This is a genomic window from Shewanella sp. Pdp11 (genome assembly GCF_002838165.1).
GTDB classification, from domain to species: domain Bacteria; phylum Pseudomonadota; class Gammaproteobacteria; order Enterobacterales; family Shewanellaceae; genus Shewanella; species Shewanella hafniensis.
Genome location: NZ_CP015194.1, coordinates 4086640 through 4144310, shown reverse-complemented (window position 1 = coordinate 4144310; position 57671 = coordinate 4086640). Strand labels below are relative to the sequence as shown.

Below are 57671 nucleotides of genomic sequence, written 5' to 3'. Positions count from 1 at the left end.
CTTATTCGCCTTGGCATTTGTCGCATTGGATGCGGGTCTTGCTGGGCGCTTAGCGGGGGCTTTGGCAATCAAAGTTAATCTTTTACTGGCAAATAGCATAGCGGCGCCAAGTAGAATGGCGAGCACATCAAATCCGACTAAAGGCCATTGATGGGATTGAATATTATCGATGAGATTGCTCGGCGATGTGAAGGCATTAAGCACGGGCAGTGCACAGCACAAACTGCCTGTGAGTATTAATGCTGCTTGCCACTGGCGACGTGAACGGCCAAAGAAAGCCCAGACTCCCATTGCCGCTAACGCGATAAAGAAGCAGTGAACTTCCCATTCGGAGCGGCCTGCAAAACTTGTTGATAGCAGACGATTTGCGTAAAAGAAGCTCACAGCGCCTAAGGGTAATCCTAAGATAAACATGAAGTTTAACCCTTCGACCAAACGTAATCCCAAGCTTGGTTTCTCGCCTTTATCTATGGCTTTCTGTTGTTTTTGACGTAGACGAATGGCCCACATCAACGTGCCTGTTGCGACCATAGCGCAACCCAATAAGCCGCAGAAAAAGAACAATATGCGTAATAGCGGTGCGGCAAAACGCGCCGTGTGTAGCGACATCATAGTGTCGTAGGTGGCTGATGCTCCCGAGGCCTCATGTGGGCTAGCATATTTAAGCTCACCATTTACCCCGTTGAATATCAAAATATTGGCTTCATCGGTCACATCTTTACCTGTGTTTTGGTAAAAAGTCACTTGGCTATTTTGATCGTTAGGATATGACACTATGACTTGCTTAATTGGCGCATCGCCCCAAGCGGTTTGCACCTGCGGCAGTAATTGACTCAGTTGCACCTGTGGCGCGCTAATCCCCGCGGCCTTCTCGGTTTGTCTAGCGGGATTCAGCTCTTTTAAGAAGGCTTGGTTGTCACCCGAATAGGCGGTATCCACCGTCCACGGAATATAGATTAACATCAGGGTGATAAGCCCTGTATAAGTGATCATCAGGTGGTAGGGCAGGGCGATGACAGAGCTCACATTGTGCGCATCCAACCAAGAGCGGGCGCCCTTGTCGCGTCTAAAACTAAACAAATCCTTGAAGATCCGCTTGTGGATCACTATGCCGCTGATAAGGGCAATTAGCATAAACATAGTGCAAACACCGACGATATATCGGGCCGTAATTGCGGACATATAATGCAAGTCAAAGTGCAGACGATAGAAAAAATCGCCGCCGCGACTCTCGCGCACTTCTGCGACCATGCCGCTGCCATCGGCGAGGGCAACGTGTTCTTCTGTCTTGCCGCGACGTTGACCTTTTTCTGGCGGTAGTTGCCAACTCACACTTTGAAAGGGTTTACGCTCAGTCGGAAAACCTATCATCCAGCGCTGCGCCGATTCGGGCGAATGCGCAGCGATATAATCTTGGCCTTTATCAAGTTGGTTTACGAGTGTATCGGCTTGATAGTCTTGATAAACCCCTTGATGTAATTCGGGTTCGTTCCAGAGGCTGATCTCATGGCGGAAATAGCTCAAGCTACCCGCAAAAAAGATCAACAATAACACCCAACACACGAGCAAACCTGCCCAGGTATGTAGCCAAGATAAGGTTCTAAAAAATGTCTCTTTCATCTTACTGTCCGCACACCTGAATCAACCCAAAACATAACAAACTCACTAGGCCTAAATCTCGCCATGCATGCCAAGTTTTACGTACGCAAAAGGCGTAAATAATGGCGATGGCATAAAACAGAAAAGCCAACATATTGGCCGTTATTGTGCTTTCGAAGCGGGGCATAGGTAGCACGACGGTGAGCAGACAAGCCAAGGTAGCCGCCGCAATATAACCCGCCAGCAGTGCAGCGCTCGCGCGGGCAAAGACTTTGACGGCAAATTGTGACTGTTCTTGTTTAAACCATCGCGCAATTTGCACAACCCCCCGTGAAATCAGTGAGAAAGAGCGCGTTTGCACTGCAGATGATTGCGTTGACGTTTCAAACGCGGGTGTATTAGACATAAGTGCCACTTCTCATTTCGAGCCAATATGGGTCCGTTATAGCTATCCGTTACGGTTAATTCTGCAAAGTGTGCTTGAGCTTTCTAGCTTAACCACAGAAAACTCGGCTTAATGGCGAATGCATTCCTATAACAGTGAATAGCTAACCGCGAGAAGTATAACTTAGTTAATTCAAATGATAAACGATATCATTTAGATTCGAATGTAAAAATGTGATCTTAGACGAGTAGAGGGGCGGTGTGTTACTAAATTGTGTTTCCGTATATTTTAGGCTTTGAATATAAATCTTTTAAATCAAAGGTTAAAAGTTTCAGGTTAATATATTGTGAGTGATAAGTTATGAATACGTATGCATCCCATTGAGGCGAAAAACGCTACACCGTTAGTATGACACTTTGATTGCCCTGTGTTTCTTGGATTGATGTGGTGAATAGAACATCGGGTTAAAACAAGTCGTTATGACATAGGGGAATGCCAAATGCGTCATTGTAAACTCAGCGTCTTGACTATGGCTCTCGCGGCGGCAGGCTTTAGTGTGGTGTATACACCGCAGTTAGCCTTTGCAGCAGAGATCACGCCAACTCAACAGGAGGCCAAACAAGCTCAAGACGACAATATAAAAAACGAGACTGATTCCAATACTAAGAGTGTCGAAACCAACAAAAAAGCCAGCGATGAAGCGGCAAATATCGAACGGATTGAGGTTAAAGGTTACAGCAAAAGTCTGATTGACTCTCTCGATGCTAAGCGTTACGGCGACACAGTTTCTGAGCAATTATCGGCCGATGATCTTGGCGCCTTACCCGATGTATCAATGGCGGATGCACTGACCCGCTTACCCGGTATTTCAGCGGTACGTACCGGCGGACAAGCGGCAGAAATTAACATTCGCGGTATGTCGGGCGGTTTTGTTTTTTCAACCTTAAATGGTCGTGAACAGGTATCGACGAGTGGCACTCGCAGTATCGAGTTCGATCAATACCCGTCTGAACTGATTTCATCCGCCGCTGTGTACAAATCCCCTAAAGCCTCACTCATTGAAGGCGGTGTTGCAGGAACAGTGGAACTGCAAACAGTCAGCCCGCTGCAATCCGATAAAGACCATAGCTTTCTGGTCAATGCCCGTGGTATGTACAACGACAGAGCCAGTGAAGTGTACGGTGCTGACGAGTATGGCCACAGGTTGAGTATTTCTTATCAGGGTAAGTTTTTTGACGATACCTTAGGTGTAGCGTTAGGTTATGCCCGTCTAAAACAACCCAGTGTCGCGACCCAATTTATCGGTTTGGCTTATAACGACAGCAAAGAAGTCGATGGACAGGCTAATGATACCAAGGGGCCAATTGATGCCCCTGCGAATGAGTACATCAGCGAGGGTTTTGAGCTACAACACCTCGGTGGCGTTGAAATTCGTAACGGTTATATGGGCGCGATTGAGTGGGCGCCTAGGGATAATTTTAAGCTTAAGGCCGATGCATTTTTATCACGTTTCGATAGCGAATCGTTTGCCCGAGGATTCAGGGTTAAGTTTGGTGGCTCAGGCGCTGCAATTGCCAATCCTGTACTCGATGGCAATTCTGTTATTGGCGGAACCTTTAATCGCACCTCAAAGAGCTATACCCGAGTTGAGACTGTCAACGACGATAACCAAGATTTTGATGAAGTGAATAGCTTTGGTTTAAATGCTGACTGGCAAGTGACAGACAGACTGAATGTCGCTGCCGATATTTCCTACTCCTCAGCCAAAAGCAACTTCAGGAATGGCCTGCTATGGGCGAACGTTGCCGTTGATGCTAATGCCGACACCCCAGTTTTCGATGATAATGTCTCGATTAGTTATCAACTTAACGGGCTTAATCTGCCCGATGTGGGCTTTAATCAAGCCGATGCTTTCACCGATCTGGATCGGGTAATGGTGAGTAAGTACGGTATCTATCCCTATGAGAATGAGGATGCAGTAAAGGCTTATCGCCTTGATTTTAAATACGACCTTGAGAATGATTACATTAGCTCAGTGGAGTTTGGTGTACGTTACTCGGACCGCAATTACTCCAATCGCCGCTCGGTATTTGAATATGGCAATGATGGCGCTTTCTCTAGCGCAGAGCCACCACTCAAGCTGACGTCTGATATGGCCTCGGTCGTCGATTGGCAGGGTGAGTTCAGTTATTTTCCCTCTTATCTCGCCATTGATCTCGACGCTGCGCTAGCGGCTTGGTTTCCTGAGGGTATCCCACAGCCAGTCCAAACTTGGGGAAATGCCGATGGTGTTCTCGATGCTAAGGGCTATACCACTAACTATTCTTGGACTGTATTGCAAAGTGGTGAGGTGTTCGAAAAGGTGTTTGCGGCTTATGCCATGGTTAATTTCGATACCGAGATTGGCGGTATTCCAGTCACGGGGAATCTTGGTTTACGCCGTGTTGAAACAGACCAATCTGCAACTGTCTTAGAGAATGTCGGCGCAGATCCCCTGCTTGGCGCTCAGTATATTGTCGATGATTTAGGCATAGTGAATAACTACTACGCACCTAAAATCAAAGGGATAGATTATGTTGATTATCTACCGTCCCTTAACCTCAGTTTTAAGATCACTGAAGATTCTCAAATCCGTTTAGCGGCCGCTAAAGTGATGTCGCGTCCGCCCATTAACCGCTTGGCGGGAGATGCGAGCGCCACGGCTAATAGCGATGGGGTCATCAATGGTTCCAGTACTAATAATCCCTATTTAAAGCCTTTCTATGCGGATCAATATGATATTTCCTACGAGAAATACTTTGATGAAGGCGCATTTGTCGCGGCGCTATTCTACAAAAATATCGATTCTTTTATTGATACTGTGGCTATCACCAATTTCGATTTTAAGGGGAATGGCTTCAACGTGCCGGATTACATCGTCGATCCTGTTACTGGAGTGCAAACCTCAACAAGTAATGGCACTTATACTACTGCAATGAACAATGCCCAGGGCGGATACATTCGCGGTTTAGAGCTGGCTTACACCCAAGTGTTTGCCTCCTTGCCCGATTTGTTTTCTGGTTTAGGTTTTAATGCCAGTTATTCGTATACCGAGAGTGAGGTGCAGTCCATTACCAGCCTAGGCGGTGATAGTACGACTCAATCTTTACCAGGTTTATCGAATAATGTGCTCAGTGCCACCTTGTTTTATGGCTATGAGGGCTTTGAAACCCGTATCAGCGCTCGTTACCGTGATGCTTTTGTCTCTGAACAGGTGGCGATTAACGATCAAGTGGTGAACTTCGATTCCGAAACCGTGATGGACTATCAAGCCTCCTATCAAGTAATGGACGGTTTAAACGTACTGTTCCAAGTGAATAACCTCACAGATGAACCGACTAAGAGTTACTTCGGTACCGAGCAGAAAACCGGCACCTTGCAATATTTTGGCCGCGAATTTTTCCTGGGGTTCACCTATGCCCTGTAATCCATTACGTCAGTTGGTGTGCTTAAACGCACAGAGCCTAAATCCATTACATGTTGCGCCATTTTGCTTCACGGCGTCTTATTCGCAAATTGGGAGAAACCACTCATGTTGAGTATCTCTAATCTTATTAAACTGTCGGCCTTAGCCCTGAGTATGAGCTTACTCTCGGCCTGTGGCGGTAGCGATTCATCTGAACCAGGTAAAGTGCTATTAACCTGCGATGTGCCTATGGTGCCTGATGCCACGGGCACAAGCTGCGTAGCACCAACGCCTATTAGTTGTAAGGCACCAAAATTCCCTGATCCTAAAAACGAGAGCTGTATAAACGGCTTAGATCCCTCATTACCCGCGCCCAGCGTATTTCCGCAGGCCAATCAGGCTGTGCTGTATTACAACCGCATTAAAGATAAAAACAATACTGCGAGTAACGCTGAATATCCTAAGTACAAATTACATACTTGGAACGATGAAAAGTGTGATGCCTATGCCGCTCCCTTTGATACCAGCGATTGGGCCAACGGCCATCCCTTCGACGGTATTGATCCTAATTATGGCGCCTATTGGATCCTCAATCTGAAGGAAGGTTATGGTGCCTGCGGCAACTTTATTGTGCATGCCGGTACGGATGATGCGGGTAAGGCCTTAGGTAAAAACAACTTAACCATGTCCCTGGTGCAGGACGATGCGACCTATGTACGCGTGAATTTCACCATCCACGGCGAGTCGGATGTGTATGAGTATCCGATCCTTGAGACTGGTTTCTCTATTTCAGGTATGAGTGCCCATTGGTTAGATCGCAATACCTTTGTGTGGAACCAAGATCCGCAGGGGGTAACAAGTGTGAAATTGCATTATTCAGCTAAGGCCGATATCGCCGCCGATGATAATAATGTGATCAGTGGCACCCAAGTGACCTTAACGCCAGCAACCTTAAGTGATGCACAAAAAGCGTTATCGCCAGTGCTGGCAGATTGGCCTGCTTATACTGCTAATTTTACTGCGGATGAAGCCAAAGCTATTGCAAAAGATCAATTAGTATTAGTCGCTTACGATGCCGATAACAAACCTGTTGGCGCAACTTATGTGCAAGCGGCCAAGGTGCTTGATGATCTTTACACCCAGGGCGACCAAGATGCTGATGAAGCTGCGCTCGGTGTGGTTTACGATGGGGCGAACATTATTGCTTCAGTGTGGGCACCAACTGCCCAAGATGTAAAATTGAAAGTCTACGATGCCAATAAAACACTGAAAAGCACTGAGAACATGGCCTTAGATAGTCTTACTGGTATCTGGTCCTATCGCGGTGATGCTAGCCTTAATCGTCTCTATTATCGTTATGCGCTCAGTGTGTACCATCCAACAACCAAAAAACTGGAGTCGTTAGAAAGCACTGACCCTTATTCTTTAAATGTGTCGAGTAACGGCCGTTTTAGCCAGTTTATTAATTTGGATGATGCGGACCTTAAACCAGACGGCTGGGATAACCAAACCGTTGCCGCTATTGCGCATCCAGAAGATGCGGTGATCTACGAGGGGCATATCCGTGATTTTAGTATTCGAGATCAGAGCACCAGTGCCGCCCACCGTGGTAAATATTTGGCCTTTACCGAGCAAGGTTCTGCGCCAGTTGAACACCTTAAAAAGCTGGTTGATAATGGCTTAACGCACTTCCATGTGTTGCCCGCCACCGATATGGCGACGGTCAATGAAAATGCCAGTGAACGTATCGAAATGACCGACACACTGGCCAATTTGTGCGGCAAAATCAATGATGTGGCCGATGCCTGTAAAACCCAAAACAAGTCAGCAACGGTAGAGAGTATTTTGGCGAATAGCTTACCCGGCTCAAGCGATGCGCAGGCATTAGTGGATGCTATGCGTGGTTTAGATGGCTTTAACTGGGGTTACGATCCGCAGCACTTTTTTGCCCCTGAAGGCAGTTATGCCACAGTGGTAGAGGGTACGGCGCGAGTGCTTGAACTGCGCGAAATGAACCAAGCCTTACATAATATGGGCCTCAGAGTCGTGTTGGATGTGGTGTACAACCACACGAGCGCTTCTGGCGTGAATGCTAACGCTGTGCTCGATAAGGTCGTTCCTGGTTATTACCACAGATACGACCCTGTATCTGGCGCGATGGAACAGTCAACCTGTTGTGAAAATACCGCCACTGAACATCGAATGATGGGCAAACTTGTCACTGATTCATTAGTTTTGCTTGCCAAAGAATATGGCTATGACGGCTTCCGTTTTGATGTGATGGGACACATGCCTAAGCAAGGTATTCTTGATGCGAGAACCGCAGTGCAGGCCGTCGATCCAGACACTTACTTCTACGGTGAAGGATGGAACTTTGGTGAAGTAGCCGATAATCGTTTATTCGAGCAGGCAACCCAAGCCAATATGGCAGGCTCCGAAGTGGGCACCTTTAATGACAGAATTCGTGAGGCGGTGCGTGGTGGCGCATTGTTTGCGACTGAGGCAAAGGATGACTACCTGCGGGATCAAGATACCCTACGCTTATCATTGGCGGGTAACTTACAAAACTATGTACTCAAAGACTTTAATGGCAATTCTGCTAAGGGCAGTAGCTTTAGCTGGAACTCACAACCGAGTGCTTATGCTCTCGATCCTGCCGACAGTATTAACTATGTGTCTAAGCACGATAACGAAACCCTGTGGGATATCCTGCAGTATAAACATGCCATTGGTTTGAGTATTGAAAATCGTGTGCGAGTTCAAAACATGGCTGCCAGTATTCCACTCTTGAGCCAAGGGGTGCCGTTCCTGCAAATGGGTGGTGATTTACTGCGCTCAAAATCGATGGACAGAAACAGTTATGACTCGGGTGACTGGTTTAACTATGTCGACTTTACCTACAACAGCAATAACTGGAATGTAGGTTTACCGCCAGCGCAGGATAACAGCAGCAAATGGACGCAGATTGCGGGTATTGCTGCTAACCCAAATGCGGCGGCGTCCATGTCGGATATCGAATTGGCTTCTGGGGTATTTAACGAGTTTTTACGTATACGTCATCAGAGTCCATTATTCCGCCTGACCGATGAGCAGACCATTATTGAGCGGGTGGGATTCCATAACGTCGGTAAACGTCAGCAACAAGGTGTCATCGTCATGAGCCTTGACGACGGTGTGGGTCTTAGCGATCTCGACCCGGCAGTCGATGCCATAGTGGTGATGATCAACGGCAGCGCAACGCAGCAGTCTCACACAGTGCCAACGGCAGCAGGCTTTAGCTTACACGAAGTACAAGCAAACTCGGTTGATGCCAAAATCCGCGGCGCAAGCTTTAGTGAAGGTGTGGATGAAGGTACATTTACGGTTCCGGCCTACAGCACGGCTGTATTTGTGAAAAAACAGAGCGGTGCTCAGGGGGCGGGGCTTTCGGCAAATGCCACTGTTGGTGCGCCTGATGTTGTGCCCTATGGCAGTACCGATGTATTTGTCCGTGGCGGCATGAATGGCTGGGGTGAAGTTGATAAATTCGCCTACGTCGGCGCTGGCGAATACCGTATTGCCATCAAACTGAATGCCGGTGACTATGATTTCAAAATTGCCTCGGCAGATTGGAATACCGTTGACTTTGGTGCCATTAGTGCTGATGTCGCGCAAGTTGATGAAGGTATGGCCGAAGCGCTAGCTTTGAAGGGCGGAAATCTGCATTTTTCCGCGGGGATAACGGCAACCTATGTGTTCTCCCTCGATGCATCGGATAAGGACCATCCTGTATTAAGCGTTTATAACGAAGAGCCATTTGTAGGCACGCCTGTGTACCTGCGTGGTGATATGAATGCTTGGGGGACGGATAACGAAGTCAAGTATATGGGCGGTGGGATGTACCGCGTTGATCTCGCCATCACGGCAGGTACTAAGGGCTTTAAACTCGCGTCAAGTGATTGGTCTACGGTAGATTATGGTACCGGTGAAGCCGATGGTGTCGTTGTGCTCAATCAAGAGAAATTGCTGGCGGTCAAAGGCGGCAATATGAGCATCACCTTCGACAGCGATGATACCTACAGCTTTATATTTGATGCTTCAAATCGTAATGAACCTAAACTCAGCGTGTATAAAACGGCGATGTTTGGTGCGAACACGGTTTATATTCGTGGTGGCATGAATGGCTGGGGCACAGTGGACACGTTAGTCTATCAAGGCGCCTCGGTTTACAGTGTCGATATTGCACTAGTCGCAGGGGATAATGAGTTCAAAATTGCCTCATCAGATTGGTCTAGTGTCGATTTTGGTGCTGTGGCGGGCGATGAAGCTGTGGCACTTGATGGGTTAAAAGTCTTGGCTTCAAAGGGCGCCAATATGCATTTTAATGCGCCAGCGGCGGCCACTTATCGCTTTACTGTGACGGGCCCCGATCCTAAATCGCCAAGCTTAACGGTCACTCAGGTTAACTAAATTATCGCAGGGAGCCACGGTTCACTCGCAGTGGATACGATGTGAATGTAACACCACCTTAAGTGTGAGCTTAAGGTGGTTTTTTATTACCCTGAGCAGGGGCTGATAATTTACCAATATAGGAGTAAGGCTAATAACTGTGAGCGAAACAAGATATGGATTTTCTGACTTGTTAGTCTTGTCACAGTTGTTTGTTTAGGTGTGTCTAGCGGTTACCGCTTGTTTAGCTTTAGGTTAATTTTTATGCTGCCAATGTGAGCTTTATCAATTTTGATGTTCTGACGTTTTGGCAGAATGCTCGTTATCTTTTTTACCTAGACCTAACCTGATAACCCTATGCATAAAAACTCTAAGAATGGTGAAACACACCTGTCAGATAATGCGATTTTACTCTCCACGACGGATTTGAAGGGAAACATCAAATATGTGAATCAGACTTTTTCGCAGATTAGCGAGTTTAGTGCTGCTGAGTTGCAAGGGAATCCCCATAACATAGTGCGTCATCAAGATATGCCCGCAGCTGCGTTTAAGATCCTTTGGGAGCGAATTAAGCAGGGTAAACCTTGGATGGGTATCGTTAAAAATCGCACTAAAAATGGCGGTTATTACTGGGTAAATGCCTATGTCGCACCTGTGTATGAAGACGGTAAAATTCACGAATATCAATCTGTTCGCCGTCAAGCGACCCCTGAGCAGATTAAAGCTGCTGAGCGTATTTACAGCGATATAAATCAGGGCAAGCAACCTAAAGCATTGCGCAAAGATAGGCTAGGTTTCAGTGGTAAGATACTGCTGGCCATGCTGATTTCGATTATGACTACGACAATGATTGCCAGTTATTCTCCCATTGGTGCTGCAATTGCGGGGATGACGATAGCGTGCCTAGCATGGTATTTCCTGATGCAGCCGCTGCAAAAACTCGTGTCGATGGCGACTAATATTATTGACGATCCTGTGGCGACGGGCGTGTATACCGGCCGCCAAGATGAGATTGGAAAATTGGATCTTGCTCTGCGCTTTTTGATCACCGAAATTGGTGGCGTTGTCGGGCGCATGGCGGATTCTGCCAGTGAAATCCAATCTCAAAGTGTCAATCTTAAACAAACCATTACCAACACTTGGGAGCACGCCGATAGCCAGAGTGAGCAAACGACGCAGGCTGCAACAGCGATGGAGCAGATGAGCGCCAGTTTTGCCGAAGTGACGGGCAATATTCACCGCACCGCCTCTGAAATGGTGTCGAGCCACGAGGCGGCTCAACGCGGTCATTCACGTTTAGAAACAGTCATAGAGGCGATTCATCAGTTGAGTGTGCAAGTGAGTCACTTTTCCGATGTGGTTCAAACGATTGAAGAAGATAGCCGTGCAATTCACCAAGTGCTTGAAGTAATACGCGCCATTGCCGATCAAACTAATCTGTTAGCTTTAAATGCGGCAATTGAAGCGGCGCGGGCTGGGGACAGTGGCCGCGGTTTTGCCGTGGTGGCCGATGAAGTCAGACAATTATCGAGTCGTACTAGCCAATCTACCTCGCAAATCGAATTAATTGTTAGCCGCTTTAGGGAAAGTACTCAAAGGGCGACTTCGACTATGATGGCGGGACAAGAGCAGGTTAAACGTTCGGTTGGCTTAGCGCAGGAAGCCAGTGTTGCTTTTGGCGAGTTGCTTTCATCTATATCAAGGATTAACTCCTTAAGTGATGATAATGCCGCCGCTATGACCCAGCAGACCTCAGTGGCCGCTGAAATCAGTCGTGCTATTCATGTGATCAGCGATTTGGCTCAGCAGAGTTTAGAGCAGACGCTCGATGCGGCGGCGCGGGGCGACCAAGTGTCGCGTCTATCGACTAAGACGCATCATCTGTCACAACAGTTTTGGCAGCAGAGTGTGCAACGTAAATATTAAGTGTATTTACTTTAGGTCGCATTGAATTTTGTGATTGATTTACTATCAACGCCTGGTTATAAATCAATCACTTAATCGCATTTTTCAGACAGTTTTATTTTCAACTTCTTGATGGCTGTCACATTTAGGAGATGCTAATACCTGAGTTGATCGAAATATTTGCCAATATCCCTTGTGTTTTATTCTGTATGCCCCAAGCTCTAGTAGTGAAGCGAAAATAAAAGTAATGACATTAAAAGGGACAACCTATGAAAATAAATATTTCTGGTCACCACGTCGATGTTACTGATTCTATTAGAGAAGATGTTAACGAGAAATTTGCTAAGATCGCCACTCATTTTCCCTCTCTGATCGCACTGGATATCATTATTGCGAAAGAGCATGGCGAGTATCAGGTTGAAATTCGAACCAATTATGAAGGCAGCCGCATTTCCGCTTCGGGTACCGATGAGGTGATGTACCCAGCTATCAAGGCCGCATCGAAAAAATTAGATGCAGCACTTAAGCACCGTAAAGGCCAATTAAAAGCAGATTTACATGAAACCCCGAGCTGCACAACGCCAGCCATTGCCCATGAAATTATTCAAGAGATGGAGCTTCGTTAGGTTTTAGTCATTACTCACTGCCTTAGGTGAGCACAAAAAGGGCCTTAACTGGCCCTTTTTGTTGGCTATGATTTTTTCCAGAATGCTAATGGGTTAAATTAACGCCAGTTGTAAGCCCTTGAGTACAGCTTGGGTGCGGTCTCGGCAATCGAGTTTAGTGAGTATGTTAGAGACATGATTCTTTACTGTGCCCTCCGCTAAAAATACCGCATTGGCGATTTCTTTGTTGGAGAAGCCGCCCGCCATAAAACTGAGAATTTCCCGCTCCCGTTCCGACAATAATTCATTTCTAGTTACCCCAACGCTAGGTGCAGCTTTAGGCTCACTCATCTGTTTGAGTACCGAAGGCTCAATCAAGTAGCCGCCTTTGGCGACAGTTTCGATAGCGTGCAGTAACTTATCGAGTGACACGTCCTTGAGCAAAAAGCCGTTAGCTCCGGCCTGTAAACTATTAAGGAATAACTCACTGTCGTCGAAGGTGGTCAACATGATGACAGGTAAGCGATTGGCACTCTGGCGTATCTGTTTGAGCATGGCGATGCCGTCAAGATTTGGCATACGGATATCACTGAGCAGCACATCGACGGGATTGCTGGCAAGCTGTTTGAGTGCATCTTGGCCGTCTTCGGCCTGCCATAACACGCGAATGTTGTCGGAAATGGCGAGCAGGCTAGCGATCCCTTGGCGAACCAATTGTTGATCTTCTACTAAGCCGACACTGATGATGTTGTTTTGCATATCCATATTGATTCCAAAGCGTTTTTAATAAAAATTAAGCGAGTGCAGGGAGTGTGAGAGTGAGTTGGCAGCCGGGCGCCGAGTCATTCGCCCTTAGCTGCACCTTGCCATTAAAGGGTTGTAGCCTTTCCTGCATGCCGCCGAGCCCTGTACCGTTTAGTTCTGTGCCGTTTTTAGCTGATACGTTTCGTGCGGTTCCCCGTGTTAGCCCCATGCCGTTGTCACTCAGTTGCAATACCAATGCGTTTTGGGAGTCTTCCATGCTCAGTTGCAGTTGATTCGCCTTGCCGTGGCGCACGGCGTTGCTGATGCCTTCCTGCAGCACTAACAGTAGTGCCTGAGTCAGTTCGGCTGATTGTAGCGGTTTCATCGCATTGCAGGTAAGAGTGACGCTGGGTAAGCGGGTCATCAACGCCTCTAGAGGGGGGACTAAATCCAATCCGACTTGCACTCTTTGCGCCCTGACGACGGCGCGAATACTTTCAAGTAGCTCTTTGGCTAAGGATTTACTTTGATTAACTTGAGGTTTGAGGTCTTCTGGCGCTTTATGACTCAGTACTTCTAATTGCAGAGAGAGTGCTGTGAGCTGGTGGCCGAGAATGTCGTGCAAATCGCGGGAGATCCGCAATCTTTCCTGCTGTTCGCTGGCTTGATTAAGTAAGGCTCGGGTGGCGATGAGCTGTTGGTTTAGCTGTTCTTGTATCAAGCGTGATTTACGCTCGGAAAGCCTTGCTTGGCTGCTGCTGTAGGCAAAGAATTGAAAGCCAAGATAAATCAAAATATTGAACACATTGCTTTGTTCATGCCAATGCCATTGCAGCAGCGCGTAATAAACAAGGTTGGCTAACAGCAGCTGTGAAATGGCTTGGCGGCGATTAAAAAACTCAGGCAATAGTGATGCCCAAATAACGAAGAGGATCGGCAGCAATGCATGGTTTGCTGTGAGCAATAAGCTCAACACAATCAACGGCATTGCTAGTGTGGCAAGGCGGCGAAACAGAATATTGTTATGCGCCACTTTATCGGTAGCGATCAGTATAAATGCCACTAAATACAGCCCATAAAGCGTGGCATTGAGCATGCCTTGCCATGCATGCAATGCGGTTTGATTTATCCCAACCCAAGCCACTAATGCCCAAGTGAGCACTCCTGCGGCAATTAACATATTTTCTTCTTTCGCTAATCGATTTTCTAGCACGAATGACGATTCCTTAATCCAATTCTGCCGACCATTCTAAGGTATCAGCGCCAGATGTCACTATGCCAAAAGTCATCTTGTTAAATTCTTGTTTCATGACTTTTGGCACCTGTTTTTAGTCCTGTGATTTTTTAAGCTAACTCCATCGCAATCACTTATCAGCGCAAAAAGCAGGAGTAAGACATGAAACACGTGAACTTAACGATGACAACAACCCAGATTCGCCGAGCAAATATGACCAAAAGGACGTTATCAGCGCTTTGGGGCGCAGGCTTAGCTTGTTTGCTCTTGTCTGCAGGAAGTATGTCGGCAGGCGCCATGTCCACAGACCGCCAGACACATACCCTGACTGTGGATATCGATAATATTCAAGTACAAACCGGAGCCTTGATGGTGGCGCTCTATGCCAATGCCGAGGATTACGCAGCAGGCCATAATCCTAGCGCATCTATGATAAAGCCCGTCACTAAGACAGAGCACAGACTGGTATTTAGCGATCTCGCCGATGGTCAATATGCGGTTAAGGTCTTCCACGATGAAAACAACAACCATAGCTTAGATACCAATATGTTAGGTGTGCCGAGTGAAGGCTATGGTTTTAGCAATAACGCCGGTAGTTTTGGCCCAGCGAGCTTTAAAGACGCCAGTTTTAGCCTGCAGGCTGATGCGCAAATCACTGTACACATTCGTTAAGGGAGGGCTGCACCATGGATAGACGTCAATTTCTAGCAGGCTCTGCCGCCCTCATGACGACCGCGGTTTGGGCAAGTTCAGTGGATAAATTACTGGCGCTAGATAACGCACAAGCGGTTGCCCGTGCACCATGGGCTATAGGTTTTAACGGGGCGGAAGGCGACTATCAGCCACTCACTATGCAAGTTTCGGGCGAATGGCCAGCGCAATTGAGCGGCAATCTATATCGTAATGGGCCAGCGAAAATGTCTCGGGCGGGTAAGGCATATCAACATTGGTTCGATGGCGATGGCATGGTGCAGCAGTTTAGTGTGGCCAATGGGCAAGTTCAGCATCAGGCTAAGTTTATCCAAACAAAGAAGTTTAAAGTGGAGGAGGCCGCTGGAACGTTTAAGTACACCACCGCAGGCACAGTGATCCCCAATGCTTTACCTATTCGCAATAACGATGACTTGAATGTGGCTAACACCAGTTTATTACCGCGCCACGGCGAGTTGCTCGCTTTGTGGGAGGCGGGTTCACCCTATCGACTCGATGCCCATACATTAACCACGTTTGGCGTGAAAAGCTTTGGCGATAAGTTTAAGGGTTTACCCTTTTCCGCCCATCCACTCGATGACGGACAAGGTGGGTTGTGGAATTTTGGCGTCTGGTATGTTGGCGGCGAGAAGCAATTACTTGTGTATCAAGTGGCAGCCGATGACAGCATTGCCAGAATGGAAGTGATTGAATTACCGCAGGCGAGTTACTTACATGCCTTTGCGCAGAGTGAGAATAAGCTAGTGTTTTATATTTCATCTTGCGTGTATGAAGAGGGCGAAACTTATATCGATGCTTTTAAATGGCGACCCGAATTGCCATCGCAATTACTGGTTATCGACAAAGCTGACTTTAAAGCGCGTCAGTTACACCCACTGCCTGCAGGATTTGTGTTTCACTTTGGCCAAGCCATTGAGAAGAATGACGAACTGTCAGTGCAGCTTTGTCTCTATCCCAATTCGACGATTTTAACGCAAGGGATGAAGGGGTTACTGACGGGCGCCCGTAAAACAAAAACACCCCATGCCGAGTTAGTGACCATAATTGTTCCGCTCACAGCACCACTAACAGCAGCTAGCAAAACGCAGCTTGCAGAGACATTGCCTTCCTCTGCGCGTATTAACCGCAGCGGTGTGATGATGGAGTTTCCCCAGTTTGCGCAGCACACTAAGAGCAATAAAGAGCTTGCTGAGAAAACGGGCGGAGCTTCGGATTTTGTCCCGCTATTTGGTGTCGGAGCAAGATCAGATTCTGCTATTAATTCTGGTGCTAATTCTACCTTTAAATATGAAGCCGAATCTGAATCAGGACTGAGTAACACTCTGTATTGTATTCATAATGCAAAAGACAGAAGCCAGCACGGTGAGGATACACTTAGCGATACGAGCTATAGCGCGTTTTATCTTGGCAAAGGCAAGATTGCCGAAGAGCCGCTCTATATCCCCGCCACTGAGCAGCATGAAGCCTATTTGTTGATGACTTGGCTCGATTACCACAATGCACTGTCTGGTTTGTCTTTGTTTCGTGCCAGTGACATCAGTGCGGGCCCCATCGCTTCGGCTCAAATGAACAGGGTATTACCGTTAGGGTTTCACGGTTGTTTCATTAACGCTTAATATGTTGACCTATAAACAAAAAACGCAGCCTAGGGCTGCGTTTTATTTCAGGCGAAAGTGGTGATTAGTCTTCAATTTCCGCATTGTGATAGACGTTTTGTACGTCATCACAATCTTCTAAAGCGGCGATAAACTTTTCAAACATAGCCACATCTTCACCTTCAACTTTAGTCATGTCCTGCGGTACGAAGGTGATGTTGTCGAATTCGAAGTTAACTTCTGGCATCGCTTCGGTCAGTGCAGTTTTGACCTTAAAGTACTCAGTGTGCGGCGCGTAAACTGTGATTAAGCCATCTTCCAGCTCTACATCGCTCACATCAACGTCAGCCATCATCAGCAGCTCTAAAATTGCATCTTCGTCATCGCCCGCAAACACGAATACGGCTTGATGATCAAACATGTGGCCAACAGTGCCTGGGCCGCCGAGTTTGGCATCGTTTTTCACGAAGGCTTGACGCACTTCGGTGAAGGTACGTTTTACGTTATCGGTTAGGCAGTCAACAATAACCATGCAGTTGCCAGGACCAAAACCTTCGTAACGGGCGGTATCATAATCTTCACCGCCGCCGCCTTTGGCTTTTTCGATTGCGCGTTCAATAACATGCGCTGGCACTTGGTCTTTCTTAGCGCGTTCAATCAAGCGACGCAGTGATAAGTTTCCATCGGGTTCAACGCCGCCTTGCTTAGCGACGACGTAAATCTCTTTACCGTAGCGTGAATAAATGCGGGTTTTTTGACCGGCTGTTTTCGCCATGGATTCTTTCTTGTTTTGATATGCTCTGCCCATCTTGATCTCGTTAGCTCAAAAAAATTGCGCCGATATTAGCAGTTTTCTTGGCATAAGTGCAGTCGTCCCTATGTGATTTATTACCGAGAAGGCGACGGGGCACGCATTTGAGGGCAAAGTTGGCTTTTTCAGATGGGGTAAACTTGAGAATGGACTAAGACTAAATCACGCGAAATTAATACTAATGTCTAATGCCATACACACGCGAGACTGTTGATGATAGTTGGCTGCTACTTTGTTTATCTAGCGAGATAAATTTTCTAGCTTATTCAGAGAAATAGACTAAAACTATAAATCTTGAGCGTTATCATGGTGAGTCCTTCCTAGTCAGTTGTAATCGATAGCGGCTGAACGAGGGCTAATGATTCGACTTTTAGCATTTCCCTTTCATTTTTATCTTGCTCAGTTACGGGAAGTATATGGAAATACAACAAAAAACCTTAATTTTCATCAGTTTCATGCTGATTACTCTGGGAAGTTTATTGCTCGAGGGACTGCATCTTCCGAGCATTGTGCAGGCGCTGATCTTGGGCGCAATCACCTCTGGCTTAGTGGTGTGGGTGTGTTTGCGCGCAACTAAGGCTAAGCTCGACACCGATGAGGCAAATACTAAGGTATTACAAGAGCAAAGCCTTCCCGCCCATGATATCAGTGTGCAAACCAGTAAGATTGCTATTGGTTCGGCTGAAGTGTCACATTTTATTGATTTACTGAACAAATCCATTGAATCAAATGGTGAGCATGCAAGCGCCATTGCCGTTGCCGCGGGGCAATTGAGCCATACTACGGCCCAACTTGGCGATAATGCCGCCGATATTTTAGGTCAGGCACAAGAGGCCGAGCGTGTTAGCGTGCAGGGGCGTAGCCAAGCCCAAAAAGGTGTAGCGGCCATTCGTTCACTGAGTACGGATATTGATACTGCCGCTGAGCAAGTGCAGGCGCTTAAGTCGCGAGCCGAAGAAATCCAAAAAATTACCGAAGTGATTAACTCCGTTGCCGAACAAACGAATTTGTTGGCGTTAAATGCGGCCATCGAAGCGGCTCGTGCGGGAGAGCAGGGTCGAGGTTTTGCGGTAGTGGCTGACGAAGTACGCAGCCTTGCGGGTAAAACCGCAGGTGCGACCCAAGATATCGGCAAGATGTTATTAGAAATCCGCAGCGAAACCGATAAAACCTCTGGACTGATGGAAAGGGTCGTAACGCAAACCGCCGATGTGGTCACCGCTATGGGTGAGTTAGACGCGCACTTCACTGAGATTTCGGCCTCAGTGACTCAATCGGCCCATGCGTTAGGTGATATGGAAGATTCGCTCAAACAATATAACAACACCACTAATGACATTAGCCGCTCGGTGACTCAAATCCGTGATTCGTTAAATTCGACGGGTAAACAGAGTCATAGCGTATCAGAGCAGGCCTTTACCTTATCTTTGACCACTGAGGGGATTTTTAAAGCGCTGTCTAAATGGGATACACAAACCTTCGATCAGCAAGTTTTGCAATTGGCGAATGCCGCCGCTAAAGCCTGTGGTGACAAGTTAGCACAAGGTTTAGCCAGCGGCAGTTTTAGTGAGGCGGATTTGTTTAATCCTAAATACCAACCTATTGCCAATACTCAGCCGCAAAAATACAGCACAGCTTTCGATCGTTATACCGATCAGCATTTTCCAACGATTCAAGAACCCATTCTGGCAAAACACAGCGAAATAATCTATGCGGGAGCCGTTGATAAAAAAGGTTATTTCCCGACTCATAACAAACGCTTTAGCCAAGCACTGACGGGTAAGGTCGAAGTTGATATGGTGCATAATCGAACCAAACGTTTGTTTAATGATCCGACAGGCATCCGCTGTGGCGCTCATACCGAGCCTGTATTACTGCAAACCTACAAACGGGATACGGGCGAAGTGATGCACGACTTGTCAGTGCCCATTTTTGTGAATGGCAAACATTGGGGCGGATTTAGGGTGGGATTTAAGGCTAAGTAAATAAGTCATCACATTTAGGTTATTTACTCTAAAAAATGCATAAAAACGCACCTTGGGATGTATTGCATATGTGATCCTTGATGGGTAATTGATTAACATAATAGAAATAGATTGGCATCTTTTTGCTGAAGTGCTTAAATAGCTCAAGATGCACAGTTAGATACAGTGTTGTGCACCATAATAAAAATATAAAAATTAAATAAGACCTTAATCATTTGATTTAAAAGTGTTTAAAATATCTTTGGGGATATTTTAATTGGTAGAGGACAGGGAGCTCTCTTGCGACGTAAAACAACGCAGCAGACGCTGCTTAATGTGAGTTAAATGTGATGCAAGCAAATCAAGCGACTGTTACTGTTCTATATTATGATGCGCCCGTAGGGCTAATTATGCACAATGCTGTGTTAGCTGATTTACCTGTGAGTGACGCTGGACGTGTGATGATACCGGCAAGTTTTCGTAAGGGAAAATCGATCATTGCCGTACTCGAAGGTGAGTGTAAGATACTCAACTCATTGGGCGAGCGGGTGTTTGCTCAGGTTAACTTAGGCTGAAATGAGATAAGTATTCAATAACTTGCCATTCAAAAGTACTCATATTTGGGACGCATAATAGCCTTGCAAAAATAGTCGTCCCGATCTTCCAAGCAATACTTCTTTTATTTTTTTTATAATGTCGGAACTATTCATAGCCCTTCACTGGCTTGCATGGCGTTAGCTTCTAAAACGTCAAACTCAATAACCGATCCTCAATAGCTCAACACTCAATGACATCTGAGCGATTACCCACTAAGCAGTGGTATTCATAGCCAGTGTCGATTTAGTCGCCCAGAGATTTGTCATTGAGGCGATTAACTGGTTTTACTGGCAGACTTCAGTCAGCAAGCGTTCGGCAAGATGCTGTAGGGTTTTGGCATCTGGATGGGTGTGGGCGAAGGTTCTTAAACCATAAATTCCCATCATAAAATATTGGGCTCTTTGCTCGTCGCTACGGTGGCCTTGTAACAATCCTTGCTGGGCTGCGCGCGTAAATTGCTGCGTTAGCGCTTGCTGCCAAGATTGCAGATACTGATTGATGATATCTCTAATCTCAACATCTTGCTCAGCCACTTCATTTAATGCCTTGGTCAATAAACAAGCTTGGGCACTGTCGCAACTCAAACATTCAGCAACAATATGATTTAAATAATTTTTTAAGTTTGTTTGCACATTTTCGCTATTAGCGAATAGGCTGTTGAACTGCACATTTCTGTCGAGTTGATATTGCTCGATGGCTGCGATTAATAAGCCGCGTTTATTGGTAAAAGCACAGTAAATCGACCCCGGATGTAATCCCGTGGCTTGAGTTAGATCTTGCATGCTCGTTTTGGTGTAACCCTTGTGCATGAAGGCGGCCATAGCGCCGCGAAGTACCTGTTCTCGGTCGAACTCTGCATTACGCATCGAATTTAATTCACTTGTATAGAAACGCTTAGGCTGAATTCTACCTAATGTTGAACGAACATTCAAAAATTAACTTGAATGATCATTCAAATAATAATATCTTGAACGCATATTCAAGAATGGGACTGACAAAATGACCACACACACCACGCCAAATTCCTTGGCAAATCTGTTCGATACCTACTCACTTAATGACACTATTACCTTAAATAATCGTATTTTAATGGCACCTTTAACCCGTTGTATGGCGGATGCCGATTTAGTGCCGACCGATGATATGGTCGCCTATTATGCACGCCGCGCCGAAGCGGGTTTGATCATCACAGAGGCGACTATTATTCGTCCCGATGCTCAAGGTTACCCAAATACCCCTGGTATTTTTACTCAAGCGCAAATTGCTGGCTGGCGTAAAGTGACCGATGCGGTACATGCCAATGGCGGTAAGATTTTTGTGCAGTTATGGCATACGGGCCGCGTCGCTCATCCACACTTTTTCGGTGGTGGCGATGTGCTTGCGGCATCAGCGCAGAAAATTGAAGGCAGCGTGCCAAGAATGCGTGAGCTAACTTATGTTACGCCAAAACCCGCCACACTTGAGGATATTCAAGGCCTAGTGCGTGATTACGCCAAAGCGGCGGAAAATGCCATTGAAGCTGGGTTCGATGGCGTCGAAATCCACGGTGCAAATGGTTATTTAATTGATACTTTCTTACACCATGACAGCAATCGCCGCACCGATGAATACGGTGGAACACCTGCCAATATGTCCCGTTTTGCGCTTGAGGTTGTCGATGCTGTTGTGGCTCGTATCGGCAAAGATAGAACCGGTTTACGGATTTCTCCAGGGGCTTATTTCAATATGGCGGCAGATAGTCGTGACCGCGAAGTGTTCGATTACTTCTTGCCTGAGCTGGAATCCCGCGATATCGCTTTTGTGCATATTGGGATTTTCGATGACAGCATGGAATTCGATTATCTTGGTGGCAGAGCTTCAAGCTATGTGCGCGCACACTATGGCAAAACCTTAGTGGGAGTTGGAAGCTACAGCGCTGAAACTGCCAGTGAAGCGATTGCGGCGAATAAGTTTGATTTGATTGCTATCGGTCGCCCATTCATTGCCAATCCTGACTATGTTGCTCGCGTGCGTGATGGCGTTGAACTCGTGCCTTACAGCGATGAAATGCTAGCAAGCTTAGTGTGATTTCACTTAATATCTTAATAAATAAAGGGTTAGCATTGGCTAACCCTTTTTGTTTGCCTATCCCACATCCTTTAGCTTAATCCGCTTTAACTAAGGATCTGAGTGCAGTGAGTTTTTGCTGGGCGATGCCGAAAATGCTCTCGGGAGAATATTGCCCTTGGCTAGGTGCGGCCGTTTGCGGCAAACTTCCTGCGGTTTTACCGAGCAGTAACTCCATGGCTTGCGTTACATGGGTAATGGCCCAAATATGGAACTCACCTTGCGCCACGGCATCGACAATGTCTTTGCGCAGCATAAGGTTGGCCATGTTCGAGGCAGGAATAATCACCCCTTGTTCCGGCGTACGGCCTTTTATTTTGCAGACATCGAAGAAGCCTTCAATTTTTTCATTCACGCCGCCAATGGGCTGAGCCTCACCAAATTGGTTCATCGAACCTGTGATGGCAATATCTTGCCTAATTGCTTGCTCGCTAATAGCCGAGATAATGGCGCAGCATTCGGCCATCGACGCGCTGTCACCGTCCACACCGCTGTATGATTGCTCAAAGGTGAGGTAAGTGGTGAGCGGGATTTGCGCCGTCTTACCTAAAACTGAGGCTAAATAAGCGGTTAAGATCAACACGCCCTTAGAATGGATCTGGCCTCCAAGTTTGACTCTGTGCTCGATATCCATCACTTCACCCTTACCAAACGCTGTGGTTGCTGTGATGCGATTGGGCATACCAAACTGATGATCTGAGGTCGAGATGACGGATAAGGCATTGATTTGCCCAACCACTTTGCCCTGAGTGCTAATCAAGGTCGTGCCGTTGGTAAAGCTCTGCATTATGTTGTCGTGCAGACGCGAGACTCTTTGCTCTTGATTTCGCAGTGCTTGCTCAACGTGCGGCACTAAAATTTGCTGACTGCCTGCCGATTTAGCGCAGTAGTTTGATTCCCGCAGTAGGTTGGCAATATTGGCTGAGTGTAGCGACAGTTTTTGCTGATCTTCGGCCTCCCGCGAGCTGTATTCTATGATGCGTGCTATAGCCGCACGGTCGCAATGTAGCATGTTGTTGTCGTGAACTATGCTCGAAATAAAGCGGGCATAGTGCGCCTCAGAAGTTGAGGTTCTGTCCATCACATCTTCAAAATCGGCGGTAACGCGGAATAACTCACTGAAGTCAGGATCATAGTGCTGTAACAGCTGATAAGTTTCGTGATCGCCAAACAGGATGATTTTCACATCTAATGGAATAGGCTCAGGTGCCAAGGAAATCGTACCCGATAGAGACACTTCCCGTTCGAGTGAGCTTAAATCCAGTTTGCGTGAACGCAGTGCGCGCTTTAGTCCGTCCCACACGTAAGGGCGCTCTAATACTTTAACGGCATCCATCAATAATACGCCGCCATTCGCCTTGTGCAGGCTGCCGGGACGGATAAGTGAGAAGTCGGTGAACACTGTGCCTCTAAATGTGGCGTTTTCCACATAGCCAAATAGGCTGTGATAACTCGGGCTTTCTTCAACGACTATGGGGAATTTTTGAGTGCCTTGGCCGACCAAAACGTTAACTTGATAGCGGCGGGGCATTTTCTTTTCTAAGGAAGCATAAGCTAGGCCTAATTGTTCTTCACTTTCTTCTAAGAAAATATCTAGGTTATCTAAGATATCCGCCTGCATACCGGTTAAGAAAGTGCGCGCTTCGGGTTGGTGCTTGAACTTATCTTTGAGTGGTTTAATAAAATGGATTAACACTTCTTTGGCGACTTGCTCGTCATGCTCTTGTTGCTTGTCGCTAAATTCTTCTTCCCATTCTGTGATTTGGCGAATAATACCGCGCAGTTTCACTTCTAGACCGTTGATATTGCTTTCAAATTGACTGCGCTCAGTATCGGTCAAGGCGTCGAATGAGGCTTCGTCATGGGGTTCTTCTCCATTGAGCGCGACCATTTGATAGTCGCCCTGCATGGTCAAACTGAGGCTGATGCCCTTTTGTTTTGCTTCTTCGGTTAATTCAGTGAGTGCGACTTCTTGCTTCTGTGCCAACTGGCTTTTTAGCTTTTCGGTGCGGGCATAATACATTTCATTATCAAAGGCTAAAGGCATAGCTTTGACAAGTTTGAGCATCAGCTTTTCGACGGCTTTTTTGAATTCAAGCCCAGTACCAGCAGCGAGTTTAAGTACTTTAGGGCAGCGAGTATCATCGAAATTAACCACGTAGCACCAGTCGTATAGCGTGTGATCGCTTGGCTCGTGACGGCTTAAATAACGCAGCATCATGGTCCGTTTGCCTAGACCGTTCTGGCCGATGGCGTAAATGTTATAGCCCTTTTCTTTAATCCCCATTGCAAACTCTACCGCTTGCTGGGCACGTTCTTGGCCGACAATATCATCAAGTGGAGTGAGCTCGGCTGTGGACTGGCAATCTGTACTTAATTGGTCGAGTTCGCAAATGCGATACAGTTGTTTACTGTCGAGTAGGGTGGCTTGGCTTGATACGACGTCAGTGGGCATAAATATCCTTGTTTTTTCAGCCTTATTATTTTCATTGTAGACAATAAGATAGCATTTTTGTCAATCAAAACTCCGTTATTGCTGATTTATGTCTTTAGGGATAGTTATCTGCAGCTAACAAAGCGCTGTGGCATTGCGAACAGGCTTAATCGGTTAAATCTAACTAATTGTTACGCAATAAACTTATCCTAATACTGACTCGAAAATTTTGTGCTAAAGTAGCAAAGGTAATGTCAGCGGCGCCTTACTGTACTATGGCACTTTGAGTGGTCTTGGAAAATCTATCTAACCTTGATGGTTTGACCTCTCCAGCCTTAAAAGGTGGCTATGATGGGGACGGTTTGATAGCTAAGATTGGCGCCAATTGAGATGTAGTGAATTGATGTTAAAAGTAAAATTTTATGATGTTTTACCGCTTGATTAACGCTTTCCCTTTGGGGCTAATTTGAGCATGCGTTTGGGGTCTTATGGTGTTTTTTGCCGTGGGTCGATTGAGCAGTAACTAGGTGTTAGTTGGCAAGATGATGATAGATGTACCTATTTCGCAGCAAGATCTTGATAACTTGTTGAAAGATTTAAACTTGGTTGCCGAGATATCGAACAGTAAAGCGATATTAATAGCATGGAATGCTGCGGGTGAACTTAGCAGTATGTTAAGTTCAGATTCTGCGGCTGACAGTGAAATCCAGGCACTACTCTGTCATTTAAGCGGCAATCACTCGGCGAAAACCCTACCTAATGCAACATTATCAGCGGCGACATCATCAATAGCTACACAGTCAAAAGCTGTTCCTTCAAATACGACATCGACACTCTCCTCCAATACGTTTGAAACTTCCGTTGATGCTCAGTTAGCCCAAGAACAGTTGATTAGCCCAAACGAGTCGATTTCGGTATTACCGCGATTAGCTCACCATCAAATTACCTCGTCATTATCTGTGTCAGAGTTAACTGAGCTAGTCAGTCAGTCGCAATTGATCATAGATACTCGGCAGCACTCAGATTGGCGAAGTTGTAGCTCAATCGGCAGTGTGATTTGTTTGTCTCTCGCTTGGCCATCTGGGGCAAACTTTGGCTTTTTATGTTTTTATCACCATGAGGCTCAAGGCGTAGATTCGAAAACGCTGCGACTTGCCAAGCTTATCAGCGATAGCATTCAATACCGGCTAGGCGAGATATTAAGCCAACATAGTGCGGCAGAAGCATTAAGCCGAGGTGCGCCATCGAATATCGATACGGTCGACTTACAAAGTTTTATCGATAGTTTTGAAGAACATATTTGGATGAAAAATGCCGCTGGTATTTACACTCTCTGTAATCGCAGCGTCGAAAAAGCGTGGGAAATGCCCCGCAGCGAGATTGTCGGTAAATCCGATGCCGAACTTTTTGGTGAGGATATTGCGGATATTTTCCTAGAGGGTGATAGGCTCGCTATCGAGTCTGGCATGCCTATTATTGTCGCTGAGTGTTTAGATGGCGGTGAAACTAAAAATCATCTTTGGTTAGAAACGCTTAAACTCCCAACCTTAAATCCCCACGGTGAATTTGTGGGCGTTATCGGTATGACTCGCAATATTTCCAAGCATAAAGCGGTTGAAGAGCAGCTAACATTGGCGACCAATGTGTTTAAAAACTCGGTCGAAGGTGTGGTTGTGACCGACAGGCACGGCAATATTACCGACGTTAACGGCGCCTTTTTTGAGATCACAGGTTATGTTAGGGATGAGCTGATCGGTCAGAATCCGCGGATTTTTAGCTCGGGTCGCCATGATAAAGCATTCTTCGACAAACTGTGGAATGCCCTGTTGGCAAACGGTAAGTGGAATGGTGAAATCTGGAATCGGCGTAAAAACGGCACTATTTTCCCGCAAAATATCACCATAAGTACGATTTATGACGAAGTCGGTGATGTGCGTTATTTTGTCGCGGTGTTTGCCGATATTTCTGCCCAGAAAGAGAATGAAGCGCAGCTTACGCACTTAGCCTATTTCGACCCGCTAACGCATTTGCCTAATCGCATGAAGTTTATGATGCAGCTCAAACAAGAAGTGCGACAAGCTAAGCGGCTGAATTTGCAGTTAGCGACTGTGATGATTGATGTCGATTTGTTTAAGCATATCAACGACAGTTTTGGCCATAGCATAGGTGATGAAATGCTGGTCGAGCTTGCCAAGCGTTTACGCAGCCAAGTGGGCGATCAAGATGTGTTATCACGTATTGGTGGCGATGAGTTTGTGGCATTAATTTCGGGGATTGATAATAGCGAAGATGCTACGGTTGCCATTCATCAATTGCGGCAAGTGTTTGAACAACCGTTTATTGTGAGCACGGGCGACCACTTGCGTTTGACCGCGAGCATGGGCGTGTCTTTGTATCCAAGTGATGGAACGGATGCAGACACTTTACTGCGTAACGCCGATGCGGCCATGTATCGCGCTAAAAATGATGGCCGCAATAATTACGCTTTTTATACTGAGTCCTTAACGCAGCAATCTTTTGAACATCTTAAGCTGCAAAGTGCTCTTTATGGTGCGATTGAGCAAAATGCTTTGTACTTGATGTATCAGCCAAAACTCGACTTAGTGACTCGAAAAACCGTGGGATTTGAAGCGCTGCTGCGTTGGCATGATCCTCAACTGGGTTTAATTTCGCCCGCGGTATTTATACCCGTGGCGGAAAAAATTGGTCTTATCCATGAGATAGGTTTATGGGTGTTAGAAACCGCCTGTCGTCAGGGCATGCGTTGGCTTAGTGAAGGCAAACACTTTGGCCGCATTGCGGTGAACGTAGCCGGACAGCAGTTACAGCGCAGCTCCTTTGTGGATGATGTAAAACGTGTCTTAGCTGAAACGGGCTTGCCCGCCAAACACTTAGAGCTTGAAGTGACCGAAAGTGTGATGATGCAAAATCCCGATCTTGCAATCCGTGACTTAAAGCGACTTGGCGATTTGGGCATAGAATTATCGGTTGATGACTTTGGCACTGGTTATTCATCGCTGAATTATTTGAAAAAACTGCCCATCCATAAACTGAAGATTGACCAATCCTTCGTGCGGGATATTCCCTTCGATACTAACAATACCGCGATTGCTAAGGCTGTGATTGCGCTTGGACATGCGTTGAAGCTCGACATTATCGCCGAAGGAGTGGAAACCAAAGAACAAGCCGATTTTCTGCAACAAAATCAGTGCGATCAAGCCCAAGGTTATCTCTTTAGCCGTCCGCAACTACCAGAAGATCTCGACGCATTTCTATCGTGATGTTGGCGTATTGCGAGTCTGATTGTAAGTCTGACTCATACTGGGGTTGATTTAGTTTCGCCCGATAGAACCACAGGGCTAGCGCTATGGCGCTAGTCGCTTGGGTTTGTGTCTGCTAAAATTCTGGCCATTATTTTTAGTGGTTAACTGCAATGTCCTTTAGTGCCTTATCCTTAAACTCCACCTTAGTGAATACCTTAGCGGAACTTGGCTATGAGTCGCCAACGCCCATCCAGCTAGAAGCGATTCCCGCCATCTTGACCAAACGGGATGTGATGGCTGGCGCCCAAACGGGTACAGGCAAAACCGCGGCGTTCGCCTTGCCCATCTTGCATCATTTGTTGGCACTCAGCCCCGCGCAAGAGCTAACAGCGGCAAGACCCGTACGCGCATTGGTTTTAGTGCCGACACGTGAACTGGCTGTGCAGGTACAGCAGAGTTTTGTTAAGTACGCTAAAGGGACTGATATCCGTATCGGCATCGCCTACGGTGGCGTGAGTATCGATGCACAGGTCGCTGTGTTTAATGCAGGGATTGATGTGTTAATTGCTACGCCTGGCCGTTTACTCGACCACCTCAGACAAGGCGCATTGAGTCTTAAGCAATTGAACGTGCTTGTGTTTGATGAAGCCGACCGTATGCTCGACATGGGTTTTATGGATGAAATTCAAGCCGTGATCAAGCAAGTGCCGAGTGACAGACAAACGCTGTTATTTTCTGCCACCTTAGATGCCGCCATCTTCAGCTTAAGTAAAACCTTACTGCGCGATCCAAAGTTGATTGAAGTTGCCAAGCGCAACACGACCGCTGCTGAAATTGAGCAAGTGGTTTATACCGTCGACGCCGACCGTAAAACCGAACTCGTCAGCCATCTGGTACGCAGTAAAAACTGGCATCAAGTGCTGATTTTTAGCCGCACTAAGCAAGGTGTCGATAAATTGGTTCAGCAACTCAATAAAGCCGATATTAGTACTCAGGCGTTTCACGGTGACTTATCCCAAGGTGCGCGCGAGAAAGTCTTGCAGGAATTTAAACAAGGCAAGATTCAAGTGCTAGTGGCCACGGATGTTGCTGCCCGAGGCCTAGATATCGTTGAACTCAAGTATGTGATTAACTTTGAGCTGCCTTTTATCGCGCAGGATTATATTCATCGTATTGGCCGCACAGGCCGAGCGGGCAGTGCAGGGCTTGCCATCACCCTTTTTAGCCAAGAGGATGCTCTATTACTGGAAGAAGTCGAAGTCGTATTGGACAAGCGTTTACCACAACAATGGTTACCCGGTTTTGAACCCGATTTTAATAAAATGGACACCGAACCAAGGCGTAACGGCAAAGCGGCCCAAAAACAACGTGCCAAAAAGCGCGCTCTGGGCGGTAAGAAGCGTTAATTTTTTATAGGAGTTTGTGTAGCGGTGTAAAGTTAATCATGTTTATCGTTTCACCGTCAGTTAGCGTTTTAATATGATTCGGCCTTTTTGAATTTTTTGGATGTTGTATGAAGCGATTGATGCTGTTTTTGGTTTTTATCTTGTCTATTCCTTCCGTGATCATCGCTGCATTTGTCTTTGAGGACATAGGAGGACATATTTTATTCTCTTGGTTCTCATTTACCCTTGGTCTCATCGGGATTGGTGGAATATTGAGATTTAGAGAGGATCAATTTTTAACATACGATATCGTTGAAGGGACTATTATTTCACTGGATGAAAATACCAGATACAGCCCAGAACATGAGCACTTCAGGTACCAACAAATTTTCATTAATCCGGTTGTAGAATATTTTTGGCAAGGAAAGCGTTATACAAGAGGAACTCTGATTAATTATGACGAACAAGCTTACACTCGGTTTGGACCTCAAATCGGTGACAAGATCAGTTTATGTGTTCCAATCAATTGCCCTGAAGAAGCGATTGAAAACAAATTCCTATCTAGATATATACATTTAATCATTGGTTTAATTTCTATTTCGATTTCAATCGCACTTGCTGTATTACTCTTCTCGTACTGATTTTTGCCGTTTTCATAGGTTTTAGTGATGGCGGAGCCAATCGTTAGCAACAATGCGTATGTTTTAGATGGTCAAGTCCAAGCAGGTGATCTGAGTTATATATCTCATTCTCAAACTACCCAAGCTAGAAAATCTCAAACCATCCGAGCTAGCAAAGCTTAATTGTGGAAATAAAATCTCAAATTGCGTTCCATGAGCAGAGCAAACAAAAAGGGCTTAACCTTGCGGTTAAGCCCTTCTGGTAAAATTGGTGGGGCGGCGTCATCTGAATTGATAGGTTATGCATTTGAAATTTAATGTTTTGTTTTAGTTCAGTCTCTATTGATGTTACATCTAGTGTTACTAAAATCAATAGCTAGCGTTTGTTAGTTTGTAGCCATTCGCATTTGTACCCACCGATATACCCACCATTTAAAAATGGCTAGGGTGAATTCCTAGATTAGCCGTTTGGGAATGAAATAAGCCAAATTACTGTTGATCCTTAACTTTTGTATCATCAACTTTATTTGCATTTAGTTTGTTGAGTTTTTCCGTTAGCTGTCGGTAATTTTTTTGTTCATCTTTACTGAAAAGGGTAGATGTTCTTTCAATGAGATCAAGTAACTCGCTGCAGTATACGTGTAAATCATTAAAATTATTAGATAATGTGTCAATCTGCTGATTTTTTTCTGCAATGCTTTTCTGGAGCATAAGATAACTATCAATTGGTGGTGTTTTTAGCGCTTGTTTGGCGGCTTTTGCTGCATCCCTTTTTTCCTTTTCGATGCTTTTTGCGATCTCTTTTTGTTCTATTAAATTTTGGAAGTTTTTGTCAATCAGGTTTTCTAGGGCTTGATTCAGTGGCAATTTCACCTTGACTGCCAATTCTCGAAGTTGAGAATGATGCTTCGTAGAAATTGGGTAGGTAATTGATACTTTACCATTTTTCTTGTTTTCCTTTCTCTGAATGACACTCCGCCAAGCATCCTTCATATTGCGGACCAATAATAACTCATTGCCATAATGCTCTTTGTACTCCCCAAGTCCAATTTCGAACGAGACTTTATCGAGTGATTTGTTTGCTCCCGAGGCTGAAGCAACTGGATAGGGAAGTATTATTTTCTTTTCTAAAAAGTAATCCTCAGCCCACCTGACCATATCCACGTTCTTGAAGTCTATCCAATCGAATGGACCTTTAGTCTGAGCCATAGATTACCTCTTATAAAACGTCAATTTAGATTATGAAGTCATAACAGTAGCTTTTTCTAATAAACATTACTTAGTTTAGTACTCAAACCTTTACTTAATTTGATAACTAAATCATGCTACTTTGTCAATGTCTTAATTGATTGCTTAATTGCGTGACTTAGTCACATACTCTGTTTAATAGGTACTTTTTACGCTACTAAAGTCAGTTTTTGTTTAAGTTAACGAGGTGAAAATGTACCTAAATGCCATCAGTATTGAATTATCTTTACCTAAAGAAAACCACCTCGTACAAGGTGGTTATTTAGGACGTCTTATTGCAAAACCTGAACTGAAATTCTTTTTTATTCGACTGATATATCAATATGGTATCGATGAAATTAGTGGCGTTAGTATTGAGGCGTTAGCTAAGGCTTTAGGTGTTTCTAAGAACACTTTCGTTGATGGAATGACGTTGTTATGCCGGATTGGCTTTTATCGAAAATCGTTGAGTAAGGCTAAAAGTTCTTCAGGGAAAGGACGCCCAGCTTGCGTGTATAGCCCAACTGATAAACTCAATGAAAAGCTGCAGCGAGAAGATTTAGAATGTTACTGGAAGGTATTGATTCAGGATTTATTGGTTGATTGTGGCGACACTCAAGAAGGCCTGCGACATCCATTAAAATTAGCTAATCGATTACTACTTATTACTTTTTTAATGCATGCCGATGAATTTGGTGAAGTGCGTACGCTTGGATATGCACAGTTGTATAAACTTACTGGTATGTCCAAGCAACAGCTGGCCTCACAGCGGAAAAACTTAATCAGCCTTGGCTACATAAATCACTACCAGCCAGGTACACCAGAGATAACCAAGAAAAGAAGACCACAAAGTAAGAGTTGCTACTTCATAAATACCAGCCTTACAAAATATCCTCCGATTGGCGCTAAACCCGCACGTCCTATTGCCTTGGTGAATCAATGGGAGTTGAATCTATACATGCTGTTACAAGCTGCGGCAGACACTGAAATGACTAAAGAGGACTTTAATGGCGATATAATTCTCGCTGAACATAAGCGTGTTGAAGCACAAAAACGATTCAGTGCCATTGTAAATCTTGAAAATGCGTGGAAGTGTTCTAGGTATTTCTATGAAAAATTTAATACAAGACATGGGTTTAAAACTCTAGACTTGCAAGTGATTTCATACGCATCTTTAATGCTAACCAAACATTGGGATCTGTTTTCAAGAAAAAATCTGCATTACAGTGAGCTTACGATTGTGTCTAGCCTTGAGCGGCAGGTGTATGATTATTTCTTACGAGAAGAGATGATGCTGGAAAGCTTTTTACTCAAAAATGTGCAGCTAAGTGCAGAGGAATTGGCAAAAATAATTTCTGACACGCTTATGAGCATCAGCTTTGGATTAGCAAAATTTGTTTATCGAGAATTGACTGAATTTGTAGAACACAAACCTACAGACATTATTTGCAACCTAACTATTTGTCCCATGACGTATGTTTCTCCAACCATGCACATGCCAATCAATGTGCTACTTGCTGAGAAATAGTAAGCAAACGAGAGATCTTAATTATTTAATTATCGAGTAATGTGATATCCCTTCGCCCTTGCTCGCCCGATCTACCGCTCAATGATTGACGGGGATTTCAGTTATTGCGATTGTCTGTTTGTTAATACTACAACCCTGTAGTCATACCTACTACTCAATAGTATCCACTCGACCAGTATCTCTACCACTACCTTACCCATGAACATACAGAGTTAGCTGCCATCATAGGCGAGCTAACTTTTGCAATTGATATCAATCACTTTTTGGCTTTTGAGTTATAAATTACACAGACCCCATACGTTATGTAACTTAACCAATATGGGAAATCAACATGTCAAAACGTCACACCTCAAACACTAACCTTACCGTCATCAGCAATGGCCAATACCAAGGCCTCAATGTTTATCCTAGGCCACTAAGCGCTGAATACTTAAGCGCCATTCTACAGACCTTACAGGCTGCTATGAATGAGCACCCTCGTACCTTCATGGTGCGGTTTGATTTACATCTACCACAGCTTAACTTTCGCGACTCACCTGTAGTTTATGATTCAACGGTGATAACCAAGTTCTTTAAATCTCTGGATGCCAAAATCCAGCATGATAGGTTAATCAAGGGCCGTGAGGGTAAGCGGGTGCATCCTTCTACTCAGCGTATTATTTGGGCAAAGGAGCGAGCATGTGCAGATACGGACCATTACCATATCGCTATCTTCCTCAATAACGATGCCTATAACCATCTCGGTAATTACAATCGGTTTGGACAAAACCTGAGTACTAAGATTGTTGAAGCCTGGGCCAGTGCTTTGCGGTTAGATGATTACAGTACTCGGCATTTAGTCCATTTCCCTGAGGATACTCCTGTTTACTATCTCAATCGTAATGCACCGAATTATCCTCAAACTTTTGCGAGTGCTTTCTTCCGCTTGAGCTATCTGGCCAAGCTAGAGACTAAGCATTATGGCGATAGAACACGTTCATTTGGCTGTAGCCGAGTGTAGGATTCGCATTAAGTCAGGTTGCTGGTGGGATTAAATATTGAGTTCTTTCACAGCTCGTTGTCGCAGGTTAAAACGTTTGATGTATTTCATTAGGCGTTTTTATTGTCATGCAGTTGATTAATAAAGTTTTAGTATAAAGTCAACCTGATGAACAGAGGTCTTCACCGCTAGCGAAGTCATTTCAGAGGGGCGTTGATATCGGTCGTTGGAGCGGATTGTAAGCTATCGCACTATTGTTGCACCTGTGTTTATGTTTGGTTTCGAAATTGTTTTATTGTGTAACTCTTTGTTTGTGTTTTTATTGCTCACCCTGCATTTTGCAAGGGTTTTATTTGTTATTAGATTTCGCTTAATTGTTAATTTATGTTGTTTTGATTCTTGTTAACGGTTATAGCTCGTTTGTTGCTATTTCAAACGGAGCTTGATGATGTATACCAACCCACTAAAAACCCTATTAGTATTTTTCCTCACTTTCACCACGTCTTTCTCTGTTTTCGCAGATACCGAAACAGTGGCATTAACAGGCGCTTTTCGTGTTAATGAAATGGGGGCGGCAACCTATTCTTTGCCGATAGATGCGGCGCCAGGAAGAGGTGGCATGAAGCCTTCTGTGGCGATTTCTTATTCATCTTCAGGCGGGGATGGATACTTGGGCTTGGGTTGGGGGATACAAGCGGCCTCAGTAATCACTCGTTGCCCTAAGACCATTGAGCAGGATGGTTTCTTACAAGGTGTTCAATTAACAGATACTGATAGTTTTTGTTTGGATGGCCAGCGATTGATCCTTGTGAGCGGTCAAAATGGTACCGATGGTGCGGAATATCATAAAGAGATTGATGATGCGTCGTTGATTACCGTACTTGGACGAGCTAACGGCGGTGGTCCAGGGGCATTCAAAGTCGAAACTAAAGCGGGTGAAACTTTTTACTACGGTGATGTATATACCCAAGCGGGTAAAAATTTTGTAACAACATCAAATTCGAATAACCAAAGTGACTCGTATCAAACTGCATTGAAAAATGGCAATGAAATTATTCATGCTTGGAGTTTAAAGGCGATTGAGGATGTGGTGGGCAACTACATTAGCTACCATTACATTAAAACTAACGATGAACAGTATTTATCCAGCATTGATTACTCAGGACATACTAACGGCGCATTGCCCTATAAAAAAATTAGTTTTGATTACGGCGCTCGTCCATATCCTAAAAAGGGCATAGTTTATGGTTCAGCGGTTTCACAGACAAAGTTGCTCAACAAAATTATCTTATCGACTGATAACCAAGTTGAAAAAACCTATTATCTCACCTATCAATTAGCGAGCTCTCTGGCTGGGTTTAACTATCTCGATAACATCCGAGCCTGCGTGGGGACCGATACCGCTGATTGCACCCGCAGCATTCGTTTTACTTGGGAACGCAACAATATCCCAAAATCGCCAACTTATAAGCCCTATACAGGACTGACGCCAGCTAACAATTTAAACATTCCTTCAGGTGAAAATCTGACCGCCAATATTTTTGATATGGACGGTGATGGCCAAGCCGATATCGTGTATGTCAGAAACGGCGCTTGGTATAAACGCTCTATTGCCTCGGGTATTGAGACGAAAATGACCAGCACAGGCGCCTCGCAACATGCTTATGCCCAAACGATTGATTTTGATGGTGATGGGCAGAGGGATTTACTTGTTGCTGCTAGTAATAGTTCACCTTGGCAGGTGCTTTCATTTAAACCATCAGAAGAGAATGTTCGAGATTGTGAGCCTGATGGTAATGGTGGTCGCTTGTGTGTTGATAGTACTCGTACTGTGCAATATACACTGACCTCCCTAGGACGTACGGCGATTGGACTTAATGGCAGCGCGATTGTCGCGGATGTAAACGGTGATTCACTAGAAGATATCGTGTTCCTCGATGCAGGCCAGATTAAGTGGTATAAAAACTTAGGCGGTGGGAGTTTTGCTGCTGCGGCGAGTTTATTGACCTTCCCGTCCGGGGCTACTGCCAGCCCAGGTATTCCGCAAATTAATCATACAACAAAAGGGTTTGAGTCAAGTGCACTGTTAGACGTCAATGGTGATGGATTAACGGACTTGTTGTTGAAAGTCAAAAAGATAGTTAGCTATTGTTCCACCGGCAAGGGGGTTATTTACGATACAAGCCCGGGAGAGTGTAAGGTGGATTTTAATGGCGTTTGGAAACAAAATATATCTGATAACTGGATACTTTATGTCTCAACGGGCAGTGGCTATAAAGAGCAGCAAATTATCACCATTGTATCGGGAATGGATACCTTACGGGCTGCTGATTTTAATGGCGATGGACTCACCGATATTGCCTATGTGAAAAACAATCAATGGTATATCCAACTGTCCGATGGCAACGGCTTTTTGCCTGCTATTGCGACGGGAATAACCACAGATAACGATAAGAAGCTAAACACCTATTTTGTGGACATTACGGGTAATGGCCGAGCAGATATCATTGCAAAATCAGATCTTCTTAAATCTACTATCTATATGTCTGAACCAAACTCTGCAAATGGGATGACTTCTTGGGAGGCTTCAGGCCAAATCGACCATGTAACTGGACCTCGTATATATTTTGCTGATATATATGGCCTTGGAAAACTTGATATTATCGTTACTTTTAATAACAATTGGCAGGCCAATTCTCCTCTTTCACCCAAATACAACAACACTATCAAAGCGATTACTGATGGCTTTGGTGTGACCACTATGATCAGCTATGCCTACTTAACTGAGCAGCTTAATGGCCAAAGTCGGGTTTATAAAACCCAAACCTCCAGTCACCTTGACCATTCAAAAAACTTCTCCATTATCGCGCCACTGCAAGTGGTTGCTGAAGTCAGTACACAGGCCAGCAGTACTGGTGGTGTCAGTGTGGCTTATGAATATGGTGGATTACTCGTTAATCGTTTAGGTCGCGGTTTCGCAGGTTTTGAATTACTCAGAACGATTGATAAGCAGTCTGACGTCATCACTGAAACTATGTATGACCAAGTATTTCCGCGTATTGGGTTACCCATTGCGACCAAGCAGAGTTATCAATCACAAGCGTTATCTGAGGCAAGAACCAATGCTGATTTTGTGCGCGATAGCTACGGGGTATATCGACAAACGAGTCTCTCTAGCACAGATATTACTCGTCAGTACGGAACGGACCATGTGGTTCGGGAACTTACGCAAGTTGATACTCAAAATAGTTATGATGATGCTGGGAATGTTGTCAGCAGTGAAGTCATCACCCATGACTTACAAACCAACACTGCGGTATCTACCGTTTCTATCAGCAACGAATACAACGGTGCAGGAGGCGGCGCCAGTAAGGGGCGGCTCAGTCATTCAGTCGTCACTAAATCACGGGCTGGTCAACGAGACAATGTCCCTGATGTCACCAATGAGAGCAGTTTTACTTACTTTGATAACGGCTTAATCAAAGACTCTATTGTTTCGCCTAATGATAATCGATACCAAGTCACTACCTCTGTCACCTATGACGTTTATGGTAATAAAACCACAGAGTCAATTACGGCTGGGACTAAGGCTGATGGTTCTGTCCCCCAAACACGTATCAATAGGAGCACTTATGATGCGAGAGGGCGTTATTTAAAAACCACCACCAACACACTGGGTGATACGGCAACCTATGGTTATAACGGCACAACGGCCGATAGTGTTACTGGGTTGATAACTAAAGTCACGCTAACGGATGCGAATGGCCGAAAGTTAACTAAAACCTCAGACCGCTGGGGTAGGCCAATTAGTGAGTTAACGCCCGACGGTGTTGCAACACAATTCAGCTATCAACTTTGCAGTAGTGCGGGATGCCCTCAGTTTTATGACGGTTATTTGCTGACCAAAAAATCAAAAGCAGGAACACCAACGGAAAGTGTCGTCAGTGATAAATATGGCCGTACCGTGGGGAGTTTACTTGTTGGCTTTGATGGTACTGTCATTGTTAGCGGAAGAAAGGAATATGATAAATACGGTCGCCCAGTTAGAGACTATGAGCCACGTTACGATTCCGTGTCCACGTATTTCACTGAGCTTAGGTATGACAACTTTGGCCGAGTCATTGCACAAGTTAACCCCAATAGAGGGGAGACATTAGTTGACTTTTTAGGTTTTGAAACCCGAACCATTGACCCTTTAGGAAATCAAACATCCGGAGTCGTGGATGCGCTTGGGCTTCAGTCTGTTGTAACTGACTCCTTAAATAACCAGCTGTATTTTGTCTATGATGCATCGGGTAACCTACTTAAGTCTTATGTGTCGGGTAATGGTACTGAGGTTGTCAGGACGCAGTTGATTTATGATGATTATGGCCGCAAAACTACTTCGATTGATTTAGATAAAGGCACGTGGAAGTACACCTATAACGCCTTTGGTGAGCTACTCTCTCAGACGAATGCTAATAGTCAGTCCACCTTCTTTTACTACGACACACTCGGGCGGCAAGTGCGTCGAACCGAGCCTGAAGGTGCCTCCTGCTGGGTATATGGTACTAAAACGGCTAAAAATGCGGGCTTATTGGTTGCTGAAAAACGTTATGACACCATTGTGAGTGATTGCAGCGCTGCAGGTGCTGCCCATCAAAAGACCACGAACTATGATGAATTGGGGAGATTAAAATCCACAACCACCACGATAGGTGCATTGAGTTATACCTCAAGTGTCAGCTACGATGCTCAAGGGCGGGTGTCTGAACAAAGCTATCCTGAAAATCTGCTGACCGTTGTTAACCATTACAATACGTCTGGTTACTTGTATAAACGTACCGACAAGGCAACGGGTAAAGCCTATCAAACCATCGAGAAAATGAATGCGAAAGGGGGAGTTGAAAAGGTTATCTATGGCAATGGTACAGAGGAGTTAACGGCTTATGATGCCGAGTCAGGTTGGGTGAGTGATATTCAGCTCAAGCGCTCAGGCGCGATATTGCACGACCTGCATTACGAATTTGATGATGTCGGAAACCTCACTTACCGTAAGCATGAGTTAGCGTCAGCATCAACGACTTTTGCCGAAACCTATAGCTATGATGACCTTTATCGCTTGTACGACAGAACAATCAATATCACCTCTGGTGGCGTCTCTTTGCCGAGCGGCTTTAAGCTCACTCAAAGTACTCGTTATGATGATTTTGGGAATATCACCTCCAAAACAGGGGTAGGAACATATCGTTATGATGCGACGAATCCTTATCGCTTATTAGATATCTGTAAGGAGGGTGGTTGTGGTGCGCTTGACACTACACCTGCCAGTAAATCCTGCCCTGCAGGTTATGCACTTAATGCGGCTGGTACAACCTGCCAAAAAAGTGAAAGCCAATCTGCATCACTAAGTTACAACTATAGCTGTCCGAGTGGTTACACTGTTTCAGGTACCACTTGCTCCAAAACAGAAACCAAAGTCGCGCAGGTTAAAACCGAGCAGCGTTGTGCCAGTGGTGACAACTTTAATACGGCTTCGGGGAAATGCTTGCGAGATTTCACGATAGTGTCAGTAAAAGCCCCTTCTGGTGCAGGGATAGCTTGTCCCTTTAGTGAGCCTATGGGCGGTGGTTTACGCCTGTGGGAATGTACCGAAAAATATTCACCAACGCCTAAACAAGTCTATAGCTGTGATGCGGGTTGGACGGTAAGTGGTACTAACTGTTCGCGGACATTATCGCAAGCGGCAACAAAGACGCCAGTCTATTCTTGTCCCGCAGGTTGGTCTGTTTCAGGGAGTGCTTGCAATCGTACACTCACCGCGTCTATCACCTACAGCTGCCCTGCGGGTTGGACGCAAAATGGCGCCCAGTGCAGTCGTGCGCGTCAAGCCAGCTACGCGATGGTCTATGATAAGAACGGCAATATCACCAATGATGGCACCAGAACGCTTACTTATAGTTCCTACGATTTGGTCACCAATATTGCTAAAGGTAACGAATCCAGTCGGTTTAAATATGACGCCGCAAGACAGCGTTATGAACGCTATGATGTCAAATTGGAAGACGGGGTTTTAGCCTACTACACCACCTATTATGTCGATGGTGCTTATGAAAAAGTAGTGCGTACCGGCGGTGGTAAAGCTGCGCTCACCGAGCAAAAACTGTATGTGGGTAATTTGGTCATTACTAAACGCAGTAACAATAGCACGGATAGTTTCTTGTATTTGCATAAAGACCATCAAGGTTCTACTACGACCATTACGGATGCGGCAGGCAACAGTGTTCAGCAGTTTGTTTATGACCCTTGGGGTAAACAAACCGCAGTATTTGATACTGGGTTATTGGCCAACTATACCACTCCAGCCACCACTAAAGGTTATACCGGTCATGAGCATATTAGTCATTTGGATTTAATCCATATGAATGGTCGTATCTATGACGCGACTATCGGGCGCTTTATGCAAGCAGACCCGTTCATTCAAGCGCCAAGCGATACGCAAAGTTATAACCGTTATAGCTACGTGAAAAATAACCCCATGAGCTATACCGACCCCAGTGGCTTTTTCTTTAAGCGTCTTTATAAAGCGTTGATGGATATTGGAGGGGTGACTTTTATTCATCGACAGATTGCCAAAGTGGAAGGGCTTGGTTCGGCAATTCAAATTGGCCTAAATTATATTCCATTTTTTGGACAGTTGGCGTCAGCACACTTTGCCTTTGATGCTTCATTTGTCGCTACGGGGAGTTTAAGTTCAGCCTTTAAATCTGGTGCAATATCTTACGTAGCTTCAAGCTTGGCAACTAGTGGAATTAACGGTGTTGAAGGCTTTGTTGTTAGAAGTGTGGCTGGTGGTATTTTCAACGTTGTTCAAGGAGGTGAGTTCGGTCATGGATTTATCGCTTCTGGAGTCGGCATTCTTGGAGCTCAAGGCGCTGGAATGTTAGGTATTTCAGGGGTTGTGGGACAAACATTAGCGTCAGCGGTTATTGGAGGAACTGCATCACAGCTGAGTGGCGGTAAATTTGCTAATGGGGCGATGACTGCGGCATTTACAGTAGCATTAGAATTTCTCATGCGTGATAACGAGATCTTTGTTACAGGGAGTTCCGATGTTGATGCTAGTAAAATAAATCCAAATGATATTGCTAAACCTGAAATTGATTATTCTAAAGGATATTATAAATATGGAGAAGCCGTTGCAGCTTTAGAGCAGGGAATACTTGATGCTAAGACGAATGGAAATGCTAATTGGGAGTATGGCGGTATCACTGTATTAGCAAAATTTGGTGTTTATTATAATTCTAATATAGTGACTAGCCATCAGGCCCATGCTATCTATTGGTCTGTATCCACGTTAGACTCCATAGCTAGTCGAGTGCAAATTTTAGCACTGCATCATTATCATCCATTAGGTAGAGGTGTTGTAAAGCGAGCATTTTCAGATGCCGATATGACGACATTTAAAAACTTTAAAGCAAAGTGGGGCGGTTTTCAGGGGATATACTTAATTGATAAGTATGGAACTAGAAAGTTTAATGGAACAACTGATTATCGTGGAGTTGCATGTAGTGAGGGGATTTCTTTATGTTAAAATTATTCATCTTATTTTTTTTAGTAATATTTTGTGTTAAAGGGTGGACAAGTGACTTTAAAGACTCAGTTGTTGTATATGATTTAAATGTTGAGCCTACTTGCTATATTAAACTGAATGAAGATTATTGGAGGTGGAGGGATGAGGTCGGGTTAAGTAAAGATTTACGTAAGGATGTGGCCAATGCACTAAGAGGGTTGGATTTATTTGATTCATTAGGGAATGGCATTTCTTACGATAAGTTAAAAAGTGGATTGTGTGCCAAAGAGTTTATTTTTTCTGAGGAGGTGAATATTGCGATGAATTTTTTTAGTAAAGATATATTGCCATATGATTTATATTTTTTCACCATAAATAGATTTTATGGTCAGAGTTTCGTATCCACTGATGATTTGATTCAGGCTTTGATCGATGGAATGGTTGAGCTTGATAAACGCTTGAAAGACTAATCAATTCGTGGAAACCGTGATTAAGCTTAAAGGTAATGGTGTTGAAAATAGCAGTGCGACAAATACTGGGACATCAGTTGAAGTTACTGCTGATTCGCGAGCTATTGAAATGAAGTTTGTTGGCTGTGATGTATTAACACTTAATCCTAGTGAACTAGAGGCATTTAAAGAATCTTTAGTTGACAAAAGCAGAATGGATTTATATATCTGGTCAACTACTTCAAATCGTGTGGTGTTTGATACATCCAATATGAACTATTGGATATCAGAGTATTCTCCAATCTTGAGCTGGTCCTCTGAGAATATTGGTGGATTCCGAGCATTTTCTGTATTTCATGACAAATGGATGGCAAATTGGCAAATTGGCAAATTGGCAAATAGAAAATAGAAAATAGTTTCATTTTAGCAGGTGCTATTGCGCCAGCAATGGCGGGACAATATTACGCATTAGGTATGGGTAACTACCACTATTATTTGACCAATTTTGAGAGGAAACACTAATGCGAAATACCTATATAGTGTTATTGGTGTTGTTGATAACAAGCCTAGTACAAGGGTGTGCCTACTATAGTTACAGTACTCGCACTGCTTACGGTGTGCAAAAAGTGGATATCGAAGAGTATTTAGGGCCAATTGATATAGGATATGATTCTCCCATCTTAAGTCCTGTCATCACTTTTGATAATGGTGTGCAAGTCAAGTTTTATATTTCTGGAGCGTATAATTATCCACCCAAAAAAACTGATTCAGAATATTTTAATAACGCAAGAATTGAGATGTTTATCACTTCATTAAAAGAAGGGATACAGCTGAATACAAAGCGTATAATTCTAGACCAATACCGTATTGGTAAAAAAATACCCATTAAGTTTATAGAAAAAAAACGTTATCCAAGTTTGGCGAGAAACCAGCATGGACTATTGGTTTGTACATATCCAGAATTGAGCCAGAAGGCTTTTTATGATTTTTATAAAAAGGAGAGTATTGAGGTACCTTACATGACTAATCTCAAGTTAGAGTTAATAAAGGGTAGCGGTTTGATATCAAATTCCAATATTCTCTGTGGTGAATTAGTCGCGATGGATACTAATTTTGCTGGTGAGCAAGGATATTTTACCATTACACTGCCCTTTATCGAGGCGGGAAATACCAAAGAATACACAGTGCATTTCTATCCAGTAGGGACTCGTTACACCATTAAGTAACTCGCTCCTAGTTATCGGTGTTCGGATCAACGTTCCAAAAAGGAATTATTATGAATAGGATCTGGGGATGGGGATTAACTCTAATGTTATTCAGTTGTACGAGTATTGAAAATGGTTATTTCAATTTAAATACCCGTATCGAGTATTCTGAACATTTAAATAGTTTAAAAAATGACTATGGTGAAGGTCGATACTATATGTTTCAAGCTGTTGATTTCACTGAGACAGGTGACCGTCAACCTAGTTTAGCAAGACTAAAAAAACTAATTAGCTTACATGCAAATATCCCTGTTGATTGTAAGAAAAATATGGAAATCATCGATAGCACAAGGAATTTATATGAGGGTGGTGGGGAAAGCATTATCATCAAGTGCAGTGAATGATAGGATAAAATTACAGTTACATGAGCAGGCCTATGTTGAAACGAGTCATCAGTTATGTGATGTTTGCATGTTTACTCAGTGCCTGTGCTTCTGATCCGCTTTTTCGCGCTTTGGAAGACGCCGAAAAAGCACATAATAAGAAACAGCGTGAAACTTCTTTAGTGCTAATGGATTTGGATGAGATATTCCCTGATCCTCAAGTTCGAGCATTGGCGAAAGCGGCAGGAAAAGGCGATATCAAAAAAATCCGTGAGTTAGTGGCAAATGGGGTCGATGTCAACGCTCAAGGAAGGTCGACAGGCACGCCCCTGTTTTGGGCAATTTATAAGGGTAACCTTGAGGGCTCTAGTACTGTAATGCATTGGGCGACTAGAAATAAAGATAGTCGCTTTTTACAGTTGGCATTAGCCTATGGTGGCGATCCCAATCTTAAAGGGGGAATGTTTGATGCCCCACCTATTGAGGAAACCGTGGAGTTAGGCGGAAAAACGATACCCAGAAATTATTATCTGCTCATTGAAGCGGGCACAGATCTTAATATAAAAATAAACACAGATGCTACCTTGTTAACTGAAGCGGCCGGTAGACGTCGATACGATGTTGTTTTAGATCTATTAAATCGAGGCGCAGAATTTCAAATGGTTAACGGAATAGGACGCGTTGGTCTGTATTATTGGTTAGCCGAGCATGAGCGGGTGATGGATAAAAATGAAGACGCCTATAAACAGAAGAAAAAAGTTGAACAATGGTTACAAGACAAAAATATTGACTTCAGCATAATCACTCCTGGCTCAAAGGGGAATTCTGGCTAATAGTGTCCGAGGGTTTTTGAGTGGTAAAGTCAAGGCGTTAACCGTGTATTTTTATCTACCCAGTAAAGCCTATTAAGTCACTTGGTGTTGATTCGGTTGATGTATTGGCTCAATTAGTTTTGAGCTGATATGGGCGAGAGTGGAAGGAATGAGTGATGAAGTATTTGTTACTGCTTATCGGTCTTTGCTTGTGTGGCTGCACTTCCACCATTTTGGAGGTCGCCAGTGTGCCTTCAGTTAGCCCTTGGGAGCCAGTTCCTGATACAAAGGAATACACGTATAACAAAAACCTTGATGATATTATTGAGTATCCCGACGTTAATCTTTCGTTATCGCTGACAAATTATGAAACCAAGTACCGAGGGAATGCGATATTGGGTATAGAGATGAACCGGTGGCCCGATAGTCAGTTTAATAAAAATGAAATCATACTCGCATTGGGTGTAAAACCCTTAAAAAGTGATGTTGAGTTAGTTGCAAACAATATCGTGCTAATCATGAAGGTTGATGGTGTTGAGCAGCATTTCAAGCCATATATAGCAATGAAATTTAAAGATTATGATACTCAATTTTGTGGTTTTGATAACTCTTTGGGGGGATGGGGTACTCGCAGTGTCGATATTGCCGATAACAAAGAGAGTTTACGGCTCGGCAGTGAATTTGTAGATAACTGTTATAACCTGTACTTTAAATTCCCTGAAAAGGTCAAAGATGTGGATTTTGCTCTCGATTTTTCCGGCTCCCTGCTACCTCTGGATAATCATCAAGTCATCTATTTTCATAAGAAACTGATTAAGTGGATGTCATCTAACTAAAACGGACTAAATTTTCGATTTTACGAAAGACGTAAGTACATCTTGGGAGTTAGCCCCTCATTGAGTGCAGGTTTTATGAGAATTTTACATGTGTTACCTAAAACGGTTGCCATTGTACTTGCTGGCTTAAATTTAGCGGGCTGTCCCACTCAATTTAATGTTGAGGTTTTGAATGATAGCAGTAGTACCATCCACATTCTGTCTGGCTATTCAGATCTAGAGTTATCTCGGATTGAACCAGGTGAAGCAACCCAAGTTGCATATAACCTTGATTGTTTTAGGGTTAGGGCTGGAGAGCTGATTTATGAGTACAAACCTGTGATGCCACCAGCTCAGTATGTTCAAAATGGATTGTTTAGCTCGCTATTTAAAGCTGTATTTACAGGTGCTCAGGAGTTAAAAATTTATGTGGATGGTGAAAAGCAAAATGAATCGCTCTATCTCGTAAAAGGTTGTAAGTAATGTAAACACATTAAGCCGTAACTCTTTTGCGTTGCTATTTAAAAATAAAGTTGTTTTTGACAAAAAATAAGGAGGGTGAGCACCCTCCTTATTTTTAGATTTCCAGCTCGACAAAGTCCTTATCGATATCGTCCTGCTCAATACCGATATAGCGCAGGGTAGTTTCTTCGGCGCTATGCCTGAGCATCTTCATTACTCGGCCAATATCTTTGGTTTGTTGATACAGCAGATAGCCTCGCGTCTTACGCATTGAGTGGGTGCCTAAGGCGATTTTGAGCTCTTCACCAATCATCGCTAGGGCGCGGCAAATATAGCGGCGCGATAAAGGCGCGGGTTTAATGTGCTTTGCCCGTTGATTACGGTAGGACTGAAACAGATAGATATGGTAAGGATGCTCGCGTTGAATACGCTGTATCCGTTCCAGCGTCTTTTGGTTGAGTTTGATATTGGCAATTTTGCCGGTTTTAGATTCCTTAATGATAAGTCTATCGCCGTGGATATCACTGAACTTAATCGAGAGTAAGTCAGAGATCCGCAGGGCGAGATTAAGGCCGATATTCCACACATCGGCCAGTTGCTGGCTAAACTGTCTTTCCAGTAGGTAGCTGATAAGCTTAACCGTATCTTGGTCTTTAACTGCGTGAACCTCAGGCATGGTCATGTTCCTCTTTTTTGCTATAGCGTGTTTTTGGGCACTTGCATTGCGCAGAGCCTTATTGGGCAAGGGGTTGAGTGTTCCCGTTTTAGGATTCTGGGAACTTCATTTGGCTAAGTGGTTTAATCCAAACTGACCTTCACCTTGTAAACGCCCATATCGAAATAAGTGGCAAAGTTTTGGGTAAATAAATCGATTAATGCTCTGCATTCCCGTTCGCCAATCCAGCCACTAAACAGGCTATAGACCTGCTTGCTGTTAAAGCAGATATCGATGTCTTTAACGAGCTCAGGGAAGGGATGGCCGCGAAAAGCAAAGTCGGTGACGTAGACTAAACGCCAATATTCCTGCTGTTTCTCAAGCCGGACTTCGACGGGATGAAAGCCACCCTCTTCGGCGCTGTAATCTGGATCTCTAAAATTGAGCGTAATCGCATTGGCATCTTTTGGATCGACGTCAGCCAGTTCCTTTTCAATGACTTGGTAAAAACGATTAGGCATTAATGGCAGTTGGTTACGGTTAATGATTAACTTCATGGAATATTCCTTGTTTGATTTACGCGCACACGCAAGAGCCTAGGAGCTAAAACTCCTAGGCTCTTGCTGTGTTTGCTGGTGGGGTAAAAATTGCGTGAAACGAGTCTGATGGAGCGTGATGAGGTATTAGGATGCGCTTTGGTGTTACAAGGTTATCGAAGGGGCGAGTGTTAATGCGGGTAGTGGTTTGTCTGCGGATTGATAGACAGCAATATACAAATAACCATGGCTGCCTAAGGTATCGGCCTCACAGGTAAAGTTATCGTGCTCAATGGTGACGCACTGCTGCTCTGTGGCATCTATCTCACCGGTGGCGACTAACCGCTCAAGTTGTTTAACTAATCTCGGGAAAGCGTGATTGAAGCGTTTGCGTTCTTCAGGGGAAAACTCACCGACAAAACTTGATCTGTCATTGAGATAATCCAAATGCAGACCACGCAAAATCAGTCTCGCACCAAAGCGGGGAGATACTTTACGGGGCAGGCCCCAGGCGTGCTCAATATCGAAAAGTTTTAGCGTTGTCATAGTGACCTCAATGGATGAAGGATGAAACTAAGGGAGTTGGTTGCTTGTTAGCGGACTAGCGAGAACTGTGATAAATGCCTTGGCTAGTACAAGCGGCGAATACAGCTGGCTAGCTGGCTGGATACAGGGCGGGTAATCGTTTTTAGGTATGCACACTCCAATTAGGCAGTTCATTACTGCCATGGTTAAAGTACACCCCATTGATCCCCCGCTGCCATTCACCTGTTGGAACACCATAACTGTCACAGGGGCAAACATAGCGGCAAAAGCTGATCTCCTTGGGCAAGTGCTCAACCACATCACGGTGAAAAACAAATAATACGGTTTTATGTAGCTCGCGGTGTGGTGCAACAACTGGCTTGCCAATCACTTGGCCCATGGCATTAAGTGGCCGCACAAACATCGGCAAAATCAGCTCAACTGTTAAGCGGTTACGCAGTTCAGGAAAAGCGGCGCAGGCTTCGGCGACACAGGCCTGAGAAAAGCTGTCGGTAAATTCAATCATGATGGACTCCTTGATTTGGCGTGGCAGGCTTTAACGCTGGCTAAAGTAAGCCTCGTTCAGCAAAGGACACCGGTGTACGACCAACCACAATATGGTCAAGCACGCGCACATCAATAAGTCCCAGTGCATCGGTTAACCGTTTAGTGATGTGCTTATCTGCAGCCGAAGGTTCAGATTCACCGGACGGGTGGTTATGGGCAAAGATCACCGCTGCTGCATTGATGGCCAATACTGCCTTAACCACCTCCCGTGGATAGACACTGGCGGCATCTAAAGTGCCAAAGAACAGCTCTTTAAACTCCAGTAATTGATGCTGGTTATCGAGCAGCATCACTGCAAACACCTCCCGCTCATAACCGCCGAGTTTGTAAGTTAAAAAATCCTTAGTGGCTTGAGGGTTGGTATACGCATCTTTCTTTACATAACGTTCGGCGATGATATTGGCGGCAGAGGCAAGGATCGCTTCGGCAGTTTGCGGCCAATGGTTGATCGGTTGGTTTAGCAATGGGGGCTTTACGGATTGGGAGGACAACGATTTTGTTGACATATCAGGCTCCTTGAAAGCGTTAATGGGCTTATGCACAGGAGTGATATATATCTGAAAAGATTTGGAAATAAGGAAAAAAGTTAAAAATTACTCGAAGGACATATGTGATGAGACAATAACCGAGAAACTCATCATGAAACTAATTCGCCTACCTAAAGTTATGGACTACACCGGTCTAGCCCGTTCCACTATCTACAAGTACATCGCAGAAGGAACATTTCCCAGACCCGTGTCACTCGGTAGCCGAGCTGCCGCTTGGGTGGAAAGTGAAATACAAGATTGGATTTTAACAAGAATAGAGGAGCGAGATGCCCAAAGTGCAACCGTTTAAGCCCATACCAACATCCGTTTTACGGCACATTAATTAACTTCAGGGTATCCCTTACAACCTCCTGCCTTCAAAGGCTAAGAGTGTCCTCCATTACTAGATTGAAATGCTTTTTTCTGGTGGAATCCTTTTATTAAGTAAGCCTATGAGCAATAACTAAAAACAACCTAACTAAACCAAGGGAACCACCGAAAACAAGCTAGGGTAAGGACAAAATTCAGAGCTTGCTTAGTTACTATTGCTAGAACACTACCAGCCTAACAACCAAGATTCATTAAGCACTGGAATGGCAAAGACTATTCAAATCGGGCACTAACTGACGTATAGACAAGCGTATAGCCCTCACCGGCATGCGCTTGTCTTGTCGCCCTGGTGATTAACATAAGGGGTGGATATTCCACCCCTTAGCTCTTCACCTTCAAAGTGTTTAACTCCAATTTTCAAACGACGAAGAGAACGTAGTTACATCGTCAAATCACCTGCCAAGAAAACCTGCGAAGGCTTTGAAGATACCCCAAGGGATAATGCCGCCTAACTGCGTGACAGCTTAGTACAAAGACTGTGTGCTATCTCACTGGATTAGATAGAACTTTTCTGACACAATCCTAAAAATCATGTGCATCAATCTAAATAGTGTAATCGTTTAATTGAGCTACTTTAAACATAGTACTTGAGAGCATTTAGGCGATTACCTTTGCCGTTTTTGCCACAAAATAATAAGAGGTGAGGCACAGGGATGGTCGATACAATTCCAAGCTATGAAGAGATGATGCCAGCAGTGCTTAAGGTGTTAGCAAACGGGCAGCAAAAACCGCTGAAGCAGGTTTATGATGACGTTGCAGCCCTCTATGGCTTTTCAGCAGAGCAGCTTGCGCTTACCTTACCCAGTGGCAAGCTAACTTATGTTCGCAGTAGAGTTGGTTGGGCTAAAACCTATCTGGTTAAAGCGGGACTTATCCATCAACCTAAGCGTGGTATCTGCGAAATAACCAACAGGGGAAGGGAAGCTTTGGCAAGTGGTCAGCTTATTAATAACGACTACTTATCCCTGTTTGATACCTTTAATGACTTTAGAAGTGCCCACCACGATCAATCAACAGAACAAGGCAAAGTAGAGCGTTATGCCAGTATCAGTCATAACGATAATACTCAAACTCCAACAGAGTTAATGGCGCAAGCCTTTACCGCCCTTAATTCAGCCCTTGCCGATGAATTAATTGAACAAATCCACACTCTATCGCCCAAGTTTTTCGAGCAGCTGGTGGTCGATTTAATGTTAGCCATGGGTTACGGCGGCAGTCAAAAGGATGCTGGCCAAGCAACTCAATACAGCAGTGACGGCGGTGTTGATGGTATCATCAAAGAGGATAAGCTCGGGCTAGACTCCATCTACTTGCAAGCCAAGCGCTATCGCGATAACACAGTCGGCAGACCGGATATTCAAGCCTTTGCTGGCGCGCTCGACATGCACCGCGCCCGTAAAGGGGTATTTATTACCACTTCGACCTTCAGCAAAGATGCCCGTGATTTCGTTACCCGTATTGAAAAACGCATCGTGCTGATTGATGGCCATAAACTGGCAGCCCTGATGATAGAGCACAATGTCGGTGTTTCGACACGCGAGCTGTATGCCGTTAAGGCAATAGACTCAGATTATTTTTTGGAAGAGTGAGCCAAGGAAATACTGGTAACTTTTTATCTTCAAGTTGCTAGCGTAACCGATTAGCTTGTAACGAGAAAACTCTCAAATTATGGAATTAACATGCAAAAACTGACGCTTAACAAACTGTCCCGTAAGCTTTTTGAAGCTTGTGACATTCTGCGAGGCAAGATGGATGCTTCTGAATACAAAGAATACATTTTCGGAATTCTATTTCTTAAACGTATGTCTGACCAGTTTCATAAAGACTATGAAGCCAAAGTAAAAGAGTTAAAAAAAGCTGGTCATAGTGACGCAGCTATCCAAACCGTAGTTGGTAAAGCGTCTCAGTTTAGTTTTTTCGTACCGGAGAAAGCTCGTTGGGAAAATCTGCGTCACTTAAAAACTAACGTCGGCTCAGGGCTAAACAAAGCGCTTGAAGCATTGGAAGAAAGCAATACTAAGAAAGGCTTGGAAGGCGTACTCAAGCACATCAACTTCAACCGTAAGGTGGGTAAAAACCCCATCCCGGATGAGCGCCTGGTCGAGTTCATCCAGCACTTTGACAGCATCCCTCTCTCAAATGACGATTTCGAATTCCCCGATCTTTTGGGGGCAGCCTATGAATACCTGATCAAATACTTTGCCGACAGCGCGGGTAAGAAAGGTGGTGAGTTTTATACCCCTGCTGAAGTGGTGCGCTTGCTGGTGGAAATTCTTGAGCCTGCTGAAGGCATGGAGATCTACGATCCGACTTGTGGTTCAGGCGGTATGCTGATCCAAAGCCGCAACTACGTGCAGGAAATGGGCGGTAACGTTAAGAAAATTCACCTATTTGGCCAAGAAGATAATGGCGGAACCTGGTCTATCTGTAAGATGAATATGATCTTGCACGGAACAGGTGGCGCAGATATTGAAAATGGTGACACTCTAGCAACACCACTGCACCGAACCAAAGATGGTGAAGTGCGTCCTTTCGATCGCGTGATTGCTAACCCGCCGTTTTCACAAAACTACAAGAAAGCGGAGATGCAGCTCAAAGAACGCTTCAACACCTTTATGCCAGAGTCTGGTAAGAAAGCGGACTTGATGTTTGTGCAACACATGGTGGCCTCGCTCAAAGCCAACGGTAAAGCTGCTGTGGTGATGCCTCATGGCGTATTGTTCCGTGGCGCAGAAGAGCGCACTTGTCGCCAAGACTTTATTGAACGTGGCATTCTTGAAGCCGTGATTGGCCTGCCGCAAGGTTTGTTCTACGGTACGGGCATTCCTGCCTGTGTGTTGTTGTTGAATAAAGCAGGGTGTAAAAACCGTGACTCAGTGCTGTTTATTAACGCTGACCGTGAATATCGCGAAGGCAAAAACCAAAACAGCCTACGCCCTGAAGATATAGAGAAAATCACCAGCGTCTATAAACTCATGCTGGAAGATGCAGATCACCCAGGCGTCGAAAAATATGCGCGTTTGGTACATAAAGACGAACTGGCGCGTGAAGATTACAACTTCAATATTCGCCGTTATGTCGATAACAGCCCAGCACCTGAGCCTCAAAACGTCAAAGCGCACTTAAACGGCGGTATTCCAACCCATGAAATTGATGCGCTGCAAAGCACTTGGAATGATTACCCTGGCTTGAAAGAATGCCTGTTTGTTCCACGTTCTAACAACGAGTTCCAAGACTTTGCTGATGAATTTGAAGCGCTGTCATCGCTAAAACCACATATTGAGAGCTTTCCTTCTGTGCTTGAAAAACATGCAACCTTCCAAGCTGCACTGGATAGTTGGAAGCAAAATTTTGCTGGCTTTGAAGCACTTGGTGACAAAAAGCTCGGTGATGAAGGGGTATTTGCACTGCGTCGTGAGTCTCTTAATACCATCGAGCAGCATCTAATGCCGATTAACCTACTGAACCAATACAAGGTGCGTGGTGCGTTGGCGGATTGGTTTAAAACCTTGGAAGCTGATTTTAAATCCGTGGCCTCTAGTGGCTGGAATGCTGAGTTGATACCCGACGAAGTGCTGTTTGCCAGCCAGTGTGCGGATGTGGTGGAAGAGTTGGAGACTAAACAAGCGCGTATCAGCGAACTACAAGCCTTTGTGGATGCAGCAGATGAAGAAGACTACGAGCCGACTGATGAAAACCCTGCTCTCCCATCTGAGTATGTTAAACAGCTTAAAGACGGCCTGAAAGATCACAAAGCGACAATCAGTACTAGTTTGGCAGTGCTGAAAGCCCAAATCAAAGATGCGTTCACCCAGCTGAAAAGCAGTGTAGAACTTCCAAAAGGCACTAAGCAAGGGGATTTTGCCAAAGGGCTGACGGGTAAAGAGCTGAACTTCGCAGTCCATAGCGAGATTCTTGCGCTTGCGGATAAACTAGAAGTTCAGTTGGATAATTTTGAGCTAATCAAAGATCATGCGCGAAAAGGTGCACTAGCAGCGGCTGAGGCAACAGCGATTGAAGCCAAGCTTGCAGCACACAAAGCGTTGGAAGATGAGTTGAAGCAGCTGAAGGCGGAAATTAAGGAAACTGAAAAGCTTCGTGATGAACTGCTTGAAGGTGCGCGTAATAAAATTTCGGCTGAAGAAGCGAAAGTGCTGATTCTGGACCGGTTCAAAACCGAGTTAGATCGCCAATACCAAAGCTATGTGCGTGCGTTGCTGCTTGACCGTATCGCTGCAATCGAGAACCTACACCGCAAATACCAAGTTACCGCCAAAAGCATTATTGCCAAGCGAGAGCAGGAAGCGAGCAAATTAGCTGGCTTTATGAAGGAGCTGGGCTATGAGTGATTTACCTACAGTCAAAGTGAGTGAGTGTTGCGATATTCTTGATAACTTACGCATACCACTCAACTCTGAAGAACGAGAGAAAATAAAAGGGAACATTCCGTACTTTGGGGCTAATGGTGTTCAAGGCTATATAAGTGAGTACATCTTTGATGAAGATTTAATACTTTTGGCCGAAGATGGTGGTAATTTTGATGATTATCAGACCCGCCCAATCGCATATCGTATTTCGGGGAAATCTTGGGTTAATAACCATGCTCACGTTTTAAGGGCGAAAGAAGGTTATGATTTTTCGTTTGTTTTTTATTCCTTACAGCATAAGAACATAATCCCGTGCATCAAAGGGGGCACGAGAGCAAAACTTAATCAAGCTGAACTCCGTGAAATCACGATATGGGATGCACCACTTCCAACTCAGCAACGAATTGGAGAGATTATTGAGACCATCGACAACCAAATCGACGCCACTCAAGCTCTTATCGACAAATACACCACTATCAAACAAGGCATGATGGCGGACTTGTTTAGCCGAGGTATCGACCCGGACACTAAAGCTCTTCGTCCAACGTTTGAAGAAGCGCCAGAGCTTTATCATAAAACGCCATTGGGGATGTTGCCTACGGGGTGGGATGTTATTGAGTTAAAAAACCTTTTGGATGATGTAGCTACTCCAATGCGAAGTGGGCCATTCGGTAGTGCTCTGTTGAAAGAAGAATTGGTCAGTGAAGGTATTCCCTTATTAGGTATAGATAATATCTTTGTTGAGCGATTCAAGGCTAGCTATAAGCGCTTTGTTACTGAGCGGAAGTTTAGAGAACTTTCTCGTTACGCCGTTCGAGAAAGAGATGTAGTCATAACGATAATGGGAACTGTCGGTAGATCGTGCGTTATTCCCGAGTCCATAGGGCTGGCTTTATCGTCAAAGCATTTGTGGACAATGACGTTCGATAAAGAGCAGATATTACCTGAACTAGTTTGTTGGCAATTGAACCATTCGCCTTGGGCTGAAAGTTGGTTTAGACGTGAGTCACAAGGGGGAGTTATGGATGCAATTCAGTCTCAAACGCTCAAGAAACTGAAGCTAGTAGTTCCCACGCCAGCGGAGCAAAATGCGATATATGAACGTTATGAAAATTTAAATAATCATATTGAAGTTAATCAGACCTCATTGGACAAGCTGAAACTTCAAAAATCTGGCCTAATGCAGGACCTCTTAACAGGCAAAGTCCCCGTCTCCGCATAACAAAAAAATAAGAAAATGGCAGCAGGCACACGCCTCGCTGCCAGCAATAAGGATATCAAACAATGTCAGAGTACCAATTGGTTGAAAAGCCGTTATTAAACCAGCTTAATAGCATGGGCTGGGATGTAACGGATTTAGGGCAAGGTGTGCCTACCGACCCAACCACCAGCTTTCGCAGCTCTTTTCGTGAAGTCATTTTAAAAGACATTTTTAAAACCTCAGTACACAGCATTAATACCACTGATGACGGCAAGCCTTGGCTGACGGGTAGCCAACTGGATGTTTTGCTGGATGACGTCACCGATTTTGGTACTCACAAATTACTGGCGGCCAATGAAGAGTTTATTGGCCGTCTCCACAAATGGCAGCTCGACCGTAACGAGCTGACCGGCGAAGAAGATCCGGTTGTTAAGCTGATTGATTTTGATAACTGGGACAACAACACCTTTACCGCCATCAATCAGTTCCGTGTTGATACGCCTGGGCTTGGTAAAGAGCACATTCGTCCAGACATTGTATTGTTCGTCAACGGCCTGCCGCTGGTGGTGATTGAGTGTAAAGAGCACTCACAGCATTGCTCTAACCCAATGGCAGCAGGTATTGACCAGTTGCGCCGCTATGCCGACTTGCGCGAGCCCGAACACAGTAAACTGCGCGAAGGTGAACCCGCTCTGTTCTTTACCAACCAGTTGATGATCAGCACCTACGGTGATGATTGTAAAGTGGGCACCATCACCTCGAATGAAGATTACTACTTCAACTGGAAAACCATCTACCCCGATACCGAGCCCTATATTGCACCGGAAATTGGCGCCCATCGCAGCCAGGAGAAGCTCGTTCAGGGCATGCTCCACCCACAACGGCTACTTGATATTACCCGCTGCTTTACCTTGTTTATGGATACCGACAACGGTCCACGTGTAAAAGTGATTTGTCGTTACCAGCAATTTCGCGCGGTGCAGAAAATCATTGAGCGTATGGAGCAGGGCGAAACGGGCATTCAACGTTCAGGTGTGGTTTGGCATACCCAGGGAAGCGGAAAAAGCCTGACCATGGTGTTCTTGGTGCGTAAGCTTCGTCGCCATCCAGAGCTGAAAAGTTACAAGGTACTAATGGTTAACGACCGGAGTGATCTTGAAGAGCAACTGACCAATACCGCAGCGTTAATTGGTGATGCGGTCGTTGAGATCAAGAGCACCAAGGATGCAAAAGAGAAGCTGGCGAACGACACCTCGAACACCAATATGGTGATGGTGCATAAGTTCCGCGAGCAAGATAGCTGCTTTCTGCCGGACTCTGTTCGTAAGCTGTTATCTAAGCATCTTGCCGAAGCAAAAGAAGCGGGTGACGTGGAGCGTATTGAAGAGCTGGAAGCTGACTTTGACGCTGAAATTGTTATGCATCGTCCTTTCGGCGTGATCAATGCCGGTGAAAAAGTCCTGATCTTGGTGGATGAGGCGCACCGCACCCAGCGAGGCGGAAAAGACCGGCCAAGTCTTTCGGACAACTTGTTTGATGCTTTCCCCAAATCTACCCGAGTGGCATTCACAGGAACGCCGCTTATCGCTGACCACCAGACTTACCCAACCTGGAAGCGCTTTGGCGTCAGCCAAGAAAAAGCCTATATCGACAAATACAAGCTTCAGGATGCCGTCGATGATGGTGCAACGTTAAAAATCCTCTACGAAGGTAAAACCGCAGATAGCGCGATTTACGACAAAGCGGGGTTTGATACCAAGTTTGAAGATCTCTTTGCGGACAGAACGGAAGAAGAGCTAAGAGAGATCCGTAAAAAATACGGTGCTGAAGGTGATATTCTTGAGGCAGAAAAGCGCATTGAGGAAATTGCTGAGGACATAGTAAAACACTACTTGCGACAGATTTTGCCTGCAGGCTTTAAAGCTCAGGTAGTGTGCTCTTCTAAGCAAGCAGCGATTCATTACCAAACCTACATTGAAAAAGCGCTGGCGAAAGAAATCGAGCGATACAAAAAGCAGCCAGAGCAATGTATTGATAAAGCTTGGCTTGAACGCCTTGAGTTTTTGAAAACAGCGGTAGTGATCTCCAGTGATGACACCAATGAAGCCGCGTCTTTCACCTATGCCAGAAAGCAGGCCAAAGAGTTAAAAGCCGTCGAGAGCTTCAAGAAGAAGTTTGATCACAGCAAGCCAAATACCGGCGTCGCTTTCTTGATTGTCTGCGACATGCTGTTGACGGGCTTCGATGCGCCAATTGAGCAGGTGATGTATCTCGACAAGAAACTACGAGAGCATAACTTGCTGCAAACGATTGCCCGTGTGAACCGAACTGCGAAAGAAAAGCAGCGTGGGTATATCGTCGATTATATCGGTCTGGCTCATCACCTCAGAGATGCGCTGTCGATGTATTCGCAGGATGACCAAGACGACATTCTGAAAAGCTTGCAAAACATTAATAGCGAAGTGCCGGTTTTGGAAAGTCGTTATCGCCGTTTGCTTCAGCTGTTTACCGAACTCAAGGTTCACAACATTGAAGCGTTTGTGAACCAGAAGCTCAGTATCGATGAGCACTATCAAGTTCAGCTTCAAGCGATCGCAGTTTTAGAAGACCCTCGCCAGCGTGACAGTTTCAACGTGTTCTTGAAGAAGTTCCTTCAAAGCATGGACATCATCATGCCGAACTCCTTGGCGGACCCTTATAAAACGCCGATGTACCAGTTTGTGCATATTCAAGCGAAAGCACGCCAGCGTTACCAAGATGACAGCATGAGCTTCCAAGGTGTGGGCGCAAAAATTCGCCACCTTGTGAACGAGCATCTGATCAGCCTGGGCATTAATCCTAAAATTAAACCGATTGACCTGTTCAGTGATGCGTTTATGACGCACATGGGTAAAGAGCCGGATTTACAAGCGCAAGCGAGTGAGATGGAGCACGCCATTCGTAAGCACTGCAAAGTCAATGCGGATGATGACCCAGTCTTCCACAAAAAAATGAGTGAGAAGCTGGATGAGATAATCAAAAAGCACTCTGGCAACTGGGAAAAGATGATCCTGGAGCTGAGTGTTTTGCGAGATGAAATCGACGCCGGACGCGGCCCTAACGCGCAAATTTCCGACCCATTCTTCGATCTGATTGTCAGCATTGCATTCCCAAATGGCGAGCCTGTTAAGCCTCTGGACAAGGTGAAAGCCTGTGTCGAAGCAGTTATGGAACAGCTTGGCGAGAATATTGGCAGCCTAGACTTCTGGGAACGCGAAGATTTGATTTCGGAGCTAGAAGGGAAAGTTGAAATGCGCTTCTTACTAAGTGGCGTACCTCAATTGAGTGAGCTAAGTGAACAACTGACAACTGAAGTAGTGGCATTAGCGCGCAGAAGGGAGTTGTTAATTCTGTCTGAACAGGCGCTGAATGAGCGTATCGATGAAATTATCGAAAAGCTTCGTGCTATTGACCCTGAAGCGTTGCAAAAACAAATCAGCGAACAACCAGATCTCTCATTGCTGAAATATGACTTGGATGGTGTTGATTTATACCTGGCTCAAGAGTTGGAGCAATATGAGAGCTTCTACGAATTAGCGTTGATTAAGGTCGCTACTGACATCAATTACGCAGAGAACGAAGAAGATCGTTCAACACTGCCGTATGAAGTCAGGAAGCAGT

Annotated in this window: 40 protein-coding genes (2 of these 40 only partly in view); 27 read left to right on the top strand and 13 right to left on the bottom strand. The window is 45.0% G+C overall.

Features of this window, described 5'->3' with window-relative positions; genetic code table 11:
• Positions 1-1620: the 5' portion of a PepSY-associated TM helix domain-containing protein gene (locus tag AYJ58_RS18210; RefSeq protein ID WP_106651203.1), read on the bottom strand. The gene continues 78 nt to the left of window position 1, outside the view; only the first 1620 of its 1698 coding nucleotides appear in the window; the start codon lies at positions 1618-1620; its stop codon lies off the left edge, out of view.
• Between the two features lies 1 nt (position 1621).
• The gene (locus AYJ58_RS18205; protein WP_198555507.1) at positions 1622-2005 is read right to left on the bottom strand and encodes a DUF3649 domain-containing protein; all 384 of its coding nucleotides are present in this window, start codon (positions 2003-2005) and stop codon (positions 1622-1624) included.
• Positions 2006-2483: 478 nt separating this feature from the next.
• Here AYJ58_RS18205 and AYJ58_RS18200 point away from each other — a divergent pair, with 478 nt between their 5' ends.
• The 4 genes from AYJ58_RS18200 (at position 2484) to hpf (ending at position 12388) form a co-directional block, all read left to right on the top strand.
• Positions 2484-5450: a TonB-dependent receptor gene (locus AYJ58_RS18200; RefSeq protein ID WP_106651202.1), complete on the top strand. Its 2967-nt coding sequence runs from the start codon at positions 2484-2486 to the stop codon at positions 5448-5450.
• Positions 5451-5555: 105 nt separating this feature from the next.
• A complete protein-coding gene (gene pulA / locus AYJ58_RS18195) occupies positions 5556-9878 on the top strand; it encodes a pullulanase-type alpha-1,6-glucosidase (RefSeq protein ID WP_106651201.1) in 4323 nt (1440 codons plus the stop codon).
• Positions 9879-10214: 336 nt separating this feature from the next.
• A complete protein-coding gene (locus AYJ58_RS18190) occupies positions 10215-11783 on the top strand; it encodes a methyl-accepting chemotaxis protein (protein ID WP_006080816.1) in 1569 nt (522 codons plus the stop codon).
• A 248-nt stretch (positions 11784-12031) separates the two neighbouring features.
• Entirely contained in the window at positions 12032-12388 is a 357-nt protein-coding gene (gene hpf, locus AYJ58_RS18185) for a ribosome hibernation-promoting factor, HPF/YfiA family (RefSeq protein WP_006080817.1), read from the top strand.
• A 93-nt stretch (positions 12389-12481) separates the two neighbouring features.
• Here hpf and AYJ58_RS18180 read toward each other — a convergent pair whose 3' ends face one another.
• Positions 12482-13132 carry a response regulator transcription factor gene (locus tag AYJ58_RS18180; protein WP_106651200.1) on the bottom strand — a complete coding sequence of 217 codons (651 nt, stop codon included), beginning with the start codon at positions 13130-13132 and terminating at the stop codon, positions 12482-12484.
• Positions 13133-13160: 28 nt separating this feature from the next.
• Positions 13161-14324, bottom strand: coding sequence for a sensor histidine kinase (locus tag AYJ58_RS18175; protein WP_106651199.1), 1164 nt, complete (start codon positions 14322-14324; stop codon positions 13161-13163).
• A gap of 183 nt (positions 14325-14507) precedes the next feature.
• Here AYJ58_RS18175 and AYJ58_RS18170 point away from each other — a divergent pair, with 183 nt between their 5' ends.
• Together AYJ58_RS18170 and AYJ58_RS18165 are read left to right on the top strand one after the other, a co-directional pair.
• Positions 14508-15017, top strand: coding sequence for a DUF2141 domain-containing protein (locus AYJ58_RS18170; RefSeq protein ID WP_106651198.1), 510 nt, complete (start codon positions 14508-14510; stop codon positions 15015-15017).
• 14 nt (positions 15018-15031) lie between these two features.
• On the top strand, positions 15032-16672 hold the full coding sequence (locus tag AYJ58_RS18165; RefSeq protein WP_106651197.1) for a carotenoid oxygenase family protein: 1641 nt from the start codon (positions 15032-15034) through the stop codon (positions 16670-16672).
• A gap of 64 nt (positions 16673-16736) precedes the next feature.
• Here the strand turns inward: AYJ58_RS18165 and AYJ58_RS18160 are convergent, their stop codons facing one another.
• Complete coding sequence (locus tag AYJ58_RS18160) at positions 16737-17459, bottom strand: YebC/PmpR family DNA-binding transcriptional regulator (RefSeq protein ID WP_006085103.1); 723 nt, start codon at positions 17457-17459, stop codon at positions 16737-16739.
• A gap of 419 nt (positions 17460-17878) precedes the next feature.
• On the opposite strand from AYJ58_RS18160, the gene AYJ58_RS18155 reads away from it, so the two are divergent.
• Together AYJ58_RS18155 and AYJ58_RS18150 are read left to right on the top strand one after the other, a co-directional pair.
• The gene (locus tag AYJ58_RS18155) at positions 17879-19447 is read left to right on the top strand and encodes a methyl-accepting chemotaxis protein (RefSeq protein ID WP_106651196.1); all 1569 of its coding nucleotides are present in this window, start codon (positions 17879-17881) and stop codon (positions 19445-19447) included.
• Between the two features lie 329 nt (positions 19448-19776).
• Positions 19777-20001, top strand: coding sequence for a TIGR02922 family protein (locus AYJ58_RS18150; RefSeq protein WP_106651195.1), 225 nt, complete (start codon positions 19777-19779; stop codon positions 19999-20001).
• Between the two features lie 306 nt (positions 20002-20307).
• On the opposite strand, the gene AYJ58_RS18145 is transcribed toward AYJ58_RS18150, so the two are convergent.
• On the bottom strand, positions 20308-20889 hold the full coding sequence (locus AYJ58_RS18145; protein ID WP_106651194.1) for a TetR/AcrR family transcriptional regulator: 582 nt from the start codon (positions 20887-20889) through the stop codon (positions 20308-20310).
• A gap of 133 nt (positions 20890-21022) precedes the next feature.
• On the opposite strand from AYJ58_RS18145, the gene AYJ58_RS18140 reads away from it, so the two are divergent.
• A complete protein-coding gene (locus AYJ58_RS18140) occupies positions 21023-22090 on the top strand; it encodes an alkene reductase (protein WP_106651193.1) in 1068 nt (355 codons plus the stop codon).
• Between the two features lie 76 nt (positions 22091-22166).
• On the opposite strand, the gene AYJ58_RS18135 is transcribed toward AYJ58_RS18140, so the two are convergent.
• Complete coding sequence (locus tag AYJ58_RS18135; protein WP_106651192.1) at positions 22167-24584, bottom strand: Lon protease family protein; 2418 nt, start codon at positions 24582-24584, stop codon at positions 22167-22169.
• 521 nt (positions 24585-25105) lie between these two features.
• Between AYJ58_RS18135 and AYJ58_RS18130 the strand changes: the two genes are divergently transcribed.
• The 3 genes from AYJ58_RS18130 to AYJ58_RS18120 all read left to right on the top strand — a co-directional run bounded on the left by AYJ58_RS18130 (position 25106) and on the right by AYJ58_RS18120 (position 29852).
• Positions 25106-27844 (top strand): putative bifunctional diguanylate cyclase/phosphodiesterase, encoded by a 2739-nt coding sequence (locus AYJ58_RS18130; RefSeq protein ID WP_106651191.1) that lies wholly within the window; start codon positions 25106-25108, stop codon positions 27842-27844.
• A gap of 152 nt (positions 27845-27996) precedes the next feature.
• A complete protein-coding gene (locus AYJ58_RS18125) occupies positions 27997-29232 on the top strand; it encodes a DEAD/DEAH box helicase (RefSeq protein WP_106651190.1) in 1236 nt (411 codons plus the stop codon).
• 107 nt (positions 29233-29339) lie between these two features.
• Entirely contained in the window at positions 29340-29852 is a 513-nt protein-coding gene (locus tag AYJ58_RS18120; RefSeq protein WP_014620650.1) for a hypothetical protein, read from the top strand.
• A 468-nt stretch (positions 29853-30320) separates the two neighbouring features.
• Here the strand turns inward: AYJ58_RS18120 and AYJ58_RS18115 are convergent, their stop codons facing one another.
• Positions 30321-31040 carry a hypothetical protein gene (locus AYJ58_RS18115; protein WP_106651189.1) on the bottom strand — a complete coding sequence of 240 codons (720 nt, stop codon included), beginning with the start codon at positions 31038-31040 and terminating at the stop codon, positions 30321-30323.
• Between the two features lie 232 nt (positions 31041-31272).
• Between AYJ58_RS18115 and AYJ58_RS18110 the strand changes: the two genes are divergently transcribed.
• From AYJ58_RS18110 to AYJ58_RS18065, 10 genes are all read left to right on the top strand, one after another.
• A complete protein-coding gene (locus AYJ58_RS18110) occupies positions 31273-32586 on the top strand; it encodes a hypothetical protein (protein ID WP_106651188.1) in 1314 nt (437 codons plus the stop codon).
• Positions 32587-32917: 331 nt separating this feature from the next.
• Complete coding sequence (locus AYJ58_RS18105) at positions 32918-33586, top strand: inovirus Gp2 family protein (protein ID WP_106651187.1); 669 nt, start codon at positions 32918-32920, stop codon at positions 33584-33586.
• A gap of 424 nt (positions 33587-34010) precedes the next feature.
• The gene (locus AYJ58_RS18100; protein WP_106651186.1) at positions 34011-41138 is read left to right on the top strand and encodes an FG-GAP-like repeat-containing protein; all 7128 of its coding nucleotides are present in this window, start codon (positions 34011-34013) and stop codon (positions 41136-41138) included.
• Positions 41132-41587 (top strand): hypothetical protein, encoded by a 456-nt coding sequence (locus AYJ58_RS18095; protein ID WP_106651185.1) that lies wholly within the window; start codon positions 41132-41134, stop codon positions 41585-41587. Before AYJ58_RS18100 ends, AYJ58_RS18095 begins: the two co-directional genes overlap by 7 nt.
• A 7-nt stretch (positions 41588-41594) precedes the next feature.
• Positions 41595-41975, top strand: coding sequence for a hypothetical protein (locus AYJ58_RS18090; protein ID WP_106651184.1), 381 nt, complete (start codon positions 41595-41597; stop codon positions 41973-41975).
• A 112-nt stretch (positions 41976-42087) separates the two neighbouring features.
• Positions 42088-42792 carry a hypothetical protein gene (locus tag AYJ58_RS18085; RefSeq protein ID WP_106651183.1) on the top strand — a complete coding sequence of 235 codons (705 nt, stop codon included), beginning with the start codon at positions 42088-42090 and terminating at the stop codon, positions 42790-42792.
• A 50-nt stretch (positions 42793-42842) separates the two neighbouring features.
• The gene (locus AYJ58_RS18080; RefSeq protein WP_106651182.1) at positions 42843-43175 is read left to right on the top strand and encodes a hypothetical protein; all 333 of its coding nucleotides are present in this window, start codon (positions 42843-42845) and stop codon (positions 43173-43175) included.
• Positions 43176-43207: 32 nt separating this feature from the next.
• Positions 43208-43987: an ankyrin repeat domain-containing protein gene (locus AYJ58_RS18075; RefSeq protein ID WP_106651181.1), complete on the top strand. Its 780-nt coding sequence runs from the start codon at positions 43208-43210 to the stop codon at positions 43985-43987.
• A gap of 155 nt (positions 43988-44142) precedes the next feature.
• Entirely contained in the window at positions 44143-44802 is a 660-nt protein-coding gene (locus AYJ58_RS18070; RefSeq protein WP_106651180.1) for a hypothetical protein, read from the top strand.
• 60 nt (positions 44803-44862) lie between these two features.
• Entirely contained in the window at positions 44863-45264 is a 402-nt protein-coding gene (locus AYJ58_RS18065; protein ID WP_071939159.1) for a hypothetical protein, read from the top strand.
• 94 nt (positions 45265-45358) lie between these two features.
• Here the strand turns inward: AYJ58_RS18065 and AYJ58_RS18060 are convergent, their stop codons facing one another.
• The 5 genes from AYJ58_RS18060 to radC all read right to left on the bottom strand — a co-directional run bounded on the left by AYJ58_RS18060 (position 45359) and on the right by radC (position 48032).
• Complete coding sequence (locus AYJ58_RS18060; protein ID WP_106651864.1) at positions 45359-45919, bottom strand: tyrosine-type recombinase/integrase; 561 nt, start codon at positions 45917-45919, stop codon at positions 45359-45361.
• A 122-nt stretch (positions 45920-46041) separates the two neighbouring features.
• On the bottom strand, positions 46042-46455 hold the full coding sequence (locus tag AYJ58_RS18055) for a DUF2787 domain-containing protein (protein ID WP_106651178.1): 414 nt from the start codon (positions 46453-46455) through the stop codon (positions 46042-46044).
• Positions 46456-46599: 144 nt separating this feature from the next.
• The gene (locus AYJ58_RS18050; RefSeq protein WP_106651177.1) at positions 46600-46980 is read right to left on the bottom strand and encodes a type IV toxin-antitoxin system YeeU family antitoxin; all 381 of its coding nucleotides are present in this window, start codon (positions 46978-46980) and stop codon (positions 46600-46602) included.
• A gap of 142 nt (positions 46981-47122) precedes the next feature.
• Entirely contained in the window at positions 47123-47485 is a 363-nt protein-coding gene (locus AYJ58_RS18045) for a hypothetical protein (protein WP_106651176.1), read from the bottom strand.
• 40 nt (positions 47486-47525) lie between these two features.
• A complete protein-coding gene (radC, locus tag AYJ58_RS18040; protein ID WP_232790833.1) occupies positions 47526-48032 on the bottom strand; it encodes a RadC family protein in 507 nt (168 codons plus the stop codon).
• 133 nt (positions 48033-48165) lie between these two features.
• On the opposite strand from radC, the gene AYJ58_RS18035 reads away from it, so the two are divergent.
• The 5 genes from AYJ58_RS18035 to AYJ58_RS18015 all read left to right on the top strand — a co-directional run.
• Positions 48166-48363 (top strand): helix-turn-helix transcriptional regulator, encoded by a 198-nt coding sequence (locus AYJ58_RS18035; RefSeq protein WP_106651862.1) that lies wholly within the window; start codon positions 48166-48168, stop codon positions 48361-48363.
• Positions 48364-49096: 733 nt separating this feature from the next.
• Positions 49097-50032 carry a restriction endonuclease gene (locus tag AYJ58_RS18030; protein WP_106651175.1) on the top strand — a complete coding sequence of 312 codons (936 nt, stop codon included), beginning with the start codon at positions 49097-49099 and terminating at the stop codon, positions 50030-50032.
• A gap of 90 nt (positions 50033-50122) precedes the next feature.
• Positions 50123-52792 carry a type I restriction-modification system subunit M gene (locus AYJ58_RS18025; RefSeq protein ID WP_106651174.1) on the top strand — a complete coding sequence of 890 codons (2670 nt, stop codon included), beginning with the start codon at positions 50123-50125 and terminating at the stop codon, positions 52790-52792.
• Positions 52785-54032: a restriction endonuclease subunit S gene (locus AYJ58_RS18020; RefSeq protein WP_106651173.1), complete on the top strand. Its 1248-nt coding sequence runs from the start codon at positions 52785-52787 to the stop codon at positions 54030-54032. Before AYJ58_RS18025 ends, AYJ58_RS18020 begins: the two co-directional genes overlap by 8 nt.
• Positions 54033-54094: 62 nt before the next feature.
• Positions 54095-57671, top strand: partial view of a type I restriction endonuclease subunit R gene (locus tag AYJ58_RS18015; RefSeq protein ID WP_106651172.1) — the 5' portion only. Its footprint extends 410 nt past the window's final position; 3577 of the gene's 3987 nt are visible here — the first part of the coding sequence; it begins with the start codon at positions 54095-54097; its stop codon lies off the right edge, out of view.

Excerpts from the sequence above, each read along its gene's own strand:
- AYJ58_RS18020 (WP_106651173.1), top strand. The coding sequence starts at position 52,785 with ATGAGTGATTTACCTACAGTCAAAGTGAGTGAGTGTTGCGATATTCTT.
- AYJ58_RS18055 (WP_106651178.1), bottom strand. The coding sequence starts at position 46,455 with ATGAAGTTAATCATTAACCGTAACCAACTGCCATTAATGCCTAATCGT.
- AYJ58_RS18035 (WP_106651862.1), top strand. The coding sequence starts at position 48,166 with ATGAAACTAATTCGCCTACCTAAAGTTATGGACTACACCGGTCTAGCC.
- pulA (WP_106651201.1), top strand. The coding sequence starts at position 5,556 with ATGTTGAGTATCTCTAATCTTATTAAACTGTCGGCCTTAGCCCTGAGT.
- AYJ58_RS18135 (WP_106651192.1), bottom strand. The coding sequence starts at position 24,584 with ATGCCCACTGACGTCGTATCAAGCCAAGCCACCCTACTCGACAGTAAA.
- AYJ58_RS18165 (WP_106651197.1), top strand. The coding sequence starts at position 15,032 with ATGGATAGACGTCAATTTCTAGCAGGCTCTGCCGCCCTCATGACGACC.
- AYJ58_RS18155 (WP_106651196.1), top strand. The coding sequence starts at position 17,879 with ATGGAAATACAACAAAAAACCTTAATTTTCATCAGTTTCATGCTGATT.
- AYJ58_RS18180 (WP_106651200.1), bottom strand. The coding sequence starts at position 13,132 with ATGGATATGCAAAACAACATCATCAGTGTCGGCTTAGTAGAAGATCAA.
- AYJ58_RS18095 (WP_106651185.1), top strand. The coding sequence starts at position 41,132 with ATGTTAAAATTATTCATCTTATTTTTTTTAGTAATATTTTGTGTTAAA.
- AYJ58_RS18025 (WP_106651174.1), top strand. The coding sequence starts at position 50,123 with ATGCAAAAACTGACGCTTAACAAACTGTCCCGTAAGCTTTTTGAAGCT.
- AYJ58_RS18030 (WP_106651175.1), top strand. The coding sequence starts at position 49,097 with ATGGTCGATACAATTCCAAGCTATGAAGAGATGATGCCAGCAGTGCTT.
- AYJ58_RS18105 (WP_106651187.1), top strand. The coding sequence starts at position 32,918 with ATGTCAAAACGTCACACCTCAAACACTAACCTTACCGTCATCAGCAAT.
- AYJ58_RS18200 (WP_106651202.1), top strand. The coding sequence starts at position 2,484 with ATGCGTCATTGTAAACTCAGCGTCTTGACTATGGCTCTCGCGGCGGCA.
- AYJ58_RS18080 (WP_106651182.1), top strand. The coding sequence starts at position 42,843 with ATGAATAGGATCTGGGGATGGGGATTAACTCTAATGTTATTCAGTTGT.
- AYJ58_RS18100 (WP_106651186.1), top strand. The coding sequence starts at position 34,011 with ATGATGTATACCAACCCACTAAAAACCCTATTAGTATTTTTCCTCACT.
- AYJ58_RS18085 (WP_106651183.1), top strand. The coding sequence starts at position 42,088 with ATGCGAAATACCTATATAGTGTTATTGGTGTTGTTGATAACAAGCCTA.
- AYJ58_RS18125 (WP_106651190.1), top strand. The coding sequence starts at position 27,997 with ATGTCCTTTAGTGCCTTATCCTTAAACTCCACCTTAGTGAATACCTTA.
- AYJ58_RS18145 (WP_106651194.1), bottom strand. The coding sequence starts at position 20,889 with ATGCGTAATGCAGAGTTCGACCGAGAACAGGTACTTCGCGGCGCTATG.
- AYJ58_RS18050 (WP_106651177.1), bottom strand. The coding sequence starts at position 46,980 with ATGACAACGCTAAAACTTTTCGATATTGAGCACGCCTGGGGCCTGCCC.
- AYJ58_RS18060 (WP_106651864.1), bottom strand. The coding sequence starts at position 45,919 with ATGCCTGAGGTTCACGCAGTTAAAGACCAAGATACGGTTAAGCTTATC.
- AYJ58_RS18205 (WP_198555507.1), bottom strand. The coding sequence starts at position 2,005 with ATGTCTAATACACCCGCGTTTGAAACGTCAACGCAATCATCTGCAGTG.
- AYJ58_RS18075 (WP_106651181.1), top strand. The coding sequence starts at position 43,208 with ATGTTGAAACGAGTCATCAGTTATGTGATGTTTGCATGTTTACTCAGT.
- AYJ58_RS18115 (WP_106651189.1), bottom strand. The coding sequence starts at position 31,040 with ATGGCTCAGACTAAAGGTCCATTCGATTGGATAGACTTCAAGAACGTG.
- radC (WP_232790833.1), bottom strand. The coding sequence starts at position 48,032 with ATGTCAACAAAATCGTTGTCCTCCCAATCCGTAAAGCCCCCATTGCTA.
- AYJ58_RS18120 (WP_014620650.1), top strand. The coding sequence starts at position 29,340 with ATGAAGCGATTGATGCTGTTTTTGGTTTTTATCTTGTCTATTCCTTCC.
- AYJ58_RS18140 (WP_106651193.1), top strand. The coding sequence starts at position 21,023 with ATGACCACACACACCACGCCAAATTCCTTGGCAAATCTGTTCGATACC.
- AYJ58_RS18190 (WP_006080816.1), top strand. The coding sequence starts at position 10,215 with ATGCATAAAAACTCTAAGAATGGTGAAACACACCTGTCAGATAATGCG.
- AYJ58_RS18110 (WP_106651188.1), top strand. The coding sequence starts at position 31,273 with ATGTACCTAAATGCCATCAGTATTGAATTATCTTTACCTAAAGAAAAC.
- AYJ58_RS18045 (WP_106651176.1), bottom strand. The coding sequence starts at position 47,485 with ATGATTGAATTTACCGACAGCTTTTCTCAGGCCTGTGTCGCCGAAGCC.
- hpf (WP_006080817.1), top strand. The coding sequence starts at position 12,032 with ATGAAAATAAATATTTCTGGTCACCACGTCGATGTTACTGATTCTATT.
- AYJ58_RS18150 (WP_106651195.1), top strand. The coding sequence starts at position 19,777 with ATGCAAGCAAATCAAGCGACTGTTACTGTTCTATATTATGATGCGCCC.
- AYJ58_RS18070 (WP_106651180.1), top strand. The coding sequence starts at position 44,143 with ATGAAGTATTTGTTACTGCTTATCGGTCTTTGCTTGTGTGGCTGCACT.
- AYJ58_RS18160 (WP_006085103.1), bottom strand. The coding sequence starts at position 17,459 with ATGGGCAGAGCATATCAAAACAAGAAAGAATCCATGGCGAAAACAGCC.
- AYJ58_RS18170 (WP_106651198.1), top strand. The coding sequence starts at position 14,508 with ATGAAACACGTGAACTTAACGATGACAACAACCCAGATTCGCCGAGCA.
- AYJ58_RS18130 (WP_106651191.1), top strand. The coding sequence starts at position 25,106 with ATGATGATAGATGTACCTATTTCGCAGCAAGATCTTGATAACTTGTTG.